The organism is Pseudomonas sp. CF161 (assembly GCF_000416215.1).
Lineage (GTDB): Bacteria > Pseudomonadota > Gammaproteobacteria > Pseudomonadales > Pseudomonadaceae > Aquipseudomonas.
In genome coordinates this window covers 1-56,959 of the sequence record NZ_ATLP01000103.1, presented here as the reverse complement: position 1 = coordinate 56,959, position 56,959 = coordinate 1, and the positions used below count along the sequence as shown (strand labels likewise).

General features: G+C 62.7%; 52 protein-coding genes and 2 pseudogenes (1 of these 54 cut by a window edge). 39 read left to right on the top strand and 15 right to left on the bottom strand.

The window, feature by feature from the left end; translation table 11 throughout:
* Positions 1–1,241 carry the 5' end (the start) of an RNA polymerase-associated protein RapA gene (gene rapA / locus CF161_RS23290; RefSeq protein ID WP_020299076.1) on the bottom strand. The gene continues 1,606 nt to the left of window position 1, outside the view, so 1,241 of the gene's 2,847 nt are visible here — the first part of the coding sequence; it begins with the start codon at positions 1,239–1,241; its stop codon lies off the left edge, out of view.
* Between the two features lie 218 nt (positions 1,242–1,459).
* On the opposite strand from rapA, the gene CF161_RS23285 reads away from it, so the two are divergent.
* The 3 genes from CF161_RS23285 (at position 1,460) to ccoM (ending at position 2,365) form a co-directional block, all read left to right on the top strand.
* Entirely contained in the window at positions 1,460–1,801 is a 342-nt protein-coding gene (locus CF161_RS23285; RefSeq protein WP_020299075.1) for a hypothetical protein, read from the top strand.
* 141 nt (positions 1,802–1,942) lie between these two features.
* On the top strand, positions 1,943–2,104 hold the full coding sequence (locus CF161_RS33215; protein ID WP_020299074.1) for a hypothetical protein: 162 nt from the start codon (positions 1,943–1,945) through the stop codon (positions 2,102–2,104).
* A gap of 144 nt (positions 2,105–2,248) precedes the next feature.
* Entirely contained in the window at positions 2,249–2,365 is a 117-nt protein-coding gene (gene ccoM / locus CF161_RS33550) for a cytochrome c oxidase subunit CcoM (RefSeq protein ID WP_015634423.1), read from the top strand.
* Between the two features lie 160 nt (positions 2,366–2,525).
* Here ccoM and CF161_RS23275 read toward each other — a convergent pair whose 3' ends face one another.
* Both CF161_RS23275 and CF161_RS23270 read right to left on the bottom strand, forming a co-directional pair.
* Complete coding sequence (locus CF161_RS23275) at positions 2,526–4,001, bottom strand: inorganic phosphate transporter (protein WP_020299073.1); 1,476 nt, start codon at positions 3,999–4,001, stop codon at positions 2,526–2,528.
* 376 nt (positions 4,002–4,377) lie between these two features.
* The gene (locus CF161_RS23270) at positions 4,378–4,578 is read right to left on the bottom strand and encodes a hypothetical protein (protein ID WP_020299072.1); all 201 of its coding nucleotides are present in this window, start codon (positions 4,576–4,578) and stop codon (positions 4,378–4,380) included.
* A 699-nt stretch (positions 4,579–5,277) separates the two neighbouring features.
* On the opposite strand from CF161_RS23270, the gene pcaR reads away from it, so the two are divergent.
* The 11 genes from pcaR (at position 5,278) to pcaC (ending at position 16,228) form a co-directional block, all read left to right on the top strand.
* Positions 5,278–6,120, top strand: a complete 843-nt coding sequence (pcaR, locus tag CF161_RS23265; RefSeq protein WP_020299071.1) for a pca regulon transcriptional regulator PcaR — start codon at positions 5,278–5,280, stop codon at positions 6,118–6,120.
* Between the two features lie 287 nt (positions 6,121–6,407).
* A complete protein-coding gene (locus tag CF161_RS23260) occupies positions 6,408–7,754 on the top strand; it encodes an MFS transporter (protein ID WP_020299070.1) in 1,347 nt (448 codons plus the stop codon).
* Positions 7,755–7,946: 192 nt separating this feature from the next.
* Entirely contained in the window at positions 7,947–8,804 is an 858-nt protein-coding gene (locus CF161_RS23255) for a CoA transferase subunit A (protein WP_020299069.1), read from the top strand.
* Entirely contained in the window at positions 8,801–9,583 is a 783-nt protein-coding gene (locus tag CF161_RS23250) for a CoA-transferase subunit beta (protein WP_177326799.1), read from the top strand. Before CF161_RS23255 ends, CF161_RS23250 begins: the two co-directional genes overlap by 4 nt.
* Positions 9,580–10,785: a 3-oxoadipyl-CoA thiolase gene (gene pcaF / locus CF161_RS23245; protein WP_177326798.1), complete on the top strand. Its 1,206-nt coding sequence runs from the start codon at positions 9,580–9,582 to the stop codon at positions 10,783–10,785. Before CF161_RS23250 ends, pcaF begins: the two co-directional genes overlap by 4 nt.
* A 116-nt stretch (positions 10,786–10,901) precedes the next feature.
* Positions 10,902–11,606, top strand: coding sequence for a protocatechuate 3,4-dioxygenase subunit beta (gene pcaH, locus CF161_RS23240; protein WP_020299066.1), 705 nt, complete (start codon positions 10,902–10,904; stop codon positions 11,604–11,606).
* A gap of 1 nt (position 11,607) precedes the next feature.
* Positions 11,608–12,174: a protocatechuate 3,4-dioxygenase subunit alpha gene (gene pcaG / locus CF161_RS23235; protein ID WP_020299065.1), complete on the top strand. Its 567-nt coding sequence runs from the start codon at positions 11,608–11,610 to the stop codon at positions 12,172–12,174.
* 127 nt (positions 12,175–12,301) lie between these two features.
* The gene (locus tag CF161_RS23230) at positions 12,302–13,597 is read left to right on the top strand and encodes an MFS family transporter (protein WP_020299064.1); all 1,296 of its coding nucleotides are present in this window, start codon (positions 12,302–12,304) and stop codon (positions 13,595–13,597) included.
* A gap of 48 nt (positions 13,598–13,645) precedes the next feature.
* Positions 13,646–15,010, top strand: a complete 1,365-nt coding sequence (locus CF161_RS23225; protein ID WP_020299063.1) for a 3-carboxy-cis,cis-muconate cycloisomerase — start codon at positions 13,646–13,648, stop codon at positions 15,008–15,010.
* 11 nt (positions 15,011–15,021) lie between these two features.
* Complete coding sequence (gene pcaD / locus CF161_RS23220) at positions 15,022–15,822, top strand: 3-oxoadipate enol-lactonase (RefSeq protein WP_020299061.1); 801 nt, start codon at positions 15,022–15,024, stop codon at positions 15,820–15,822.
* A gap of 10 nt (positions 15,823–15,832) precedes the next feature.
* On the top strand, positions 15,833–16,228 hold the full coding sequence (gene pcaC, locus CF161_RS23215) for a 4-carboxymuconolactone decarboxylase (RefSeq protein WP_020299060.1): 396 nt from the start codon (positions 15,833–15,835) through the stop codon (positions 16,226–16,228).
* Between the two features lie 93 nt (positions 16,229–16,321).
* Here pcaC and CF161_RS23210 read toward each other — a convergent pair whose 3' ends face one another.
* The 4 genes from CF161_RS23210 to emhA all read right to left on the bottom strand — a co-directional run bounded on the left by CF161_RS23210 (position 16,322) and on the right by emhA (position 23,657).
* The gene (locus CF161_RS23210; RefSeq protein ID WP_020299059.1) at positions 16,322–17,587 is read right to left on the bottom strand and encodes an OprD family porin; all 1,266 of its coding nucleotides are present in this window, start codon (positions 17,585–17,587) and stop codon (positions 16,322–16,324) included.
* Between the two features lie 302 nt (positions 17,588–17,889).
* Complete coding sequence (gene adeC, locus CF161_RS23205; RefSeq protein WP_020299058.1) at positions 17,890–19,350, bottom strand: AdeC/AdeK/OprM family multidrug efflux complex outer membrane factor; 1,461 nt, start codon at positions 19,348–19,350, stop codon at positions 17,890–17,892.
* Positions 19,347–22,496: an efflux RND transporter permease subunit gene (locus CF161_RS23200; protein WP_020299057.1), complete on the bottom strand. Its 3,150-nt coding sequence runs from the start codon at positions 22,494–22,496 to the stop codon at positions 19,347–19,349. Before CF161_RS23200 ends, adeC begins: the two co-directional genes overlap by 4 nt.
* Positions 22,497–22,499: 3 nt before the next feature.
* Positions 22,500–23,657, bottom strand: a complete 1,158-nt coding sequence (gene emhA, locus CF161_RS23195; RefSeq protein WP_020299056.1) for an efflux RND transporter periplasmic adaptor subunit EmhA — start codon at positions 23,655–23,657, stop codon at positions 22,500–22,502.
* Between the two features lie 252 nt (positions 23,658–23,909).
* Here emhA and emhR point away from each other — a divergent pair, with 252 nt between their 5' ends.
* Positions 23,910–24,542 carry an efflux system transcriptional repressor EmhR gene (emhR, locus tag CF161_RS23190; RefSeq protein ID WP_020299055.1) on the top strand — a complete coding sequence of 211 codons (633 nt, stop codon included), beginning with the start codon at positions 23,910–23,912 and terminating at the stop codon, positions 24,540–24,542.
* A gap of 325 nt (positions 24,543–24,867) precedes the next feature.
* Here emhR and CF161_RS23185 read toward each other — a convergent pair whose 3' ends face one another.
* The 3 genes from CF161_RS23185 to CF161_RS32450 are packed head-to-tail and all read right to left on the bottom strand — an operon-like array spanning position 24,868 to position 27,431.
* Positions 24,868–25,917: an alkene reductase gene (locus tag CF161_RS23185; protein ID WP_020299053.1), complete on the bottom strand. Its 1,050-nt coding sequence runs from the start codon at positions 25,915–25,917 to the stop codon at positions 24,868–24,870.
* Between the two features lie 27 nt (positions 25,918–25,944).
* Positions 25,945–27,111, bottom strand: coding sequence for an MFS transporter (locus CF161_RS23180; RefSeq protein WP_020299052.1), 1,167 nt, complete (start codon positions 27,109–27,111; stop codon positions 25,945–25,947).
* Between the two features lie 17 nt (positions 27,112–27,128).
* Positions 27,129–27,431, bottom strand: a complete 303-nt coding sequence (locus tag CF161_RS32450; protein WP_020299051.1) for a helix-turn-helix transcriptional regulator — start codon at positions 27,429–27,431, stop codon at positions 27,129–27,131.
* Between the two features lie 153 nt (positions 27,432–27,584).
* On the opposite strand from CF161_RS32450, the gene CF161_RS23170 reads away from it, so the two are divergent.
* Complete coding sequence (locus CF161_RS23170) at positions 27,585–28,169, top strand: ACP phosphodiesterase (RefSeq protein WP_020299050.1); 585 nt, start codon at positions 27,585–27,587, stop codon at positions 28,167–28,169.
* 54 nt (positions 28,170–28,223) lie between these two features.
* On the opposite strand, the gene CF161_RS23165 is transcribed toward CF161_RS23170, so the two are convergent.
* Entirely contained in the window at positions 28,224–29,018 is a 795-nt protein-coding gene (locus CF161_RS23165; protein WP_020299049.1) for a lysophospholipid acyltransferase family protein, read from the bottom strand.
* Positions 29,018–29,773, bottom strand: a complete 756-nt coding sequence (gene olsB / locus CF161_RS23160; protein ID WP_020299048.1) for an L-ornithine N(alpha)-acyltransferase — start codon at positions 29,771–29,773, stop codon at positions 29,018–29,020. Before olsB ends, CF161_RS23165 begins: the two co-directional genes overlap by 1 nt.
* Positions 29,774–29,914: 141 nt before the next feature.
* On the opposite strand from olsB, the gene CF161_RS23155 reads away from it, so the two are divergent.
* The 10 genes and pseudogenes from CF161_RS23155 (at position 29,915) to CF161_RS23110 (ending at position 40,674) form a co-directional block, all read left to right on the top strand.
* Positions 29,915–30,808 carry an acyl-CoA dehydrogenase family protein gene (locus CF161_RS23155; protein ID WP_020299047.1) on the top strand — a complete coding sequence of 298 codons (894 nt, stop codon included), beginning with the start codon at positions 29,915–29,917 and terminating at the stop codon, positions 30,806–30,808.
* A gap of 66 nt (positions 30,809–30,874) precedes the next feature.
* A complete protein-coding gene (locus CF161_RS23150) occupies positions 30,875–31,975 on the top strand; it encodes a serine hydrolase (protein WP_020299046.1) in 1,101 nt (366 codons plus the stop codon).
* The gene (locus CF161_RS23145; protein WP_020299045.1) at positions 31,972–32,298 is read left to right on the top strand and encodes a hypothetical protein; all 327 of its coding nucleotides are present in this window, start codon (positions 31,972–31,974) and stop codon (positions 32,296–32,298) included. The genes CF161_RS23150 and CF161_RS23145 overlap by 4 nt, the downstream gene beginning before the upstream one ends.
* Before the next feature lie 157 nt (positions 32,299–32,455).
* Positions 32,456–33,631: a M20 aminoacylase family protein gene (locus CF161_RS23140; RefSeq protein ID WP_020299044.1), complete on the top strand. Its 1,176-nt coding sequence runs from the start codon at positions 32,456–32,458 to the stop codon at positions 33,629–33,631.
* 99 nt (positions 33,632–33,730) lie between these two features.
* Complete coding sequence (locus CF161_RS23135) at positions 33,731–35,041, top strand: citrate-proton symporter (RefSeq protein ID WP_020299043.1); 1,311 nt, start codon at positions 33,731–33,733, stop codon at positions 35,039–35,041.
* A pseudogene (locus tag CF161_RS23130) lies at positions 35,038–36,501 on the top strand (amidase). Before CF161_RS23135 ends, CF161_RS23130 begins: the two are co-directional and overlap by 4 nt.
* An 85-nt stretch (positions 36,502–36,586) precedes the next feature.
* Positions 36,587–37,357 (top strand): IclR family transcriptional regulator, encoded by a 771-nt coding sequence (locus CF161_RS23125; RefSeq protein ID WP_020299040.1) that lies wholly within the window; start codon positions 36,587–36,589, stop codon positions 37,355–37,357.
* Positions 37,358–37,537: 180 nt separating this feature from the next.
* Positions 37,538–38,845 (top strand): OprD family outer membrane porin, encoded by a 1,308-nt coding sequence (locus CF161_RS23120; protein ID WP_043230190.1) that lies wholly within the window; start codon positions 37,538–37,540, stop codon positions 38,843–38,845.
* 88 nt (positions 38,846–38,933) lie between these two features.
* Entirely contained in the window at positions 38,934–39,515 is a 582-nt protein-coding gene (locus tag CF161_RS23115) for a YceI family protein (RefSeq protein WP_020299038.1), read from the top strand.
* A 1-nt stretch (position 39,516) separates the two neighbouring features.
* Positions 39,517–40,674, top strand: a complete 1,158-nt coding sequence (locus CF161_RS23110) for a phosphatidylserine/phosphatidylglycerophosphate/cardiolipin synthase family protein (RefSeq protein ID WP_020299037.1) — start codon at positions 39,517–39,519, stop codon at positions 40,672–40,674.
* 138 nt (positions 40,675–40,812) lie between these two features.
* Here the strand turns inward: CF161_RS23110 and bglX are convergent, their stop codons facing one another.
* On the bottom strand, positions 40,813–43,134 hold the full coding sequence (gene bglX / locus CF161_RS23105) for a beta-glucosidase BglX (protein WP_020299036.1): 2,322 nt from the start codon (positions 43,132–43,134) through the stop codon (positions 40,813–40,815).
* 238 nt (positions 43,135–43,372) lie between these two features.
* Here bglX and CF161_RS23100 point away from each other — a divergent pair, with 238 nt between their 5' ends.
* The 11 genes from CF161_RS23100 to CF161_RS23050 all read left to right on the top strand — a co-directional run bounded on the left by CF161_RS23100 (position 43,373) and on the right by CF161_RS23050 (position 54,553).
* Positions 43,373–43,981 carry a LemA family protein gene (locus CF161_RS23100; protein ID WP_020299035.1) on the top strand — a complete coding sequence of 203 codons (609 nt, stop codon included), beginning with the start codon at positions 43,373–43,375 and terminating at the stop codon, positions 43,979–43,981.
* Entirely contained in the window at positions 43,981–44,892 is a 912-nt protein-coding gene (locus CF161_RS23095; protein WP_020299034.1) for a YgcG family protein, read from the top strand. Before CF161_RS23100 ends, CF161_RS23095 begins: the two co-directional genes overlap by 1 nt.
* Positions 44,893–44,919: 27 nt before the next feature.
* On the top strand, positions 44,920–45,693 hold the full coding sequence (locus tag CF161_RS23090) for a YgcG family protein (RefSeq protein ID WP_020299033.1): 774 nt from the start codon (positions 44,920–44,922) through the stop codon (positions 45,691–45,693).
* A gap of 29 nt (positions 45,694–45,722) precedes the next feature.
* Positions 45,723–46,337 carry a TPM domain-containing protein gene (locus CF161_RS23085; RefSeq protein WP_020299032.1) on the top strand — a complete coding sequence of 205 codons (615 nt, stop codon included), beginning with the start codon at positions 45,723–45,725 and terminating at the stop codon, positions 46,335–46,337.
* A 729-nt stretch (positions 46,338–47,066) separates the two neighbouring features.
* Positions 47,067–48,194, top strand: coding sequence for an ABC transporter substrate-binding protein (locus CF161_RS23080; RefSeq protein ID WP_020299031.1), 1,128 nt, complete (start codon positions 47,067–47,069; stop codon positions 48,192–48,194).
* A 102-nt stretch (positions 48,195–48,296) separates the two neighbouring features.
* Positions 48,297–49,211, top strand: a complete 915-nt coding sequence (locus CF161_RS23075) for a branched-chain amino acid ABC transporter permease (protein WP_043230205.1) — start codon at positions 48,297–48,299, stop codon at positions 49,209–49,211.
* Positions 49,204–50,208: a branched-chain amino acid ABC transporter permease gene (locus CF161_RS23070; protein ID WP_020299029.1), complete on the top strand. Its 1,005-nt coding sequence runs from the start codon at positions 49,204–49,206 to the stop codon at positions 50,206–50,208. Before CF161_RS23075 ends, CF161_RS23070 begins: the two co-directional genes overlap by 8 nt.
* The gene (locus tag CF161_RS23065; protein WP_020299028.1) at positions 50,208–50,960 is read left to right on the top strand and encodes an ABC transporter ATP-binding protein; all 753 of its coding nucleotides are present in this window, start codon (positions 50,208–50,210) and stop codon (positions 50,958–50,960) included. Before CF161_RS23070 ends, CF161_RS23065 begins: the two co-directional genes overlap by 1 nt.
* A complete protein-coding gene (locus tag CF161_RS23060) occupies positions 50,957–51,664 on the top strand; it encodes an ABC transporter ATP-binding protein (RefSeq protein ID WP_020299027.1) in 708 nt (235 codons plus the stop codon). Before CF161_RS23065 ends, CF161_RS23060 begins: the two co-directional genes overlap by 4 nt.
* Positions 51,661–53,115, top strand: coding sequence for an NAD(P)-binding domain-containing protein (locus CF161_RS23055; protein WP_020299026.1), 1,455 nt, complete (start codon positions 51,661–51,663; stop codon positions 53,113–53,115). The genes CF161_RS23060 and CF161_RS23055 overlap by 4 nt, the downstream gene beginning before the upstream one ends.
* A gap of 223 nt (positions 53,116–53,338) precedes the next feature.
* Entirely contained in the window at positions 53,339–54,553 is a 1,215-nt protein-coding gene (locus CF161_RS23050; protein ID WP_020299025.1) for an SAM-dependent methyltransferase, read from the top strand.
* A gap of 54 nt (positions 54,554–54,607) precedes the next feature.
* Here the strand turns inward: CF161_RS23050 and CF161_RS23045 are convergent.
* Positions 54,608–54,814: pseudogene (locus CF161_RS23045) on the bottom strand (EamA/RhaT family transporter); the annotation flags it as partial.
* A 148-nt stretch (positions 54,815–54,962) separates the two neighbouring features.
* On the opposite strand from CF161_RS23045, the gene CF161_RS23040 reads away from it, so the two are divergent.
* Positions 54,963–55,544 (top strand): DJ-1/PfpI family protein, encoded by a 582-nt coding sequence (locus CF161_RS23040; RefSeq protein WP_020299023.1) that lies wholly within the window; start codon positions 54,963–54,965, stop codon positions 55,542–55,544.
* A gap of 15 nt (positions 55,545–55,559) precedes the next feature.
* Positions 55,560–55,865 carry a ribbon-helix-helix domain-containing protein gene (locus CF161_RS23035; protein ID WP_020299022.1) on the top strand — a complete coding sequence of 102 codons (306 nt, stop codon included), beginning with the start codon at positions 55,560–55,562 and terminating at the stop codon, positions 55,863–55,865.
* A gap of 68 nt (positions 55,866–55,933) precedes the next feature.
* On the opposite strand, the gene CF161_RS23030 is transcribed toward CF161_RS23035, so the two are convergent.
* A complete protein-coding gene (locus CF161_RS23030; RefSeq protein ID WP_020299021.1) occupies positions 55,934–56,278 on the bottom strand; it encodes a DUF3077 domain-containing protein in 345 nt (114 codons plus the stop codon).
* Positions 56,279–56,959: the final 681 nt, after the last annotated feature.

The window sequence follows — 56,959 nt, the reverse complement described above, 5'->3', positions numbered from 1 at the left end:
TTACGGAACAGCACGCGACCGGTGCCGTGGCGGTCGAGCAGCTCACGCACCAGGCGCGCGCTGGCTTCGGTGTCGCCATCGTTGACCGCCGTCAGCAGGGCCTCGCCTTCATTACCCAGGAAGCCCTGAATGGTCGTGTGCGCTTTTGGCGACAGGCGACCCTGGTCCAGCAGCTCCTGCACGGCTTCGGCCACCGGGCGATAGTTTTCGCTTTCGGCGCGGAACGCCTTGAGGTCGTGGAAACGGTTGGGGTCAAGCAGGCGCAGCCGGGCGAAGTGGCTGTCCTGGCCCAGTTGTTCCGGGGTCGCGGTCAACAGCAGGACGCCGGGAATGGTTTCGGCCAGTTGCTCGACCAGCGAATACTCGGGGCTGGCCTGGTCTTCGTGCCACACCAGGTGGTGGGCTTCGTCGACCACCATCAGGTCCCAGCCGGCGGCGAACAGCGCGTCCTGGGCCTTTTCGTCGTCCACCAGCCATTCCAGGGCCACCAGTGCGAGCTGGGTGTCTTCGAAGGGGTTGCTGGCATCGCTTTCGATAAAGCGTTCTTCGTCGAACAGCGCGACCTGCAGGTTGAAGCGGCGGCGCATTTCCACCAGCCATTGGTGCTGCAGGTTTTCCGGCACCAGGATCAACACCCGGTTGGCACGGCCCGACAGCAGTTGGCGATGGATCACCAGGCCGGCTTCGATGGTCTTGCCCAGGCCCACTTCGTCGGCCAGCAATACGCGCGGGGCGATGCGGTCGGCGACTTCACGGGCAATGTGCAACTGGTGGGCGATTGGCTGGGCGCGTACGCCGCCCAGGCCCCACAGCGAAGATTGCAACTGGCGGCTGGTGTGCTCCAGGGTGTGATAACGCAGGGAGAACCAGGCCAGGGGGTCGATCTGGCCGGCGAACAGCCGGTCGCTGGCCAAGCGGAACTGGATAAAGTTCGAGAGCTGGGTTTCCGGCAGGGTGACCTGCTCGTTCTGCCCATTGAGGCCGTGGTAGACCAGCAGACCGTCGACGTCGTCGACCTCTTGCACGGTCATTTTCCAGCCTTCGAAGTGGGTGATGCTGTCACCCGGCGAAAACCTCACGCGAGTGAGGGGCGCATTCCGTAGCGCATACTGGCGAGTGTCGCCAGTGGCCGGATAGAGCACGGTGAGCAAGCGACCGTCCTGTGCCAGAACGGTGCCTAAACCTAGCTCAGCTTCGCTGTCACTAATCCAGCGTTGCCCCGGTTGATACTGCTGCGCCATGCTGCCTGACTCCCGCCTTGAAAAAGCCGACTATCTTAACGGAACGATGCCCCGAGACCAAAGGACTCTGATCAAAACAGCCTGGATAAAAGGTAGCGCATCCCATTATTTGTCGGGCTCTGGGGCACCATTGGCTGACGACTGGGTCACAAGTTTGCGACAGATGGCTCAAGTCGTCGTTGCCGCAGCCGACAGCCTGCCGACAGGAGACCAATAATATGCTGCCACCGATGCTCCCCTTGAGTGCCGTGCCCATTACTTCACAGCAGGACCCGATCCGGCCACGCCCGGACATCCCGCCGGTGGTGCCTGTGCAAGAGAGTTCCAACGAAAGCACGATCGACCTGAAAAAGCGCGACACCGAGCAGTCGGCGCTGCTGTTGCGCGAAGAGCAGCAACGCCAGCAGGAACGGCAAAAACGCCAGCGCGAAGCCGAGGACGATCCCGAGGAGCACCTGGCGATCCCCGGTGATGAACTCAACGCCGACAACACGGTGCCCGTAGTACCGCTGATGGAAGATGCGCCGCGCCAGGGGCTGTGGGTCGACGTCGAAGTTTGAGGCGCTGTTACTGCGCCAAGGCCCCCATGGCTGGCCAAGCGCTGCCGGGCGCCGCATTATTGGCGCATCCGCCCCAGCCGCAGCTCTCTCCAGGATGAGGACGCGGCGGGCATTGACCCTCACTAGACGCAAGCCGACGCCATGAGCCAAGACGACAAACTGATCGATCTCAACACCGAACGTGCCAAGCGGGTGCATGACCTCAATGACAAGCGCCTGAATGAAGTGCGCCAGGCATTCGAGCAGGCGATGCCGTTGGGCAAAGCCAAGAAAAAACCGAAAAACAAACCGAAAAAGCGCTGAACAGGCGGCTTTCCGTTGATGTGGATCAGTTATTCCCCCTCCCCGTCGCCCTGTCTTGGGCGACATTGACCCCGGTCAATTTATCCCCCCGCCTCTTTGGTTAACTTAGCCCCATCGCAACAGGGCAAGAGCAGGAGGCCAGTCATGTTTTTCGATAATGTGGTGATCGCCGGAGTGCTGACTGTCGGCCTCATGGTTCTGTTTTTCGCAGGGTTTGGATTCTTCATCTGGAAAGACGCGAACAAGCGTAAAAAACCATAGATCAACATCGATCTTTCCAGTTACACGAGCACGCAAGGCATTTTGGGCAACTTCGGTTGCCCTTTTTTTTGCCTTGAAAAAACCAGATGCCCGGCTGCGGCCGGGCACAAAAAAAGGTGCGACCCACAGGGCGCACCTTTTTGTGTTTCGGCCCGAGCTATCAGGTACCGAGGGCCTTCGATGCCAGCCAGAACAGACCGGCCGACAAGCCGACCGTTGCCGGCAGGGTCAGGACCCAGGCCATCAGGATGGTCTTCACGGTGCCGCCTTGCAGCCCGCTCTTGTTGGCGACCATGGTCCCGGCCACACCCGAGGACAGCACGTGGGTGGTCGACACCGGCAGGCTGAAGATGTTGGCCAGGCCGATCATGCTGGCCGTGGTGATCTGCGCCGACATGCCCTGGGCGTAGGTCATGCCCTGCTTGCCGATTTTTTCGCCGATGGTCAGTACCACGCGCTTCCAGCCGACCATGGTGCCCAGGCCCAGGGCCAGTGCAACCGCGAGAATCACCCAGAACGGGGCGTACTCGGTGGTGGCGGTCAGGTCTTTACGCAGCTTGTCGAGGTCGGATTTTTCACGGGCATCAAGCCCTGGCAACTTGCCGACTTTCTTCGCAGTGTCGTCCAGGCACAGCAGGTAACGGCGAACTTCGATGCGGTGCTCGGAACTCAGCGAGTGGTAGTCGGAGACGCCCTTGAGCGTGCCGAGGAGGGCGTTGATGGTCGGTTCGGTCTGTTGCGGGTTGCAACGGAATTTACCCGGCAAGTCATCTTTTACGCTTTTACCCAGGGCCAGGAACTCACCCAGGGTCTCGTTGTTGCGCTGATAGAACTGATTGAGGTGCAAGGTGGCATCGCGGGTGCGTTCGATCTGGTAGGTGGTGCTGCCCAGGTCGAGTACGAACTGCGCAGGCACGATACCGATCAGCACCAGCATGATCAGGCCGATACCTTTCTGACCGTCGTTGGAGCCGTGCACGAAGCTGACCGCCATGGCGGAGATCACCAGCACCAGGCGATTCCAGAACGGTGGGTGCTTCTTGTCGTCCAGCTTGCGGCGTTGGTCCGGGGTCTTGTGCATCTTCGACAGCGGGCGCCACCACTTCAAGCCCACCAGCACCAGGCCAGCCACCAGGAAGCCGGCCATCGGCGAGAACACCAGCGAGGCGCCGATATCGATCGCTTTCTGCCAGTTGACCCCGTCCGCCAGCGGAATGTCGTTGATCAGGGCGTTGGCCAGGCCGACCCCCAGGATCGAGCCGATCAGGGTGTGGGAGCTGGAGGCCGGGATACCGAAGTACCAGGTGCCCAGGTTCCAGGTGATGGCGGCGGCCAGCAGCGAGAACACCATCGCCAGCCCGTGGCCGGTGTTGACGTTGATCAGCAGCTCGACCGGCAGCAAATGGACGATGGCATATGCCACGCCAACACCGCCGAGCAGTACACCGAGGAAGTTGAACACCCCGGAAAAGAACACTGCCAGGTGAGGAGGCATGGCTTTGGTGTAGATAACAGTGGCAACCGCGTTAGCGGTGTCATGAAAGCCGTTGATGAACTCGAAGGCGAGGACAAAGGCCAGGGCGAGCAACAGGCTCACAAGAACCCAAGCATCCAGTCCGCTGAATAAATCGATCATGAAGGTTTTCTGACCCGGTCATAAGGGGGCGCGATTATGCCAGAAAACCCTGGTAATCAATGCACAAGGTGCTCATCGGTAACATTCTTCAATGAAAAAACTGACCCAGGGCAGCTTTTCCTCGGGTTGCCGGAAGGTCGGGCAAGTCATTGATTTTGCAGGGAGCAGGCCCGGGAGAGGGCATGCGGCCGTCGCCGTCGATCATTCAAACGCTTGTATGAAATTTGCTCTTCAGGGCTGGCCGCGGCCAAATGCCTCGCTCCGGTCGATGGAGGCAATAGATCGCCCGAGGGTAACGAGCGCCGTTGGCCAGCCCTGCGTCCGCGGTAATCGGGTCGAACAGGTGGCCAGCCGTGAAGAGATCAGGCAACAGTCATCAAGGATGATCGGCCTTGAGTTCTTGTTCCATCTTTTGCAGTTCTTGAGTGAAGGCCTGGTCAAGAATGCTGGCGCGTTTACGCCATGGTTTGCGTTCCGGTTCAGGCTGGGCGGCGTAGGTGGTGACTTCCCCGCCGTAAACTTCCTTGTAACGTTGTTCCTGGCGCTCAAGTTCCGCGCGCAGTTCGTCTTTCGTCACAGTGTTACCTAATTAAGTGGGATAAAAATCGGTGATACGCATTGCCCGGTGCATGACTCATCAACTCGCGGATACTCGGATCCATTGCAGCACCGAGCTGGCCATTAGAGTTCGCCAAGTCATGTCCTTGTTGCACGCGGCCACGCCACCGATTCAAGAACAACTGTCGTAGCAACAGTCTTCATTTACTTCCTGCAAGCGCGTTGACCGGGTCAATGACGGGGGGCAGACACTTGCGACAGGAAACAGCATGCAATGATGCGTTACCTGAGTGATGGAGTGATCAAAGCAAAGAATGCTGTGAACCTCACCGTTTTACATTATAGCGAGGGTCATGAACAACTCTATCGTCGAGAAGTTAAAAAAGCGTCATTACATATGAGGCTTTTATTACACGAAAGTTTTAATCATTAATGCCGCCTGTTGCCAGGCACTACAGGCTGTGGGGTCTTTAGCGTAGATGGGGCAAGTTATCGGGTAAATCAAGGGTGTCCGCAATCTTGCAGTGCGGGGGAAGATAACCTTGGCCGATGGATTTTTTATGACGCCCGTCGCAGGTGGCGATCTTTACTGCGGAACCGCATCGATTGCGATTATCGGCCGATGGTTCGATAATCGCCCAATGTTGGCGGTGCTGGCTTGTGCATTTTCTCCAATACGGCTTGTAATAAGGCCGAACTTCGACGCAGAGAGCATGAAATGAACGATCAATTGCGCAATTCCTTCGCCTCGGTGGCGCCTCCGATTGTTGCCTCTCCGGCGAAGAGGATTCAGGCGTTGACCGGTGATCCGGACTTCATGACCTCTCTGGCCCGCGGCCTGGCCGTGGTCCAGGCCTTTCAAGAGCGCAAGCGCCACCTGACCATTGCCCAGATCAGCCACCGCACCGAGATCCCCCGGGCGGCAGTGCGCCGCTGCCTGCATACCCTGATCAAGCTCGGCTACGCCACCACCGACGGGCGGACCTATTCGCTGCTGCCCAAGGTGCTGACCCTGGGGCACGCCTACCTGTCGTCGACGCCGCTGGCGGTGTCGGCCCAGCCCTACCTGGACCGCATGAGCGAGCAGCTTCATGAAGCCTGCAACATGGCGACCCTGGAGGGGGATGACATTTTGTACATCGCCCGTTCAGCCACCACCCAGCGCCTGATTTCGGTGGACCTCTCCGTCGGTGGGCGGCTGCCGGCCTACTGCACGTCCATGGGCCGCATCCTGTTGGCGGCGCTGGACGACGCTTCCCTGCGTGAATACCTCGAACACGCCGACCTGCAAGCCAAGACCAGTCGCACCCTGCACACCGCAGAGGCCTTGCTCGAATGCCTGCAGCAGGTCCGCCAGCAGGGCTGGTGCATCGTCGATCAGGAACTGGAACAAGGCCTGCGTTCTATCGCGGTGCCGGTCTACGACGCTTCGGGCCAGGTGCTGGCGGCGCTGAACGTCAGCACCCACGCCGGCCGGGTCAGCCGCACCGAGCTGGAGCAGCGTTTTCTGCCGGGTTTGCTCAGTGCCAGTCGAGACCTGAGCGCCCAGCTGTTTGCCTAACCTGTTCGATAAACGCACAACTACGTATTTGACGAATTGACGCTCTTTCCCTTGCCTTATTAATGTCGCGGCAGCGTCATCGGCCGCCGCCCCTGCTTCAGCGGGCGGCCGTGCGGCGACCCCATAATAAAGAAGAGGTCCACCCCCATGAGCATGCTCCCTCTGCGTCGCCATCGAAGCTGCCTTCGACCCCTGGCCGCCTGATCCCGGAATTCTCTCCTTTGCAATGACCTGACCAACCCTTGGCGAGCTTCGGCGCGCCCGCGTTTTACCCTGGAATAAAAATAATGAACCAACCCCTGTCAGCTTCTGGCAACTGCCTCGATGTGCAGTCCTTTATCAATGCCCAGCCCTTGTCGCGTTATCAGTGGCGCGTGGTGATCCTGTGTTTCCTGATTGTCTTCCTCGATGGCCTGGACACCGCGGCCATGGGCTTTATCGCCCCGGCACTGTCCCAGGATTGGGGCATCGACCGCGCCAGCCTCGGGCCGGTGATGAGTGCGGCGTTGATCGGCATGGTCTTCGGCGCCCTGGGTTCGGGCCCGCTGGCCGATCGTTTCGGGCGCAAGCTGGTGTTGGTGGGCGCGGTGCTGCTGTTCGGCGCCTTCAGCCTGGCCTCGGCCTACAGCACTAACGTCGATCAACTGTTGGTACTGCGCTTCCTCACCGGCCTGGGACTGGGTGCGGGCATGCCGAATGCCACCACGCTGCTGTCCGAATACACCCCGGAGCGCCACAAGTCGCTGCTGGTGACCAGCATGTTCTGCGGCTTTAACCTGGGCATGGCCGGTGGTGGTTTCATTTCTGCCAAGCTGATCCCGGCGTTTGGCTGGCACAGCCTGTTGTTGATCGGCGGGATCCTGCCGCTGATTCTGGCGCTGGTGCTGCTGGTCTGGTTGCCGGAGTCGGCGCGTTACCTGGTGGTGCGCAATCGAGGAACCGACAAGGTGCGCAAGGCCCTGGCGCCCATTGAGCCGACCATCGTCGGCCAGGCCGCGAGCTTCAGCGTGCCGGAACAAAAGACGGTCAAGGCGCGCAATGTGTTTGCGGTGATTTTCTCCGGCACCTACAGCGTCGGCACCTTGCTGCTGTGGCTGACCTATTTTATGGGGCTGGTGATCGTCTACCTGCTCACCAGCTGGCTGCCGACCCTGATGCGTGACAGTGGCGCGAGCATGGAGCAGGCGGCGTTTATCGGCGCGCTGTTCCAGTTCGGCGGAGTGCTGAGCGCAGTGGCGGTGGGCTGGGCCATGGACCGGTTCAATCCGCACAAGGTCATCGGCACCTTTTACCTGCTGGCTGGGGTCTTTGCCTACGCGGTGGGTCAGAGCCTGGGCAATATCACCCTGCTCGCAACCCTGGTGCTGATCGCGGGTATGTGCGTCAACGGCGCGCAATCGGCCATGCCGTCCTTGGCTGCGCGGTTCTATCCGACCCAGGGGCGGGCCACGGGCGTGTCGTGGATGCTCGGGATCGGGCGTTTCGGCGCGATTCTCGGGGCCTGGATGGGTGCCACTTTGCTGGGGCTCGGCTGGAACTTCGAGCAGGTGCTGACTGCGCTGGTGATTCCGGCGGGCCTGGCGGCGACGGCGGTGGTGATCAAGGGCATGGTGAGCCACGCGGATGCGACTTGAGAGCGGTTGGTTTTGAGGTGAAGGGGGAGGGCATGGGGATCGATAGCTCGACAACAATATGTTCGATAAACGAACACTCAGTCGATTATCGGATTGTTTGGACCATGCCTCCGGCTTAATCTTCAGGGCACGCAGGCAGCGCTTGTCGCGCCTTTTTCGTCCAGTCGCTCAATAACAATCGGGAGCCCCCCAATGGCTGAAATCCTTTCGCTGCACGACGCGGTGAAGCAGTTCGTCAACGACGGCGATACCGTCGCGCTCGAAGGCTTCACCCACCTGATTCCTACGGCCGCAGGTCATGAAATCATCCGCCAAGGCAAGAAAGACCTGACCCTGGTTCGGATGACCCCTGACCTGGTCTACGACCAGTTGATCGGTGCCGGTTGCGCTCGCAAGCTGATTTTTTCCTGGGGCGGCAACCCCGGTGTCGGTTCTTTGCACCGCCTGCGTGACGCCGTGGAAAAACAGTGGCCGCATGCCCTGGAAATCGAAGAGCACAGCCACGCCGACCTGGCCAACGCCTACGTGGCCGGTGCCTCGGGCCTGCCGTTCGCGGTGCTGCGCGCTTATGCCGGTTCCGACCTGCCCAAGGTCAACCCGCTGATCAAGAGCGTGACCTGCCCATTCACCGGCGAAGTGCTGGCGGCCGTGCCGTCGGTACGCCCGGACATCACCGTGATCCACGCGCAAAAGGCCGACCGTAAAGGCAACGTGCTGCTGTGGGGCATCCTCGGGGTGCAAAAAGAGGCGGCACTGGCGGCCAAGCGCTGCATCGTCACCGTCGAGGAAATCGTCGACGACCTCAACGCCCCGATGAACGCCTGTGTCCTGCCGACCTGGGCCCTGAGCGCGGTCTGCCACGTACCTGGCGGTGCGCATCCGTCCTACGCCCACGGTTACACCGAGCGTGACAATATTTTCTACCAGGCCTGGGATCCGATCGCCCGCGACCGTGAAACCTTCACCGCGTGGATCAACGAATACATCCACGGCAGCGCCGATTTCAGTGAATTCCAGGCCAAGCTGGCCCGCGCTTCGGAGGCCCAATAATGACTTACTCCACCAATGAAATGATGACCGTTGCCGCCGCCCGCCGTCTGAAGAACGGTGCGGTGTGCTTCGTCGGCATCGGCCTGCCGTCCAAGGCCGCCAACCTGGCACGCCTGACGTCGTCGCCGGACGTGGTGCTGATCTACGAATCGGGCCCGATTGGCGCCAAGCCCAGCGTACTACCGCTGTCGATCGGTGACGGCGAACTGGCCGAAACCGCCGACACCGTGGTGCCGACCGGCGAGATCTTCCGCTACTGGCTGCAGGGCGGGCGCATCGACGTCGGCTTCCTCGGCGCGGCCCAGGTCGATCGCTTCGGCAACATCAACACCACGGTGGTCGGTGACTATCACCACCCCAAAGTGCGCTTGCCCGGCGCCGGTGGCGCCCCGGAAATCGCCGGTTCGGCGAAAAGCGTACTGATCATCCTCAAGCAGTCGTCGCGCTCGTTCGTCGACAAGCTCGATTTCATCACCTCGGTGGGCCATGGCGAAGGCGGCGACTCCCGCAAACGCCTGGGCTTGCCGGGTGCCGGTCCGGTGGGGATCATCACCGACCTGTGCATCATGGAGCCGGAAGCCGGCAGCCATGAATTCGTGGTCACTGCGCTGCACCCGGGCGTGACCCGTGAGCAGGTGGTGGCCGCCACCGGCTGGGCGATTCGCTTTGCCGACACTGTCGAGCAGACCGCCGAGCCGACTGCAGTCGAACTGGCCGCACTGCGCGATCTGGAAGCACGTACCGCCGCGGCCCATGGCCAGGCACCGGGAGAAGCCTGATGCGCGAAGTCTTTATCTGTGATGCGATCCGGACCCCGATCGGCCGTTTCGGCGGTGGCCTGTCGGCCGTGCGTGCCGACGACCTGGCAGCCGTGCCGATCAAGGCGCTGATGGAACGCAACCCATCGGTGGACTGGAGCGCAGTGGACGAGGTGTTCCTCGGCTGCGCCAACCAGGCTGGCGAAGACAACCGCAACGTGGCACGCATGGCGTTGCTCCTGGCCGGCCTGCCGGAAAGCATCCCTGGGGTTACCCTCAACCGCCTGTGCGCGTCGGGGATGGACGCCATCGGCACCGCTTTCCGCGCGATTGCCAGCGGCGAGATGGAGCTGGCAATTGCCGGTGGGGTCGAGTCGATGTCCCGTGCGCCCTTTGTCATGGGCAAGGCCGACAGCGCTTTTTCACGCAACATGAAGCTTGAAGACACCACCATCGGCTGGCGCTTTATCAACCCGTTGATGAAGGCCCAGTACGGCGTGGATGCCATGCCACAAACCGCCGACAACGTGGCGGACGATTACCAGGTATCCCGCGCCGACCAGGACGCCTTTGCCCTACGCAGCCAGCAACGCACGGCGGCGGCCCAGGCGGCCGGGTTCTTTGCCGAGGAAATCGTGCCGGTGCGCATTGCCCATAAAAAGGGCGAAAGTGTGGTCGAGCAGGATGAGCACCCGCGTGCCGATACCTCTCTGGAAACCCTGGCCAAGCTCAAGCCGGTCAACGGCCCGGACAAGACCGTCACCGCCGGCAATGCCTCGGGCGTCAACGACGGTGCCGCGGCGCTGATCCTGGCGTCGGCCGAAGCGGTGAAAAAACACGGCCTCACGGCCCGTGCCCGGGTGTTGGGCATGGCCAGCGCCGGTGTCGCACCACGGGTCATGGGCATCGGCCCGGTGCCTGCGGTGCGCAAACTGATCGAGCGCCTGGGCGTGGCAATCAGCGATTTCGACGTGATCGAACTCAACGAAGCCTTTGCCAGCCAGGGCCTGGCGGTCCTGCGTGAGCTGGGCCTGGCGGACGATGCGCCGCAGGTCAACCCGAACGGTGGCGCCATTGCCCTGGGTCATCCGCTGGGCATGAGCGGTGCACGTCTGGTGCTGACGGCGTTGCATCAACTGGAAAAAACCGGCGGTAAAAAAGGCCTGGCGACCATGTGTGTGGGTGTCGGCCAAGGGCTGGCGCTGGCCATCGAACGCGTCTGACGCCTGCTCCAGGAGCCTGTTCACGATCTGGCGAGCGACCCTCAGGCATGTTCAACGCCGCCTGAGCCCAGCGCAGCCGATCGTGACCAGGGTCTAATAAGAAAAGAGGATTGACCATGATTGACAAGCCCGGTTACCGGCGCCCGCAAGCGGGTACTCAGCCTGATTATCTGCACCCGGCCTACAAGTCGACCAACACCCGCTCGCCCTCCAAGCCGCTGGTGTTCCTGCCCCATTCGCTGTCGGAAATCACCGGCCCGACCATCGGTGCCGATTCGCTGCACGAAGGCGATAACGACCTGACCGCACAACACGCCGGCGAGCCCCAGGGCGAGCGCATCATCATCCACGGCCGGGTCCTGGACGAGAACGGTCTGCCGGTGCCGGGCATTTTGGTGGAGATCTGGCAGGCCAACGCCGCCGGCCGCTACAACCATGACCGCGACCTGCACGATGCACCCCTGGATCCGAACTTCACCGGTACCGGGCGCACCGTGACCGATGCCGACGGCTGGTATCAGTTCCAGACCATCAAGCCCGGTGCCTATCCGTGGGGTAACCACGAAAACGCCTGGCGCCCGGCCCATATCCACTTCTCGTTGTTCGGCCCCAGCGTGCTGACGCGCCTGGTGACCCAGATGTATTTCCCGGGTGACCCGCTGCTGGCTTACGACCCGATCTACAACTGCGTGCCGGACACCCGTGCCAAGGAACGCCTGATCGCCAGTTTCGACCTGGACAAGACCATTCCTTCCTATGCCCTCGGTTACCGTTGGGACATCGTCTTGCGCGGCCGCGATGCCACGCCGATGGAGAAATAAGATGACGCTGACCGCGACCACTTCACACACCGTCGGCCCCTACTACCACATCGGCCTGACCTGGCTGAACCGCGAAGACCTGACCCAGGCCGAGACCCTTGGCCAGCGTGTGGCGATCACCGGGCAGGTGGTGGACGGCAATGGCGATTTCGTCAACGACGCGATGCTGGAGATCTGGCAGGCCAATGCCGCAGGCAAGTACGACCACCCTGAAGACGACCAGGCCAAGGCCCTGGACCCGAGCTTCCAGGGTTTTGGCCGGGTACCGGTGGACGCCGAAGGGCGCTTCCGCTTCACCACCATCAAGCCAGGCACGGTGCCCGGCCTGAAGGGCGCGACCCAGGCGCCGCACCTGGTGGTGCTGGTGTTCGCCCGGGGCCTGGTCAAGCACCTGCTGACGCGCATTTACTTCGACGGCGAATCGGCCAACGCCGCCGACCCGTTGCTGGCCTGCGTGCCGGCCGAGCGCCGCAGCACCTTGCTGGCCAAGACCGATGCCGACGGCACGTATCAGTGGAACGTGATCCTGCAAGGCACCGAAGCCGAGACGGTGTTTTTCGATTACTGACCGGCGACGCCGGCGCCGGTGTCTGCGGCGACCCTTCGGGGTTGCCGCAAGCAGCGGCGGCAGACAGGGGAACGGGACTGTTGCCAAGTGTGTCTAGACTCACACTGTCCCCAAAGAGTGAAAACCCATGACAAGCACAACCAGTCACTACACCGGTGAAGAACGCAGCAAGAGGATCTTCGCGATCGTCGGCGCGTCTTCGGGCAATCTGGTCGAATGGTTCGACTTCTATGTCTATGCCTTTTGTGCGATCTACTTCGCCCCGGCATTTTTCCCCTCCGACGATCCCACGGTGCAGTTGCTCAACACCGCCGGCGTGTTTGCCGCCGGGTTTCTCATGCGTCCCATCGGCGGCTGGCTGTTCGGCCGGGTAGCCGACAAGCACGGGCGCAAGAATTCAATGATGATCTCGGTGCTGATGATGTGCGCCGGCTCCCTGGTCATCGCCTTCCTCCCGACCTACGCCACGATTGGCGCCTGGGCCCCGGCGTTGCTCCTGGTGGCGCGGCTGTTCCAGGGGTTGTCGGTGGGCGGCGAGTACGGCACCACGGCCACCTACATGAGTGAAGTGGCGCTCAAGGGCCAGCGCGGCTTCTTCGCCTCCTTCCAGTACGTGACCCTGATCGGCGGGCAATTGCTGGCGGTACTGGTGGTGGTGATCCTGCAGCAGTTCCTCGATGAGCAGGAGCTCAAGGCCTGGGGCTGGAGAATTCCTTTCGTGATCGGCGCGATTGCCGCCGTGATCTCGCTGTTGCTGCGCCGCACGCTGAAAGAAACCACCAGCAAGGAAATGCGTGAAGACAAGGATGCAGGCAGTATTGTCGCGTTGTTCAAGAATCACGGCGCAGCCTTTATCACCGTGCTGGGCTACACCGCCGGCGGCTCGCTGATTTTCTACACCTTCACCACCTATATGCAGAAGTACCTGGTGAACACCGCCGGGATGCACGCCAAGACCGCCAGCTACATCATGACCGGCGCGCTGTTTCTCTATATGTGCATGCAGCCGTTGTTCGGCATGCTGGCCGACAAGATCGGCCGCCGGAATTCGATGCTCTGGTTCGGGGCCCTGGGGACCTTGTTCACGGTGCCGATCCTGATGACCCTGAAAACCGTTTCCAGCCCGTTCCTGGCCTTTGTCCTGATCACCCTGGCCCTGGCGATCGTGAGTTTCTACACCTCCATCAGCGGTCTGGTAAAAGCCGAGATGTTTCCGCCTCAGGTGCGGGCCCTTGGAGTTGGCCTGGCTTACGCGGTGGCGAATGCGATTTTCGGCGGTTCGGCGGAGTATGTCGCGCTGGGCCTGAAGACCCTGGGCATGGAAAACACCTTTTACTGGTACGTCACGGTCATGATGGCGGTGGCGTTCCTGTTCAGTCTGCGCCTGCCCAAGCAGGCGGCGTATCTGCACCACGATCTTTGACCTGTCCGCGCGCGCCCATCACGGGCGCGTGCCCCCAAGGGATTGTTTATGAGTACACCGGCGAGCAACCAATTGTTCGATGCTTATTTCACTGCTCGCAGCATGCGTGAAGTGTTTTGTGATCAGGGCCGGGTCCAGGCCATGCTGGATTTCGAAGCGGCCCTGGCCCGAGCCGAGGCCCGCGTCGGGCAGATTCCGCAGAGTGCGGTGGCGCCGATCGAGGCGGCCTGTCGCGCCGAACTCTATGATTTCGCGGCCCTCGGCGAAGCCATTGCCACGGCCGGCAACTCGGCGATTCCATTGGTCAAGGCGCTGGGCAAACAGATTGCCCAGTGCGACGCCGAGGCTGAGCGCTATGTGCACCTGGGGGCGACCAGCCAGGACGTGATGGACAGCGGGCTGGTGCTGCAACTGCGCCAGGCCCTGGGCTTGATTGAGGCCGACCTGGGGCGCCTCGGGCAAATCCTTGCGGCCCAGGCCACCCGCTACGCCGGCACGCCGCTGGCCGGGCGGACCTGGTTGCAGCATGCGACACCGGTCACCCTGGGCATGAAAATCGCCGGCTGGCTGGGGGCGGTCAGCCGCAGCCGGCAACGCTTGCAGGAGTTGAAGCCGCGGCTGCTGGTGCTGCAGTTCGGCGGCGCCTCCGGGACCCTGGCGGCCCTCGGCGAGCAGGCGTTGCCGATTGCCCAGGCACTGGCCGGCGAGCTGCACCTGGGCCTGCCGGAACAACCCTGGCACACCCAGCGCGACCGTCTGGTGGAGTTCGCCGCTGCGCTTGGCCTGATCGCTGGCAGCCTGGGCAAGCTGGGACGGGATATCAGCCTGTTGATGCAGACCGAAGCGGCCGAAGTGTTCGAGCCCTCGGCGCCGGGCAAGGGCGGATCATCGACCATGCCCCACAAGCGCAATCCGGTGGGCGCGGCGGTCTTGATCAGTACCGCGACCCGGGTGCCCGGGCTGCTGGCGACCATGTTCAGCGCCATGCCCCAGGAGCACGAACGCAGCCTGGGCCTGTGGCATGCCGAGTGGGAAACCCTGCCGGAGATCTGCTGCCTGGTTTCCGGTGCCCTGCAACAAGCCTTGCTGGTAGCCGAGGGCCTGGAAGTCGACGCCGAGCGCATGGCCAGCAACCTCGACCTGACTCGCGGCCTGGTACTGGCCGAAGCCGTGAGCATCGCCCTGGCCCAGCGCCTGGGACGCGAGACGGCTCATCATCTATTGGAACAATGCTGCAAGCGGACGGTGGCCGAAGGGCGCCACCTGCGTGCGGTACTGGGCGATGAACCCCAGGTCGGTGCCGAGCTTTCGGCCGCTGAACTGGATCGCCTGCTCGATCCGGCCCATTACCTCGGCCAGGCTCAGACCTGGGTCGAGCGCGCGGTGGCCGAACACTTTGCCTTGAACGCCTGAAGGAGACTGCTGTGGCATTCGTAAAACTCGCCGATGGCGAACTGCACTACCAGCTTGATGGTCCGGAACACGCTCCGGTACTGGTGCTGTCCAACTCGTTGGGCACCAACCTGCGCATGTGGGATATCCAGATCCCGGCCTTTATCCAACACTTCCGTGTGCTGCGCATGGATACCCGCGGCCACGGCAAGTCGCTGGTCACCCCCGGGCCCTACACCATTGAGCAGTTGGGCCATGACGTGCTGGCGTTGCTGGATGCCTTGCACATCGAGCGCGCGTACTTCTGCGGCCTGTCCATGGGCGGCCTGATCGGCCAGTGGCTGGGCATCAATGCCGGCGAGCGCCTGCACAAGCTGGTGGTGTGCAACACCTCGGCGAAGATTGGCGAGTCGTCGATCTGGAACCCGCGCATCGAAACCGTACTGCGTGACGGCGAGGCGGCCATGGTGGCGCTGCGCGATGCTTCGATTGCCCGCTGGTTCACCGCGGACTTCGCCGACGCTCACCCTGACCAGGCCAAGTTGATCACCGACATGCTGGCGGCGACGTCGCCCGAGGGCTATGCAGCCAACTGCGCGGCCGTGCGTGACGCAGACTTCCGTGACCAGGTGTCGGCGATCAAGGTTCCGACCCTGGTGATTTCCGGCACCGAAGATGCAGTCACGCCTCCGTCGGGCGGGCATTACATTCAGGAACAAGTGCAGGGCGCCGAGTACGCCGAGTTCTACGCCGCGCATTTGTCCAACGTGCAGGCCGGCGCCGCATTCAGCGACCGGGTCGTGGAATTCCTGCTGGCCGACAAGAGCATCTGAGGAGTCGCTTGTGGACGAGAAACAACGTTATGACGAGGGGATGCAGGTGCGCCGCGCGGTGCTGGGCGATGCCCACGTCGATCGCAGCCTTAATGCCCTGACCGAGTTCAACTCGGAGTTCCAGGAGATGATCACCCGACACGCCTGGGGCGACATCTGGACCCGCCCGGGCCTGCCGCGGCATACCCGCAGCCTGATCACCATTTCCATGCTGATCGGCATGAACCGCAATGAAGAGCTCAAGCTGCACCTGCGTGCCGCTGCCAACAACGGGGTGACCCGTGGCGAGATCAAGGAAGTGATCATGCAGAGCGCGATCTACTGCGGCATTCCTGCGGCCAATGCGACCTTCCATCTCGCCGAGTCGGTGTGGGATGAGTTGGGTGTCGAGTCCCGCGAGGTCTGAGCAGCGCACGCCGATAAAAAAGGCCAGCACCGGTCAACCGGGCTGGCCTTTTTCATGGGTGGGTTTTGCCGGAGCAGGTCCTGGCGACGTGACTTACAGCAGGCTGATCGGGTAGCTGACGATCACGCGGTTCTCGTCGAACTCGTTATTGCTGTAGTCGCGACGCATGCTGGAGTTGCGCCATTTGAGGTTGAGGTTCTTCAGGGTGCCGCTCTGCACGGTATAGGCCAGCTCCGACTCGCGGCCCCATTCCTTGCCATCGGTGATGGTGCCGGTGTGCACGTTGTCACCGCTGATGTAGCGGTTCATCAGGGTCAGGCCCGGTACGCCGATGGCGGCGAAGTTGTAGTCGTGGCGCAGTTGCCAGGATTTTTCCTTGGCGTTGTCGTAGCTGGAGTTGTAGCTGTCGTTGGCCAGGGTGCCGCCGCTGGTGCCGTTGACCCGCATCCAGGCGTTGTCCCCGGTGAGTTTTTGCAGGCCGACATAAAAGGTGCTGCCGCCGTACTTGGCCGAGAACAGGCCGGACCAGGTCTTGTTATCCAGGTCGCCGGCGCGGGCACTGCCGTCTTCCTTGCCGTAGAAGAAACCGAGGTTGGCGCCCAGGGTCCAGTCGCCCACGGGTTGGGTATGAACCAGGTTGATGAACTGTTGGCTGTAGATGTCCTTGAGTTCGGCGTTCCACAGGCCGATCTGGGTGCGCTTGTCGTTGAAGGTGTATTCGCCACCCTGGAAGTTGAAACGGTCGGAGGTGAACGCGGCTTTGCCGGTCATCGACATGTCGCTCATGCTGCTGTCGTCTCGCGGGCTGTTGGCGCGGAACTGGCCGCCGTAGAGGGTCAGGCCGTCGATTTCCTTGGACGTGATCTGCCCGCCACGGAAGGTCTGTGGCAGCGAGCGGCCGTCATCGGAACGCAGGATCGGCAGCACCGGCATCCATTCCCCCACCTTGACCTCGGTCTGCGACAAGCGCGCCTTGAACGCCACCCCCAGGCGCCCGAAGTTGTCGGCCGGGCGCCCGTCACGGTCCAGAGGCAGCAACTGGGTGCCGCCGGTGCCTTTGCCGCCGTCGAGCTTCAGCGAGTACAGGCCCAGCACGTCCATGCCGAAACCCACGGTGCCTTGGGTGAACCCGGACTTGGCATCGAGGATGAAACTCTGGGTCCACTCTTCGGCCTTGCCCTGGGCCCTGGTCGGGTTGGTGAAGTTACGGTTGATGTAGAAGTTGCGCAGGTTCAGGTTGACCTTGGCATCTTCGAGAAAGCCGGACTCTTCGGCCATCGCCGGCAGGGCGGCGGCAGCCAGTGCCACGCCGAGCAGGCCCGGCAGGAGGAAAGGAGAAGTGGGGGTCGTTGGCTTCATGTTGTCGGTCTCTCTAATTGTTAGGGCGCAGCACGGCACTGCCGCTATGTCAGTCGCAGAGCCAGGTGAAAAGTGGGCGTGGTGAAACGGCTGTAAATCAGCCGGAGAGGGCAGGGCGAGGGGTCATGGTGCAGAGCCTGTTGTTATTGGTTTTTATCGCTGCGGGGAATGGTGCGGTGCCGGATAGGGCGATTCAATCGGGTACAAGTGGGTTTTGGGCGATAAACGAACACAAGTGACTGGCCGGGCCCAGGCCAAAAAAAACCCACCGAGAGGTGGGTTTTTTCACTGCCGGCAGGTGCTTAGAACAGGCGCAGCTTCGGTGCCTGTTCGGCCACCGGTTCGTTCTTCGCGGTCTGCTCGTTCCAGCCGCCACCCAGGGCCTTGTACAGATTGACCTCGCTGGTCAGCTGCGAAAGGCGGTCACTGATCAGCGCCTGTTGCGCACTGAACAATGAGCGCTGGGCGTCGAGGAAGGTCAGGTTGCTGTCGACCCCGATGCGGTAGCGCCGCTCGGCCAGGCGGTAGTAGTCCTGGTTGGCGCTGACGAAATCACGCTGGGCCTGCAACTGCTGGTTGTAGGTCTGACGTGCCGCCAGGCCATCGGAGACTTCCTGGAAGGCGGTCTGGATGGATTTCTCGTACTGCGCAACCGTGATGTCTTTCTGGATCTTCGAGTAGTCCAGGCTGGCACGCAGGCTGCCGGCGTTGAAGATCGGCAGATTGATCTGCGGCTGGAACAGCCAGGTCCCCGAACCCCCCTTGAACAGGCCGGACAGGTCCGGGCTCAAGGTGCCGGCGTTGGCGGTCAGGCTGATGCTCGGGAAGAACGCCGCGCGGGCGGCGCCGATATTGGCATTGGCCGCCTTGAGCTTGTGTTCGGCTTCAAGGATGTCCGGACGCCGTTGCAACAGCTCCGAAGGCAGGCCCGCTGGCATTTCGCTCAACAGGTCGGCCGCCAGGGGCTGTGCGCCAGGCAGGTTGGCGGGAAGGCCGGTGCCCAGCAGCAGGGTCAGGCTGTTTTCGTCCTGGGCCACTTGGCGCGTGTAGCGCGCCAGTTGCACCCGGGCGTTCTCGACCGAGGTCCGCGACTGGCTCAGGTCCAGCGCCGAGGCAACCCCGACTTCGTTGCTGCGCGAGGTGAGCCGGTAGCTCTCCTCGAAAGCGCCCAGGGTGTCCTGGGTCAGCTTCAGCAGTTCCTTGTCGGCCTGCCAGGTCAGGTAGGCGTTGGCCACGCTGGCCACCAGGCTGATCTGGGTGCTGCGCCGGGCTTCTTCGCTGGAGAAGTAGGTCTGCAGGGCCTGCTCGCTCAAACTGCGAACGCGGCCGAACAGATCCAGCTCATAGGCGCTGATACCCAGGGTGGCCGAGTACTGGCTGGTGATGCCCGACTCGCCGGTTTGCGACATGCGCGCCGGGGTCCGCTGGCGGCTGCCGCTGCCATTGGCCGATACCGCGGGGAACAGGTCCGCGCGCTGGATCTGGTACTGCGCGGCATAAGCGTCGATGTTCAGCGCCGCCACCCGAAGGTCGCGGTTGTTGACCAGCGCGGTCTGGATCAGCTGTTGCAGCGCCGGGTCATGGAAGAACTGCCGCCAGCCCTGTTCGGCGGCCGCCTGGTTGGCGGCCTCCGTTGGCGAATAGGCCGGGCCTTGCGGGTATTGCGCGGCCACCGGTGCTTGCGGCTGCTGATAATCGGGTATCAGCGAGCAGCCACTTAGCACGGCGGCGGTGATTGCCAGGGAGAGTAGCGACTTGCTCATTGGCCAGCCTCTTTAGGAGTTTCAGATGTTTCTGCCGAGTCCGCGTTTTTCTTGCGACCCATGCCAGACACTGTGACGAAGAACAAAGGCACCCAGAATATCGCCAGAATCGTCGCGGTGAGCATACCGCCAATCACCCCGGTACCGATGGCGTGCTGGCTGCCCGAACCCGCGCCGGTGGAGATGGCCAGGGGCACCACACCCAGCACGAAGGCCAGCGAGGTCATGATGATCGGTCGCAGACGCATGCGGCAGGCTTCGATCGCCGCGTCTGTCAGGCTGCGACCCTGCTCGTGCAGTTCCTTGGCGAACTCGACGATCAGAATGGCGTTTTTCGCCGCCAGACCGATGGTCACCAACAGCCCCACCTGGAAGTACACGTCGTTGGACAGACCCCGCAGGCTGGTGGCCATCAGTGCACCGATGATCCCCAGAGGCACCACGAGCATGACCGCGATCGGAATCGACCAGCTTTCATACAGCGCCGCCAGGCACAGGAACACCATCAGCAGCGACAGGGCATACAGCGCCGGTGCCTGGGAACCCGACAGGCGTTCCTCATAGGACAGGCCGGTCCAGGAAATCCCCACGCCCGCCGGCAGCTTCGCGGCAATGGCTTCGACTTCGGCCATGGCTTCACCGGTACTGTATCCAGGCGCCGGAGCCCCCAGGACTTCCATCGCCTCGACACCGTTGTAGCGCGCCAGCTTCGGCGAACCGTAGATCCACTCACCCTTGGCGAACGAGGAGAACGGCACCATGGTCCCGGCACTGTTGCGCACGTACCATTTCTTCAGGTCTTCCGGGCTCATGCGGGCGCCGGGCTGACCCTGGATGTACACCTTCTTCACTCGACCACGGTCGATGAAGTCGTTGACATAGCTACTGCCCAGGCCGATCGACAGGGTGTTGTTGATGTCGGAGATGGTCACGCCCAAGGCGCTGGCGCGTTCATCGTCGATGGTCAACTGGTACTGCGGCTCATCGCTCAGGCCGTTCGGACGCACCTGGCTCAGGATCTTGCTCTGCGCGGCCATGCCGAGGAACTGGTTGCGTGCTGCCATCAGTTTCTCGTGTCCGATACCGGCGCGGTCCTGCAGGAACACGTCGAAACCGGTGGCGTTACCCAACTCCAGTACGGCGGGCGGAGCGAAGGCAAACACCATCGCATCGCGGAAGCTGAAGAAGTGTTGCTGGGCACGGGCCGCCAGGTTGAACACGCTGTTTTCCGCAGAGCGCTCGCCCCACGGCTTGAGCATGATGAACGCCATACCCGAACTCTGGCCGCGACCGGCGAAGTTGAAGCCGTTCACGGTGAACACCGAGGCTACGGTGTCCTTTTCCTTGTCCAGCAGATAGGCGCGCATTTCATCGACCACCACCTGGGTCCGCTCGGCACTGGAGCCGGCTGGCGTCTGCACCTGGGCGAAGAGTACGCCCTGGTCTTCTTCCGGCAGGAACGCCGATGGAATGCGGGTGAACAGCCAGATCATGCCGAGCACGATCAGCACGTACGCCAACAGGTACGGCACTTTGTGACGCAGCATATTGCCCACGCCGCGCTCGTAGCTTTTGACGCTGCGATCGAAGGTGCGGTTGAACCAGCCGAAGAAACCGCGTTTCTCGGTGGCGTGCTCGCCTTGTGGGTGAGCCTTGAGCATGGTGGCGCACAGGGCCGGGGTGAAGATCAGGGCAACCAGGACCGACAGGGCCATGGCCGAAACCACGGTGATCGAGAACTGCTTGTAGATCACCCCGGTGGAACCACTGAAGAACGCCATTGGCAGCAGTACCGCGGACAGCACGAGGGCGATACCCACCAGTGCGCCCTGGATCTGGCTCATGGACTTCTTCGTGGCCTCCTTGGGCGATAGCCCTTCCTCGTGCATCACCCGTTCGACGTTTTCCACCACCACGATGGCGTCGTCCACCAGCAAGCCGATGGCCAGCACCATGCCGAACATGGTCAGGGTGTTGATGCTGAAACCGGCCGCCGCGAGGATGCCGAAGGTCCCGAGCAATACCACCGGGACCGTCATGGTGGTGATCACCGTGGCGCGGAAGTTCTGCAGGAACAGGAACATCACCAGGAACACCAGGACGATCGCTTCCACCAGGGTTTCAACCACGCCCTTGATGGATTCGGTCACCACCGGCGTGGTGTCGTACGGGAACACCACCTTCATACCTTGCGGGAAGAAGGGTTCCAGGTCGCTGATGGTCTTGCGCAGTGCCTTGGCGGTGTCCAGGGCGTTGGCGCCGTTGGCCAGTTTGACCGCCAGGCCGGAAGCCGGCTTGCCATTGAACTGGGCGCTGACGGCGTAGTTTTCACCCCCCAGCGCAACGTCGGCGACATCACCCAGGCGAACCTGCGAGCCGTCCTTGTTGACCTTCAACAGGATCGCCTTGAACTGCTCGGCGGTCTGCAGACGGGTCTTGCCGATGATCGTGGCGTTCAGTTGCTGGCCAGGCAGCGCCGGCAATCCACCGATCTGGCCGGAAGACACCTGGACGTTCTGCGCCGCAACGGCGGTTTTCACGTCCACGGGGGTCAGGCTGTAGTTGTTGAGCTTGGCCGGGTCGAGCCAGATACGCATGGCGTACTGTGCACCGAACACCTGGAAGTCGCCGACACCCGCGGTCCGCGACACCGGGTCCTGCATGTTGGACACGATGTAGTTGGACAGGTCGTCCTTGGACATGCTGCCGTCTTCGGAAACCACACCGATCACCAGCAGGAAGTTCTTCACCGCCTTGGTTACCCGGATGCCCTGTTGCTGCACTTCTTGCGGCAGCAGTGGGGTGGCCAGGTTCAGTTTATTCTGGACCTGGACCTGAGCGGTGTCGGAGTTGGTGCCTTGTTCGAAGGTTGCGGTAATGGTCATGCTGCCGTCGGAGTTACTTTCCGAGGACACATAACGCAGGTTATCGATACCGTTGAGCTGCTGCTCGATGACCTGAACCACGGTGTCCTGCACGGTCTGTGCAGAGGCGCCTGGGTAGGTCACGGAGATAGCGATGGCCGGTGGCGCAATGCTTGGATACTGGTTTATCGGCAACTTGAGGATCGATAGAGCCCCGACCAGCATGATCACCAGGGCAATTACCCAAGCGAAAATCGGACGGTCGATGAAAAATTTCGACATGGTTTACTCCCCTTTGCCGCCTGCAGCTTTGTCTGTTGCCTGTGCAGGGGCCGGGTTGGTCGCCGGAACATTGGTCGCTTCGGTCGCCTTGACTTCAATGCCTGGCTTGACGAACTGCAGGCCTTCGGTAATCAGTCGATCGCCGGCTTTCAAGCCGTCTTCCACCAGCCATTGGCTACCGACGGTGCGGCTGGCCTTGAGCTGACGCAATTCGACCTTGTTGTCCGGGCCAACCACCAGCGCAGTTGGCGTGCCTTTGAGGTCACGGGTCACGCCTTGTTGCGGGGCAAGAATGGCCGCAGCGTTGATCCCGGCCTGCAATTGCGCGTGCACGAACATGCCTGGCAACAGGGTGTGATTAGGGTTTGGGAACACGGCGCGCAGGGTCACGGAACCGGTGGTTTCGTCGACCGAGACTTCGGAAAACTCAAGTTTGCCGTCCTGTTGGTACTGGCTGCCGTCTTCCAGGGTCAGCTTGACCTTGGCCGAGTTGTCGCCGGCCTTTTGCAGACGACCGCTTTCCAGCTCGCGACGCAGTTCCAGCAACTCCACGGAGGACTGGGTGACGTCGACGTAGATCGGATCGAGCTGCTGGATCACGGCCATGGCATCGGCCTGGCCATTGCTGACCAGCGCGCCTTCGGTGACCGAGGAGCGGCCGACGCGGCCGGTCAGTGGCGCAAGCACCTTGGTGTAGCGCAGGTTGATCTGCGCGCTTTGCAGCGTGGCTTCCGATTGCAGGCGGTTGGCTACGGCAGTGTCGTATTCCTGGCGGCTTACGGCCTGTTCGTCCACCAGTTGCTTGTAGCGGTCGGAGATCGACTTGGTCGATTGCAGGTTGGCCTGGGCGCTTTTCAGCGTCGCCTCATAGACCGACGGGTCGATCTGGTACAACTGTTGGCCTTCTTTGACATCCCCGCCTTCTTTGAACAGACGCTTGAGGATGATGCCGTTGACCTGTGGTCGCACTTCGGCGATGCGGTAGGCGGTGGTCCGACCCGGGAGTTCCGAGGTCAGGGTGAAGGGTTGGGTTTTCAGGGTGACTACGCCGACCTGAGGAGCCTGTTGGGGAGGGGCCGCCTCTTCCTTTTTACATCCGCTGAGCAGCGATGCCAGGGCGACGGCAGTGACCAGAGCGGTAACAGCTGGCTTGAATTGCATGAAAATCCTCGGGTCAGGCGCGCAAGACGCGCACTCGAAAGGTGGAAGGGTCAAAAAAGTGCGCTGAGTGGATAAGTAGCTTGCTATGGAATATACTTACATTCATGGTTGTTTGTAAACAGCGGGTCGCGTACCCGGACTAATACAAAACATGAGTTGACGGACGATAAACACATAACAATCGCCGTCCGTAATTAAGCTCGGATTAACGCCTCGTGCGCCCCGAGCCATCCTGATTGAGGTTTTGCTGCCATGGCCCGTCGTACCAAAGAGGAAGCTCAAGAAACGCGCAAGCAAATACTTGAGGCAGCAGAAAAGGCTTTCTATGAACGCGGAGTTGCCCGTACGACATTGGCGGACATCGCCACCTTGGCAGGGGTGACTCGTGGCGCGATCTACTGGCATTTCAGCAATAAGGCGGATCTGGTACAGGCCATGCTGGATACCTTGCGCGAGCCGCTGGAAGAACTGGCCAGGGCCAGTGAAAGCGAGGAAGAGCTCGACCCGCTGGGCTGCATGCGCAAGCTGCTGATTCATCTGTTCCATCAGGTCGCTCTGGATCCAAAGACTCGGCGAATCAACGAAATTCTGTTTCATAAGTGCGAATTCACCGATGAAATGTGCGACCTGCGCCATCAGCGCCGGGCTGCCAGTATTGACTGCAACGTGCGTATCGAATTGACGTTGCGCAATGCAGTGAACCGTGGACAGCTGCCGTCGAATCTCGACACTGCCCGCGCTGCCATCAGCATGCACGCCTATATCGACGGCATCCTTTATCAGTGGCTTCTGGCCCCGGACAGCTTCGAGCTTGATCAGCAGGCTGAACGCTGGACCGACATCGGCCTGGATATGCTGCGTCTGAGCCCCAGCTTGCGCACTTGAGACAAAATGCGTAATTGCCACCGCTTGTGTCAACAATTAAGGCCAGCATAGATCATTCTGGTACTCGCCTTATTTCGATGGGGTGCTTTTATATACGCACCGGCCCTTTCTTTATAGGTAGCGGGCTACGTATTTTGTAGGGATTTTGTGTCGGGGGTGTGAACGAGTGTGAACCCTCGTTGCTCAAGGGCGCCGAGCAGTCGATCAAAATAATGGCCCTGATCGGCATGCTTGCCAGCCACGATAGGCAATCCAGGATCCTGTCGGACAGGTCATGAAAAAGCCCCGGCTCTCGCGAGTCGGGGCTTTGTTTTTAGCGCTGTGCTTACAAGGTCGGGTAGTCGATGTAGCCGACCGGGCCTTGACCGTAGAAGGTTTCCGGATGCGGCTCGTTCAACGGTGCATCGGCTTTCAGGCGGGCCGGTAGGTCCGGGTTGGCGATAAACGGCACACCGAAGGCCACGGCATCGGCCTTGCCAGCAGCCAGCCAGGCGTTGGCGCTGTCTTTGGTGAAGCGTTCGTTGGCGATGTACGGGCCACCGAATGCGGCTTTCAATTGTGGGCCGAGGCTGTCGGCACCTTCTTTTTCCCGCGAGCAGATAAAGGCAATGCCGCGCTTGCCCAGTTCACGGGCGACGTAGGTGAAGGTTTCGCTGAGGTTGTCATCACCCATGTCGTGAGCGTCGGCACGGGGCGCGAGATGCACGCCAACTCGGCCCGGGCCCCAGACTTCGATGACCGCATCAGTCACTTCCAGCAGCAGGCGCGCACGGTTTTCCAGGGAGCCGCCGTAGTGGTCGGACCGCTGGTTGGTGCTGCTTTGCAGGAACTGGTCGAGCAGGTAACCGTTGGCGCCGTGGACTTCGACACCGTCGAAGCCGGCGGCCTTGGCGTTTTCCGCACCCACGCGGTAGGCGTCGACGATGTCGGCGATTTCAGCGATTTCCAGGGCGCGCGGAGTCGGGTAGTCGGCCAGCGGGCGCACCAGGCTGACGTGGCCTTTGGCCTGAATGGCGCTCGGTGCCACTGGCGCCTCGCCGTTCAGGTAGGACGGGTGGGAAATGCGGCCGACATGCCACAGTTGCAGGAAAATTTTGCCGCCTGCGCCGTGGACTGCCTTGGTCACGTTGCTCCAGCCGCGAACCTGGTCGTTGGACCAGATGCCCGGGGTGTCCGGGTAGCCGACGCCCATTGGCGTCACGGACGTGGCTTCGCTGAGGATCAGGCCCGCGGAAGCGCGTTGTACGTAGTACTCGGCCATCAGCGCGTTGGGTACTCGGCCTTCATCGGCGCGGCAGCGGGTCAAGGGCGCCATGATGATGCGGTTGGCCAGCTCGAGGTCGCCGAGTTTGATTGGGTCAAAAATAGTTGCCATGAAATACACCCTTCTTAAATGAACGTATCAGTTGGTCGCTGGGGCCAGATCGGCATTGCCGCCCTGGCGAAAAGTAATCAGAGTCACCAGCAGCGCCAGTACCGCCAGGGCGGCTGCGGCCAGGGGCACGCTGGTCAGGCCGAAACCATGGGCGATCACGCTGCCGCCGACCCAGGCGCCGAGGGCGTTGCCGATGTTGAAGGCGCCGATATTGAGGGTCGACACCAGGTTTGGCGCGGCCTTGCCGAAGGTCACCACGTTGATTTGCAGCGCCGGTACGGCGGCGAACGAGGCGGTGGCCCAGAGGAACAGGGTGATCTCGGTCGGGATCAGCGCGACGCTGGTCCAACTCAGGACGGTGGAGACCACGGCCATGCTGATAAACACACCGATCAGGGTGGCCGCCAGGCGTTTATCCGCCAGCTTGCCGCCAATGATGTTGCCCACGGTCAGGCCCAGGCCAATCAGCAGCAAGGTCCAGGTCACGCCCTTGGGCGACACCCCGGTGACGTCGCCCAGCAGCGGCGCGACATAGGTGAAGAGGGTGAACATGGAGGCGGCGAACAGCGCGGTCATGCTCAGTGACAACCAGATCCCGGCGCCCTTGAGGGCGGCCAGTTCCGAGCGCATGTCGAGTTTTTCCTCATCGCGCTTGGCCGGCAGAAAGCGAATCAGGCCGATCAGGGCGACGACACCGATCACGGTCACGGCCCAGAACGTCGAGCGCCAGCCGGCTTCCTGGCCCAGCGCGGTACCCAGTGGAACACCGAGGACGTTGGCCAGGGTCAGGCCGGTGAACATCAGGGCCACGGCCGATGCGCGCTTGTTGGCGGGCACCAGGCCGGCGGCAACCACCGAACCGATACCAAAGAAGGCGCCGTGGCAGAGGGCGGTGACCACTCGGGCGAACATCAGCACGTTGTAGTCACTGGCCAGCGCGCACAGCAGGTTGCCGACAATGAAAATGCCCATCAGGGCTACCAGGGCAGCCTTGCGCGGCAGCTTGGCGGTGGCCAGTGCCATGAAGGGCGCACCGATGGCTACGCCCAGGGCGTAACCGGTCACCAGCCAGCCGGCGCCCGGGATCGACACACCGAGGTCGTTCGCCACATCGGGCAGCAAGCCCATGATGACGAACTCGGTGGTGCCGATGGCGAAGGCGCTCAGGGCCAGGATAAGTAGCGAGAGGGGCATTGTGGGTCCTTGTCAGATCAGAGCTCTTGGCTCATTTGTTTGAGGAACAGCTGAATGTTTTCCTCATTGCGTTTGAAGAAGTGCCATTGGCCGACTTTGCGGCTGCTGATCAGTCCAGCTCGTTGCAAGGTCGCGAGGTGGGCGGAGACGGTCGACTGCGACAGGCCGCAGCGTTGATCGATCTGCCCGGCGCATACGCCGTGTTCATTGCTGTGGCTCTGATCAGGGAATTCGACAGTCGGGTCTTTGAGCCAGTGAAGAATTTCTCGCCGTACTGGGTGCGCCAGGGCTTTTATTATTTCGTCGAGATCGATAGGCATGGCAGTGCTCGGTTTGGGTAAAACGTTATATCGCGATGAAGCGAACTTTAAATCGGTATTTCGCGATATACCAATATGATTTTGGTCTTAAATCATTCTTTATCGGTATATCGAGTTATAACGATACGTGTCGCGCGGTGCTAAGCTGCGCCCATGAATTATCTCGCACATCTGCACCTCGGCGGCCAGCGCCCCGGTCAATTGCTCGGCAGCCTGTACGGCGACTTCGTCAAAGGTCGGCTGCAGGGGCAGTTCAACCCGGAGATCGAAGCCGCGATTGCGCTGCATCGCAGCATCGACACCTACACCGACAGCCACCCACTGGTGGGCGCTGCGCTGTCGCGTTTTTCCCTGACCCGCAGGCGCTATGCCGGCATTGTCATCGACGTGTTTTTCGATCATTGCCTGGCGCGCGACTGGGCTCGGTACGCCACGCAGCCGTTGGCGCTGTTCACCTCGGACGTGTACCGGGTGCTGGCCAGCGAACCGCAGCTGCCGGGACGCCTGGCGCAGATCGCGCCGTATATGGCGGCCGATGACTGGCTGGGTTCCTACCGGGAGTTCGACGTGCTGGAGCAGGTGCTGCGAGGGATCTCGCGCCGCTTGTCACGCCCGGAGGAACTGGCGCAAGCGATGGGCGAGCTGGAGCGGCTGTATCAGCCATTGAGCGAGGACTTTCGGCAGTTCTACCCGCAGTTGCAGTTGTTTGCCCAGGAACGCCTCAGGGAAACCGGCTGATCTGCCGGCTTCCCTGGAAGCGATTCACCGGGCTGGCGCGCTAAAACGAATCCCTCAGGCCGCGACCCATTCCTCGTCACGCCCAACCTCAACGCCCTTGGGCACCTCGCCAAACAGCGCCTTCTGCACCGCCTGCTGCGCCTGGAAGGCCAGCGCCGCGCGTTCCTGGCCGCGACAGGCAATGGGTTTGAGCAGGTGGATTTCGACCTGGCCCTGGTCATTGGCAAACAGGCGCATCAGGTGCGAGAGCAGATCGTCATCGCCGATAAACGGTGCCAGCGAGTCGATCTGCCCGTCGCGCAGGTAACGAATGGCCACCGGCTGCAGCGCCACGTCGGCGTCGATGGCACTGGCCAGCAAACGCCCGTGAAAGGTGCGCAGGCCACGGCCATCGGTGGTGGTGCCTTCGGGGAACATCAGCAGCGGATGTTGCTGCTGCAAGTGCCGGGTCATCTGCTTGCGGATCAACTGACTGTCGCCCGCGCCACGGCGGATAAACAGGCTGCCGGCCTTGGCCGCGAGCCAGCCCGCCACCGGCCAGGTCCGCACTTCGGCCTTGGACAGGAATGACAGCGGGTTCAGCGCGCCGAGCAACGGGATATCGGTCCAGGACACGTGGTTGCTGACCCACAGCATCGGCTGCCGGGGCACGTCGCCGTGCACGGTGATTTCAAAGGGCAGGGCGTTGCTCAGGCGGGCCATGAAAAAGCGCGACCAGCGCTGGCGCCGAACCATGGAATTGGCCACGCCCAGGCGCTCGAACAGGCCGAACACGCTGGCCATGCTCAAGCCCAGCGCGACCACCAGCAGCACCCGGGCAATCCGCCCGTAGACCCGTAGCCGGCTCATTACACGGCCGCCTTGAAGTGGCGGGCGTAGCGTGGGCACAACTCGTCGCGCTTGAGCAGGATAAACACGTCGGCGACCTGGAAATCTTCGTCCCAGCACGGCTCGCCGCAGATCTTCGCGCCCAGGCGCATGTAGGCCTTGAGCAGCGGTGGCATTTCGGCGATCACGTTGGACGGGATGTCGAGGTTCGGCAGCGGTTTTTTCGGTTCGGCGCGCAGGTGTTCGGTGCACAGGTAGCGCTCGCGCAGGCGTTGCATGATGGCGTGGGCCTGCACGCCGCCGTCCTGCATCGGGATGCTGGCGCAGCCCATCAGGTAGCTGTAGCCGCCCTGGTTGAGCACCTCGGCCAATTCGCCCCAGAGCACGGCAATGGTGCCGCCGTTGCGGTAGGCCGGGTCGACGCAGGTGCGACCGATTTCCAGGATCGGGCCCTTTAGATGCACCAGCCCATGCAGGCTGAATTCCTCTTCGCTGTAAAAGCGCCCCAGGCTGCTGGCGGCCTGGTGGTCGAGCAGGCGGGTGGTGGCGACCAGGCGCCCGGTGTTCAGGTCCCGCACACCGATATGGCTGCAGTGGACGTCATAGTCATCCATGTCCAGACCCAATTCCGCGCCCTTGAGCTTGGCGTTGAACTCGCCGCTGAAGACGTTGAAGCGCAGCGCCTGGGCCTCTTGCAGGGCGTGGGCGCCGATCAGACGTTCGGCTTGCAGGCGGCGTTCACTGCCGGTGTCGCTGATGCGGGCGATCTGAGTCATTGTGAATCTCCGTGCGGGCCGCTGACCCGCCTTGGGTTGCAGCCGATCGACTTTGTTGTGCAAAGTCAGGCTATGTAGCCCCGGTGTCATCGCCATTAAGCTTTGGTGATGCTTATATGACAGCCCAGAAGGAGCCCCTCCATGCCTTGGTCAGACCTGCTCAACTGCCGTGAACGACTGCCGGCCAACCCGGACCTGGCCGAGGGGTACGCCGCGCTGCTGGAGCACTTGGGCCCGGTCACCCCGTTCGACCTGGCGCTGCGCGGCGGGCGTTTGATGAGCAGCCCGGGGCTGGCGTTTCTGGTGGGTTACCAAGCCGCGTTGCGTGTGCTCTGGCCCAGCGCGCCGCCGAGCCTGGGCGCCTTGTGCGCCACCGAGCAGCGCAGCCTGCGCGCGGCGGACATGCAGACCCGGCTGGCGGATCTGCGCCTGAGCGGGCGCAAGGATTTCGTCACCGCCGGCGATGCCGCCGACTGGCTGCTGATTGCCGCGCGCAGCGAGGCACCCGGCGAAGATCCGCGCCTGAGCCTGGCGGTGGTCTATGCCGGCGAGCCTGGGGTCAGCGTGGAAAAACTCCCAGCCCTGCCGCTGATGCCCGACATCAGCCACGGCCGCCTGCACCTCGACCACGCGCTTTGCGAACGGCTGGCCGGCGATGGCTGGGATGCCTACGTCAAACCCTTTCGCAGCCTGGAGGACATCTATGTCCTCAGCGCCATGGGCGCCTGGTTGTATGGCGTCGGCCAGGACAACCAATGGCCGCAGGCCCTGCAATTGCAGCTCCTGGCCCTGCTCGCCGGGTGCGCCGAAGCCAGCCGGCAAAACCCTTCGGCCAGCAGCACGCATATCCTGCTGGGTGGGTTGTTCGCTCAGTTCGATGGGCTCAAGGCGCAGATCCAGCAGGCCTTTGCCGAAGGTCCCCCGGAGTGGGCGCAGTTGTGGTCCCGCGACCAATCAGTGCTTGAGATCGCCGGCGGCGCCCGGGCCAAGCGCCTGGCCAAGGCCCTGGCCGGCTTGCCGTCGCTGCCGGCCTGAAGCGCTGCTGAAACTGTCATCTACCAGGGCTAGGCTGTGCAGATTTCCGGCCCCGGATTTTCTGCAATGTTCAAAGGCTCGACCCTGTTGCTCACCTTGCTCTTGCTGGTCACGGTGCCGGTGCGCGCCGAACACTGGCCCGGCGAGCAATGGAGCCAGGGCCCGGCAGCCAGCGGCCCGGCACTCGATGCGCTGGAGGCCTATGCCTTCGCGCCGCGGGATGACACGACCCGCGCCGGTATTCGCACCGACGCCCTGCTGGTGATCCGCGATGGCCAGCTCATCTACGAACGTTACGCCGGGCCGACCACCGCCGACACCCCGCACCTGACCTGGTCCATCAGCAAGAGCCTGCTCGCCGTGATGCTGGGCGTGGCTTATGGCCAAGGTCGCTTTCAGCTGGAGGACAAGGCCGCAAGCTTCTATCCCGCCCTGCAACAGCACCCACAGATCAGCATGGCCGACCTGCTGCACTGGGCCTCGGGCCTGGAGTGGCAGGAGGACTATGAATACGCACCACTCAAGTCCTCGGTGGTGGCCATGCTCTACACCCGGGGCCATCAGGATATGGCGGCCTTCGCCGCAGGCCATGGCGCCTTCAGCGCGCCGGGGCAGGCTTTCCGTTATTCCAGCGGCGACAGCAACCTGCTGTCTGCGGCCTTGAAGCACATGCTCGGCGCGCCCGCTTATGCCGGCTATCCCTGGACTGCACTATTCGACCCCCTGGGAATCAGGCAGGCAGTGTGGGAAACCGATGCGGCCGGGACGTTCGTCGGCTCTTCCTATGCCTACCTGCGCGCCCGCGACCTGGCGCGCATCGGCCTGTTGATGCAGCGCGACGGGCGCTGGGGCGAGCGCCAGTTGCTGCCCAAGGCCTGGGTCGAATTCTGTCGCACGCCCTTCAGTGGCTACCAGGCCCACCAGGACGAGGCGGTGCCGGGTGGCCACTGGTGGCTCAACCGCGCCGTGCAAGGCGCTGCGCCACCCTGGCCCGATGCGCCGAGGGACACCTTTGCCGCCCTGGGGCACTGGGGCCAGGCGCTGTATATAGTGCCCAGCGAAAACCTGGTCATCGTGCGCTACGCCGACGACCGCGATGGCAGCTACCGGCACAACGAACTGCTGAAGCGGGCGCTGCTGGCGTTCGGACGGCAGGGTCGGCCATGAGCCGTTCATGGGTTCGACGCCGACCTGTTTCCAGCCTGCTGCTGGTGCTGCTGGCGGCGCTGCTGGCCTGGGTCTGGCATGAACGGCTGGCGCTGCTTGCGTTCCCGGATATCCTCGGCGCCTACAGCGCCAAGGAGTACTGCTCCTGCCGTTATGTGATGCAGAACCCGGCCGAGTATTGCCTGGGTTACGTGCGGCAATACTTGCCCCTGAGCCAATTTGTCGATGAACCGGAGCAGCGCCGGGTCACGGCCAGTGGGCTGGGACGCAGCCACAGCGCGGCCTGGATCGGCGAGCGCGAGGGATGCCGGCTGGCTCCCTGAACCACCCCGCCCAAGCTTGTTCCACCCAGTGGAACCACATTTGATTGTCCTCTGATCCGGCTCGCGGTTATCTGACGCAGAGCCGTGATCACGCCTTGCTACGCCGTGAAGCGCTCCGAAAAAGAACGGGAATACACCCGACCCAAGGAGACCCAGCATGACCCGACACCAGCACATTTTGGCCTGGCTCAATGACGTCGCCAGCGACCTGCGGGCCATTCGTCAGGACATTCATGCCCACCCGGAACTGGGGTTCGAAGAACATCGCACTGCGGCGCTGGTGGCCCGTTGTCTTGAAGAGTGGGGCTACGAAGTGCACACCCGCGTTGGCCGCACCGGCGTGGTCGGGGTGCTGCGCAACGGCAGTGGCTCGAAGACCCTGGGCCTGCGGGCCGACATGGATGCCTTGCCGATCATCGAGAACACCGGGATGCCCTACAGCAGCCGCTCCAGCGGTTGCATGCACGCCTGCGGGCATGACGGCCACACCACCATTCTCCTGGGGGCGGCCCGCTATCTGGCGGCCACCCGGCAGTTCGACGGCACCCTGAACCTGATCTTCCAGCCGGCGGAAGAGGGCCAGGGCGGTGCCCAGGCCATGCTTGCCGACGGCCTGCTGGAGCGCTTCCCCTGCGATGCGTTGTTTGGCCTGCACAACATGCCGGGGCTGCCGGCCGGGCACCTGGGTTTCCGTCAGGGACCGATGATGGCCTCCCAGGACCTGCTCGAGGTGATCGTTGAGGGCGTCGGCGGCCACGGCTCCATGCCGCACCTGGCGGTGGACCCGTTGGTGGCGGCGGCCAGCATGGTCATGGCGTTGCAGACGGTGGTGGCGCGCAATATCGATGCCCAGGAAGCCGCAGTCGTCACGGTCGGCGCCTTGCAGGCCGGCGAAGCGGCCAACGTGATTCCCCAGCAGGCAGTGCTGCGCCTGAGCCTGCGTGCCCTTAACGCACCGGTTCGCGAACGGATGCTGGAGCGGGTCAAGGCCATTATCCAGATCCAGGCCGACAGCTTTGGCTGCACGGCCAGCATCGAGCATCGTCCGGCCTATCCGGTGCTGGTCAACAGCCCGGACGAGACCGAGTTCGCCCGCCAGGTCGGCGTCGAGCTGGTGGGGGCCGAGGCGGTCAACGGCCATACGCCGAAGCTGATGGGCAGCGAAGACTTCGGCTGGATGCTGCAACGCTGCCCGGGCAGCTACCTGTTCATCGGCAACGGCGTGGCGCAGCCGATGGTGCATAACCCGGGTTACGACTTCAACGACGACATCATTCTTACCGGCGCGGCCTATTGGGGCGCCCTGGCGGAAAGCTGGCTCAGGCCGTCCTGAAACTTCCTGTTCCTGTGTCCCTGACTGCTCCGGGTGTGATTGGCGCCCGGCACTTTAGCGAGCCCGGCAGAAGGCTCAATAGTCTCCAAGGAACCTCCCATGACCGCCTCGATTCCCGCTGTTTCCAAGACCCGGCAGGTGGTTGCCGCCGTGGTCGGCAATGCCCTGGAGTGGTACGACTTCATTGTCTACGGCTTTCTCGCCAGCTTCATTGCCCGCCAGTTTTTCCCTGCGGAAGATGAATACACCTCGCTGCTGATGGCCCTGGCCACCTTCGGCGTGGGCTTTTTCATGCGCCCGGTGGGCGGCGTGCTGCTGGGGGTCTATTCCGATCGCAAGGGCCGCAAGGCGGCGATGCTGGTGATCATCCAGTTGATGACCCTGGCCATCGCCATGATCGTGTTCGCCCCCAACTACGCGGCCATCGGCCTCGGCGCGCCGTTGCTGATCGTGGCGGCACGCATGCTCCAGGGCTTTGCCACCGGCGGTGAATACGCCAGCGCCACGGCCTATCTGGTGGAGAGTGCGCCGCCCCACCGCAAGGGCCTGTACGGCTCCTGGCAGTTGGTGGGGCAGTGCCTGGCGGTGTTCAGCGGCGCGGCGATGGTGGCGGCGGTGACCCACTTCTTTTCACCCCAGACCCTGGAGCTCTGGGGCTGGCGCTTGCCGTTCGTGATCGGCCTGCTGATCGGCCCGGTAGGCCTGTGGATCCGCAAGTACATGGAAGAGCCCGAAGCCTTTCTCGAAGCACGCAAACAGGTACGTGGCAACGGGCCCGGGCTGTGGCAGGTGGTAGCGGCCTATCGCCGGCAGATCCTGGTGTCCATGGGCTTGTGCTGCGGTGGCACCGTGTCTTTCTATGTGGTGCTGGTGAACATGCCGACCTTCGCCCACACCAACCTCGGCCTGCCCCTGGACCAGGTGCTGCTGGTGCAGATGCTCGCCGTGGCGCTGATGACGCTAGTGATTCCCTGTGCCGGGGCGCTGTCGGACCGCGTCGGTCGGCGCCCAGTGCTGATGGCCTTCACCCTGGCGTTTTTCGTCATGGTCTATCCCTTGTACGTGTGGGTGGCCGAGGCGCCTTCCATCGAGCGCCTGCTAGTGATGCAGATCCTGTTGTGCAGCGCCATCGGCGGTTTCTTCGGCCCCGCGCCCACGGCCCTGGCCGAGCAGTTTCCGATCGAGGTGCGCTCCACCGGGGTGTCGGTGGCGTATAACGTCACGGTGATGCTGTTCGGCGGTTTCGCCCCGTTGATCGTGACCTGGCTGAGCAACGCCATGGCCACCCCGGTGGCGCCGTCCTTTTATGTATTGCTGACCTCGATCCTCAGCCTGCTGGGCATCTACTGTATGTACGACGCGGTCAGAGACGACAAACCCGATACCGTGACCCTGGGAGGCGAGTCTTGATCAATCAGCCCGAACCTTCGACCCACCACTGCATCGTCGAGCTGGACGCCCTGGCCCTGTCCCGGGCCATCCATGCCCGCGGGCTGTCCTGCCGCGAAGTGATGCTGGCCTACCTGGCGCAGATCTAGCGCTGCAACCCACGGGTCAATGCCCTGGTCTCCCTGGCAGACCCCGAGGCCCTGCTGGCCCAGGCCGACGAGCGTGACCGGCAACTGGCCCAGGGCCTGTCCATGGGCTGGATGCATGGCATGCCCCAGGCGATCAAGGACCTGGCGGCCACCGCCGGGATGACCACCAGCATGGGCTCGCCGCTGTTCGCCGAGCATGTGCCCCACGTGGACGCCATCAGCGTGGCGCGGGTCCGGGCCAGTGGCGCGATCATCGTCGGCAAGAGCAACGTGCCCGAGTTCGGCCTGGGCTCCCATACCTACAACCAGCTGTTCGGCACCACCGGCAATGCCTACGACAGCACCTTGTGCGCCGGCGGCAGCAGTGGCGGGGCTGCGGTGGCCCTGGCCCTGCGCATGCTGCCGGTGGCCGACGGCAGCGACATGATGGGCTCGCTGCGCAACCCTGCGGCTTTCAACAACGTCTTTGGCATGCGCCCCTCCCAGGGCCGGGTGCCCTATGGCCCGACCCCGGAGTTGTTTGTGCAGCAACTGGCTACCGAGGGTCCGATGGGGCGTACCGTGGCCGATGTGGCGCGGTTGTTGAGCACTCAGGCCGGTTTTGACGCCCGGGTGCCGCTGTCGCTGAAGGACGATCCGATGCGGCTCAATGCTTCCCTGCAACGGGATGTGCGGGGCCTGCGCCTGGGCTGGCTGGGAGACTACAACGGTTACCTGGCCATGGAGCAGGGCGTGTTGGCCTTATGTGAACAGGCCCTGGACGATTTCAGCAGCCTGGGCTGCGAGGTTGAACACTGCCAGCCGGACTTCTCCCTGGCCCGGCTCTGGGAGTGCTGGCTGGTACACCGTCACTGGCTGGTCCAGGGCACCCTGGGCCCGCTCTACAATGACCCGCAAAAACGCCGCAAGCTCAAGCCGGAAGCGTGCTGGGAAGTGGAGGGCGCGGCGTCACTGACTGCGGCGGATGTGTATCGCGCCTCCCAGACCCGCAGCGACTGGTATCGCGCGTTGCAGCAACTGTTCGAACGTTACGATTTCCTGTTGCTGCCCACTGCCCAAGTGTTCCCTTTCGATGCACGGCAAGCCTGGCCGCGGCAAATTGCAGGGCAGTCAATGGACACCTACCACCGCTGGATGGAGGTGGTGATCGGGCCGACCCTGGCCGGCCTGCCGAGCATCAGCATCCCGGTGGGTTGCAACCTGTCCGGCCTGCCCATGGGCATGCAGATCATCGGCCCGGCCCAGGCTGACCACGCCGTGCTGCAACTGGCCTACGCTCACGAACAACTGACCCAGTGGGTCCGGCGACAGCCGCCAGGAAACCTGCGGTAACCAAGCAGGTGTCGTGACCAGGGTGCAGGAGGCCTGCATCTTGCCGGTAGAACCTTCACCCATCCTCAGTCAGGGAGTTCGGACTATGGTCAGCAAGGTTGAAACCGGCAGTGTGCGTTCAGTGGAGCGGGCCCTGGCCATTGTCGAACTGCTTGGACAGCACCAGGCCTTGGGCCTGGAGGAACTGCACTATCTGACGGGCCTGGCCAAGGCTACGGTGTCACGCATGTTGCTGACCCTGCAGGAGCAGGGCTGGATCTATCGCGGCCTGAGTGACCGGCGCTATCGCTTGAGTGCCAGGAGTCTGTTCGGTGATAGCCGACAGCGTTTCAAGCGCCAGTTGGTGGAGCAGGCGGCGCCCTGCCTGCTGGAATTGAGTGCACGCACCGGGCTGGTCACTGACCTGTCGAGCTTCGATGGCGAATGCCTGGAGGTTCTGGAAAGCGCGGTGCCGGCGGTATTGCGCAAGCGCTACCCGAGCTGTAGCCGGATTGTCGGCCAGCATGCCAGCCTGTTTCATTCGGCCATGGGCAAAGCCTGCCTGGGGGCCCTGGCCAGAGATGAAGTCGAACGCCTGGCCGAACGAGAACAGGTACCGCTAGAAGCCCGGCAACAGGCCTGCGAGGAGTCGCGGTACCTGGGGTTTGGCCAGCGCACCGAGGGCCATTGGGAATACCCGGTGCGCCTGCCGTTCCTGATCCGGGCAGTGGCGTTGCCGTTGCAGGCCGAAGGCCAGGTGATCGGCAGCATTGCCCTGCATTGGCCCAGGGACCTGGCCTGTGTCGAACAAGTGCGCAACCGCCACTTGTGGTTGCTGGCCGAAACCATCGAGCAAGTGCAGAAAGACATCGCTTGAAATACCCCCTGCGGGCACTCCAGGTGCCCTGAACACGCCGCCCTAATCACGTCCTGCGCCCACTGGGTTCCATCCTGCGGAACCAGTGTCCATTGCCCTTTATCCCCCGAATCCGAAAATGAAGCCGGGTCGCCATCGGCGGCCATGACACCCATTCCAATAATAAAAACAGGTGATCTCATGCGGGCTGAACACAGTTGTCTGAGCGGGTTGTTGTGGTGTCTGTTGGCCGGCGGGGCTATGGCCGAGGATTTTTTCGAGGACAGCAGCACGTCCTTGCGCTACAGCCAGTTCTACTGGAAGGAAAACGACGGGGGAGGGTTCGGACCGACCCGGGATGAATGGGTGCAGGCCACTCAATTGAGTTTCAGTTCCGGCTGGTTCCACGATGTGCTGGGCATTGACTACAGCTACGGCCTGGCCGATGCCTTGCTTGTGGGGCACGAGGCCAACAACATCAGCAACCTTCGGGCTGATCGCAGCGTGCAGCAGCCCCACGGCATCGCCAAGCCCCTGGAGGCCTATCTGCGTGGGCGCTGGGTCGATGAGTCCGGCACCTTGAGCGCCGGTGTTGGGAAAAAGAGCCGGCAGTACCAGCTGTACCGCGATGACCGCTATTCACGGATCCTGCCGGCGGCCACCCTGGGCCAGGACCTGGGTTACGAGCGGGGCGCGCTGAGCTTGAACCTGAGCCGTATCGACGGTTTCAGCCCGCGCAACGAGTCGGGATGGAGCCAGGAACTGCGCAGCTATCAGGGGCGCAAGATCGATGATCTGCGGCTCTACGCACTGGGTTATGTGCTGCCCGATGGCAGCAAGCTGCAACTTGAGCACGGCGTGGCTCGGGACTACCTGCGTGCCTCCTCGCTGAAACTGTCCCGCAGCTTTGAATGGCCTTTCGGACGCGGCCTGGATGTCTATGCCACGTGGGGGCGGCAGGAGGATGCCGGCAGCCGCTTTGAATACGCGGGCGTACCCGGCCTGTATGAAGCGGAGCGCAGCCATGATGCACGCTATGTGGACCTGTCCCTGAAATACCGCTTCAGTCGCTATTACACCGGGTTGACCTGGAACAGGGTCTGGGGCGATGACTATGACCGGCCCTTCTTCGTCCAGGACCATGGCACCTGGAACAGCAGTGGCAAGCTGTTCTACTACTTCGGGCTGGAGGACGAACAGATGCTCAAGCTGATGGGCGGCATGGATTTTGGCGACATCGGCCTGCCACGCCTCAAGCTCGACCTGCACTATGCCTTCTCCGACCAAGCACGGGGCTATGAGGGCTTTAGCCGGCGTGAATTCCAGAGCGTGTTGCAATACTCGTTCGACGGGCTGTTCAAGGGCCTGGACCTGACCTGGTTGCACGGGCAGTTTCGCACCCGTGGCCAGCCTGATGGCCGCGAGCGGCAAAAGGTCTCGCGGGGACCTGCGGGCATCATCAGCCATAACGCTGAACGCCTCTACTTGAGCTATACCTACCGCTTCTAGCTTTGCCGGTGGGCGCCCGCCGATCGTGAAGTTTGCCAGCTCCTCGGGTGGACAGTTAAGGTGGCGCCTTCTTTTGCGTGGAGCTTGCATGCGTATCTCGATCCGCCTCTTTCTCAGCCTGCTTGGGGCCCTGACCGTGCCGGCCCACGCCGACTGGTACCTGGATAACGAGTCTTCCCGCCTGTCGTTCGTCAGCACCAAGAACTCCAGTATTGCCGAGGTGCAGCGCTTTCTCGTGCTGCACGGCAAGGTCGATGAGCAGGGCAAGGCCCAGTTGCAGGTCGAGCTGGAGTCGGTCAACAGCGCCATCCCCCTGCGCGACGAGCGCGTGCGCAAAGAGCTGTTCGAGATCAAGACCTACCCCGAAGCGTCCATCAGCGCCCAGCTCAGCCTGCAGCCGATCAAGGACCTGGCCCCCGGGGCGCAGATCGAGCTGCTGCTGCCGGTGACCGTCGACTTGCATGGCCAGCAGCACACCTACAACGCCGAGTTGCTGGCGACGCGCCTGGATGATCGGCGGTTTCAGGTGGTGACCCTGGAGCCGCTGGTGCTCGATGCCGAAGACTTCAAGCTGGCGCCGGGGATCGAGACCTTGCGCAAGGCCGCCGGCTTGTCGGCCATCAGCTTGTCGGTACCGGTGGGTGCGGTACTGATCTTCACGGCGCGCTGACATGGTCGGCGCGGTGTTTCCCTGGCGTGAAGGCAACCGTTTCGAGTTGCTGATCGACGGCCCGCGTTTCTTTCCGCGGATGCTGGCGGCCATCGAGCGTGCCACCGAGCAGGTCGAGCTGGAGCTGTACCTGGTGGAAGCGGGAGCCTGCGCCGAAGCCATGGTCCAGGCCCTGGTGCACGCCGCCGAACGCGGGGTACGGGTGCGTTGCCTGTTCGATGACTACGGCAGCCTGGCCTTTACCCTGCGCTTGCGTCAGCGCCTGACCGAGGCCGGGGTCGAGCTGCGTTTCTACAATCGCCTGAGCTGGCGCCGCGGCGGTCGCAACCTGTATCGCGATCACCGCAAGCTGCTGCTGGTCGACCAGTCCCTGGCCGTGGTGGGCGGCACCGGGGTCACCGATGAGTTCTGGGACCCGGAGGCCGACCACAGCGAGTGGCATGAAGTCATGGTCGAGATCGTCGGCCCACTGGTGCTCGACTGGCAGATCCTGTTCGATCGGCAGTGGCTCGCCAACCCCCACCGCACGGCCTGGAAACCCGCCGCGAATTTCGGTTTGCCGCGCTTGCCCAAAGTCCCGGCGCGGGGCGAGGGCATGGGCCGGGTGGCCTACGCCGATGCCCGTCAGCATCGGGATATTTTGCATTCGTTGATTCGTGCCCTGAACAGCGGCCAGCGGCGGATCTGGCTGGCGACCCCGTATTTCCTGCCGACCTGGTCGGTGCGCCGTTCGTTGCGGCGGGCGGCGGCGCGGGGTGTCGATGTGCGGCTGCTGCTGACCGGGCCCCGGACCGATCACCCTTCGGTGCGCTACGCCGGGCATCGCTACTACCCGAGGTTGCTCAAGGCGGGGGTGAAGATTTTCGAGTATCAGCCGTGTTTCCTGCACCTGAAGATGGTGCTGGTGGATGACTGGGTGAGCATTGGTTCCTGCAACTTCGACCACTGGAACCTGCGCTTCAACCTGGAAGCCAACCTCGAGGCCCTGGACCCGCCCCTGACCGGAGCGGTGACCGCGAGTTTCGAGGCCGATTTTGCCCAAAGCCAGGAAGTCAGCCTCGAAGCCTGGAAGCAGCGACCGCTGTGGCGCCGTATCAAGCAACGCATCTGGGGCTGGGTCGACCGGCTGGTGGTCAATATGCTCAATCGTCGGAGTTGAGCGTATTGCCTGCGAATAACACGGCACCCACTCCGGCCAGCGCAGCCCTCTGCAACCGCGCATCACTTGCGGATTAACGCGGCGTCCTTTCGGGCCAGCGTCCGAACGCGGCCCGAGCCTTCGGCAGCGGCTACAGCGTCAGAGCAGTTCGAAGCTCTGTTGTTTGACGTCCTGTGAGTCGAGGCCGATCTGCACGTTGAAGTCGCCCGGTTCGGCCGCGTATTTGAGTTGGGCGTTGTAGAACTTCAGGTCGTCCTCGGTGATGGTGAAGTGGATGGCTTTCTCTTCACCGGCCTTGAGCATGATTTTCTGGAAGTTCTTCAGTTCCTTGATCGGCCGGATCATCGACCCCGCCACGTCCTGGATATACAACTGCACCACGGTCTCACCGTCGCGCTTGCCGGTGTTTTTCACGGTCACGCTGGCGTCGAGCTTGCCGCTCTTGTTCAGGGTGGTGGAGGAGAGGGCCATGTCCGACAGGCTGAAGCTGGTGTAGCTCAGGCCATAGCCGAACGGGAACAGCGGCCCGGTGGTGTCATCGAAATACTGCGAGGTGTAGTTGCCCGGCTTGCCTGGGGTAAACGGCCGGCCGATGGTCAGGTGGTTGTAGTAGGTCGGGATCTGCCCGACCGAACGCGGGAAGGTGATCGGCAGCTTGCCCGACGGGTTGTAGTCGCCGAACAGCACGTCGGCAATCGCGTTGCCGCCTTCGGTGCCGCTGAACCAGGTTTCCAGGATCGCGTCGGCCTGTTCGTTTTCATCCAGCAACGACAGCGGGCGGCCGTTCATCAGCACCAGCACCAGGGGTTTGCCGGTGGCCTTGAGGGCCTTGATCAGTTCACGCTGGCTGGCCGGAATGTGCAGGTCGGTGCGGCTCGACGATTCGTGGGACATGCCCCGCGACTCGCCCACGGCGGCTACGATCACGTCCGAGGCCTGGGCCGCTTTTACCGCTTCGTCGATCATCTGCTGCGCCGGGCGTGGATCGTCCACCACTTCAGGCGCATCGAAGTTGAGGAAGTTGAGGTAGTCGACGACCTTCTTGTCGGCGGTGATGTTCGAACCGCGAGCGTAGGTCAGGCTCGCCTTGTCGCCCAGGGCGCGGCTCAGGCCGTCGAACAGGGTCACCGATTGTGCAGGCACGCCAGCGGCGGCCCAACTGCCCATCATGTCGATCGGCGCCTTGGCCAGCGGGCCGACCAGGGCGATTTTCGCGGTCTTGGCCAGGGGCAGGGTTTGGTTGCGGTTTTTCAGCAGCACCAGGCTGCGGCGTGCCACATCCCGGGCTTCGCTGCGGTGCAGGCGGCTTTCGGCATTGGTGTCGGCCGGGTCATCCTCGGCCTTGCCGATGCGCAGGTACGGGTCCTTGAACAAGCCCATGTCGTACTTGGCGCCGAGCACCTCGCGCACCGCGTTGTCGATATCGCTCTGGGCGATTTCCCCGGACTTGAGCAGCCCCGGCAGTTCCTTGCCGTACAGCGAGTCGTTCATGCTCATGTCGATGCCGGCCTTGATCGCCAGCTTCGCGGCTTCACGCCCGTCCTTGGCCACGCCGTGGCGGATCAGTTCGATGATCGCGCCGTGGTCGCTGACCGCCAGGCCCTTGAAGCCCCATTCCTTGCGCAACAGGTCCTGCATCAGCCACATGTTGGAAGTGGCCGGCACGCCGTTGATCGAGTTCAGCGCGACCATCACCCCACCGGCCCCGGCGTCGATGGCGGCGCGGTACGGCGGCAGGTAGTCCTGGTACATCTTGACCGGGCTCATGTCGACGATGTTGTAGTCGCGCCCACCTTCCACCGCGCCATACAGGGCGAAGTGCTTGACGCTGGCCATGATGCTGTCGGCGGCGTTCGGGCTCACGCCCTGGTAGGCCTTGACCATCACCTTGGCAATGCGCGAGACCAGGTAGGTGTCTTCGCCGAAGCCTTCGGAGGTCCGGCCCCAGCGCGGGTCGCGGGAGATATCGACCATCGGCGCGAAGGTGATGTCCAGGCTGTCGGCGCTGGCTTCCTGGGCGGCAATGCGCCCGGACAAGCCAATGGCCTCCATGTCCCAGCTCGAAGCCAGGGCCAGGCTGATAGGGAAGATGGTCCGGTGGCCGTGGATCACGTCATAGGCGAAGAACATCGGGATCTTCAGCCGGCTGCGCATGGCGGCGTCCTGCATCGGCCGGTTTTCCGGGCGGGTGATGGAGTTGAACGTGCCGCCGATGCGGCCGGCGGCGATTTCCTTGCGGATCAGCTCGCGGGGCATTTCCGGGCCGATGCTGATCAGGCGCAACTGGCCGATCTTTTCGTCGAGGGTCATCTGTTGCAGCAGGTTGGCGACAAAGGCGTCCTTGTCTTGCAAGGCCGCGCCCTGGGCTGGCTGGTTTTGCACGGTGGCCACCGAGGTCGCGGCCAATACGGGGTGACTGGCCAGGCTGATCAACAGGCCCAGCAAACACAGCTTCTTCATGAATATTGTTCTCAAGGGCTAAAGCCGACACCGGTGAGACGGGTCGAACAGCCGAAATTTAGGGAGCGCCTATTGTTGTTCGGATAAATACCGCACACTTCTGAACTCTTTTTTGCGCTGGGCATCTTTTAGCCCATCAGCCCGATGCATTCCAGTGGCGCAGGCAGTTTTTGCCCACAGGATGTGTGAAACCGGGCAAAAGCTTCATCTCAATCAGGTTGTGCAAGGAGCCCCACCCATGAACATCACCCAACGCCTGCGTTCGACCTGGCCCGTCGCCGCCTTGTTGCTGCTCGCCAGCCTGCTCAGTGGCTGCGGCATCAACAACATTCCGACCCTCGACGAACAGGTCAAGGCCGACTGGGGCCAGGTGCAGAACCAGTACCAGCGCCGCGCCGACCTGATTCCCAACCTGGTGGAGACCGTCAAGGGCTACGCCAAGCACGAGGAAGACACCCTGACCGCGGTGATCGAGGCGCGATCCAAGGCGACCTCGATCCAGGTCGATGCCTCGACCCTGGACAACCCGGAAAAACTCAAGCAGTTCCAGCAGGCCCAGGATCAGTTGAGCGGTGCACTCAGCCGGCTGATGGTGGTCTCCGAGCGCTACCCGGACCTCAAGGCCAACCAGAACTTCCTGGCTCTGCAATCCCAGCTCGAAGGCACGGAAAACCGCATTGCCGTGGCCCGGCGCGACTTCATCCTGGCGGTGCAAAAGTACAACACCGAGATCCGTACATTCCCCGGCCGCCTGTGGCACAGCATGATGTACAGCGACCTGCCGATTCGTGAAACCTTCGAGGCCACCAGCCCCGACGCCGACAAAGCGCCGCAAGTCAAATTCTGATGGGCCGCTTGCCGCGCATGCTGCACGGCGTGCTGCTGTCGCTGGCGCTGCTGGCCAATGGTGCAATCGCTGCCGAACCTGAATTCCCGGCCAAAAAACCGGGGCTGTATTTGCGCAAGGCCGCTCCTGAGCCGGTGCCCGAGCCGGCGCCGCGGGATGAAACGCCGGCGCCCCTGGAAAGCCTGTTTCCCGAGTTGAGCGGGCGGGTGGTGGATGGTGCAGGCCTGCTCGGCTCCAGCAGCATTCGCTACCTGACGCCGTTGCTCGCGGCCCATGAAAAACGCACCGGCGACCAAGTGGTGGTGGTCACCCTCGACAGCCTGCGCGGCAACAGCATTGAAGAATTCGCTGTGCAACTGGGGCGACATTGGGGCCTTGGCCAGCGGGACCTGAACAATGGCGTGCTGCTGATCGTGGCCCGCGCCGAGCGCAAGATGCGCATTGAAGTGGGCTACGGGCTTGAGGGCCTGCTGACCGATGCCCTGGCTTCGCAGATTATTGCCGGCATGGGCCAGGACTTTGCCCAGGGTGAGTTCGCCCAGGGGATCATCAACGGGACCAAGGCTATTCTGGACACCTTGCGTCGGCCAGCGCTGGCCAGGGTCGAAACCGACCAGGAGCAGCTCAAGAGCGAGCACCGCGAGGATTTTTTCCTGTTTGGCTTGCTGGCGGTGGTGCTGGGGCTGCTGTTTCTGTTGTTGCGCCAGGTGGTGGATATCGAGTTTGTCCGGGGCAAGTATCAACCGGGCGTCTCCAGGAGCGCTTCGAGCAGCAGTCGCCGTGACAGCGCTTCCGCCAGTACGGGCAGCTATGAGGGCTCAAGCGGTTCGGCAGGTTCCAGCGACAGCGGCGACAGCCTGCGCCCCGGCGGCGGCAGTTTTGGCGGTGGCGGAGCGTCCGGCAGTTGGTAACGGCGATCACGAAAGGACGAGGTGCTGATGCGAGCAATTAAAGTAAGCCTGGTGCTGTTGCTCTGGGTGCTGGCGGTGACGGCCCGGGCCGAGCTGAAGTTCCCGGAGTTGAGCGGCCGGGTGGTGGACGACGCGCAACTGATCGAGCCGGCGGTTCGAGCCTTCCTGACCCAGGAGCTGCAAGCCCACGAACAGGCCACCCGCGAGCAGTTGGTGGTGGTGACCGTGCCCAACCTGCAGGGCGCCCGGATCGAGGACTTTGGCTACTTGCTGGGGCGCCATTGGGGCATCGGCCAGAAGGACAAGAACAACGGCGCGCTGCTGATCGTGGCCCGCGACGAACGCAAGCTGCGCATCGAGGTGGGCTATGGCCTGGAGGACCGGCTGACGGACGCGCAGGCCTCGGTGATCATCAACCAGGTGATCACGCCCGCGTTCAAGGCCGGCGACTTCAGCAAAGGCATCAAGGACGGTGTGGCCGCCATGTTGCTGGTGCTGGGCGGTACGCCGCTGGAGCAGGCGAGCACGGCCTATGACTCGGGCTCCGATGCCGGCGTCAGTGACAAGGATTTTGTCGAGCGGCACCCGCTCTTTTTCATCTTCCTGGTGATGCTGTTTATCCTCGCCCTGATGGTGTTGCAGTTCCTCGGGATCTTGCCCAGCGGCGGTGGCCGAGGAGGTTCCAGCGGCGGCTCAGGCAGCGGCGGGTTCAGCGGCGGTTCGGGGGGCGGCTCAAGCGGCGGCGGTTTCAGTGGCGGCGGCGGCAGCTTTGGCGGCGGTGGCGCGTCGGGCGGTTGGTAACCAACAATAATCAGCGAGTATTGGACGACATGGCATTACTGAGTGAATACGAACAACGGCAGGTCGCCGAGGCGATTGCCCGGGTCGAGCAGCAGACCGACGCCGAGCTGGTGACCGTGCTCGCCGCCCGCGCTGACGATTACGCCTATATTCCGCTGCTCTGGGCCAGCCTGTTGGCGCTGATCGTGCCCGGGGTCATTCATCTGTTCGGCTGGATGGGCACCTACACTTTGCTGCTGACGCAATGGGCGACCTTTATTGTGCTGTGCCTGGTGTTTCGCATTCCCAAGGTCACCACCCACCTGATCCCGCGCTCGGTCCGCCACTGGCGCGCGTCGAACCTGGCCCGTCGGCAATTTCTCGAGCAGAACCTGCACCACACCGTGGGCAGCACCGGGGTGCTGATCTTCGTCTGCGAGGCCGAGCGCTACGTGGAGATCCTGGTGGACGAAGGAATCTCCCGGCGCCTGCCCGACCAGACCTGGGCGCCGCTGGTGGCAGCCTTCACTCAGCAGGTGAAGCAGGGCCAGACCTTGCAAGGCTTTATCAACTGCATCGACGCTTGCGGCGAATTGCTCAAGGTCCACGTGCCGGTGACCCAGGTGCGTAATGAGCTGCCCAATCGCCTGGTGGTGCTGGGTTGAATCGATTGTCGACGGTTTATGCTTCGAAAGTCGTAGTTGGGGGCTGTTTGAAGTCAGCATTGATTAAACGGCAATAGTTCCCGCCAGGCGGGCTATTGCCGGTTACCGGGCTGATTAAGTGCAATGCTTTTCAGACCGGTTTGATGCCGTTAATTACGACTAAAGTAGTAAAAACAGTATTCCTCAAGTTCAGGCACTTATTCCCACATTTGAATACCGCCATGGGACATGGCCTGGATCGGATGTTGGATAAACCCTTTGCCCGCTGAAATTTTCTGCGTTGTAACAAGCAGGAAACAAAACTTTGCTTATTCGATATTTGAATATAAAAGCAAAAAATAATATTAGAGCGGAATAAGTGTAGTCGTTATCCTGTGCTCCGCAGGGCATCGTTGAGCGGTTGCCGCCGTTGGCTGCCTCCATTGCGCGGCGGCCTTTCCTGGTTGTCGCTACTCGATCCCGAGTTGTCCGTATCGGTAAAAGATACGGCAGGGGGCATCCGGGAATTAATCATCGAGTTCGCAGCGGGAGTCCTGCAGGTCGGTCTTCTTATTATTGAAGTTGCCCAGGGCGGTGCAACTTCCGAGTGAGTGTGCCGAGGTCGATTAATCAAGTGTTTGTATCGGGTAACTGCCGGGGAACTTAGTGTTTCTTCAATGGCGGCCAGGTGGCTGTGTGCTTGCTGTTTGCAGCGTGTGACGGTTTTTTAACTTAGGGTTTGGGGGATTGATGAATATTCGTAAAAAAGCCGTGTCGAGCCTGGCACTCCTGGCGCTGGCGTTGACCGGGGCGGGCATGGCCCAGGCCGCGCAGCCGAGCGTGCGCATCGGCTACCAATTGCCATTGACCGGCAATACCGCCCAATACGGGCAGGACTTCAAGGCCGCCGCTGAAATCGCCCTCAAGGAGTTCAACGCGTCGGGTCGCATCCCGGTGCCGGTTGAAATCGTGTTCGAAGACTCGCGCTCCGATGCCAAGGAGGCCGTGTCGATTGCCCGCAAGTTCGCCGACGACCCAAGCATTGTCGGGGTCCTGGGGGATTTCACCTCGACGGTGTCGATGGCCTCGGCCCAGGTGTACAAGCGTGCCGGTCTGTCGCAACTGTCCCAGACCGCTTCCCATCCCGACTACACCAAAATTTCCAAGTGGCAATTTCGCAATATCACCAACCAGGACCAGGAGGGGCCGTTCAACGCCGACTGGATCGCGTCCCAGGGTTTCAAGAAGGTCGCGGTGATTGGCGAGCAGACCGACTGGGGTCAGTCAGCAGTGCAGGCGTTTGAGAAAAAGGCCAAGGAAAACGGGATCGAGGTGGTGTTCTCCGAGTACTTCAACCGTGGCATTCCCGATTTTCGTTCGCTGATTACCAAGGTCGACCGGGTGCACCCCGACGCCATCTACGGCGCCATTTTCTACGAGGACGCGGCGCAGTTTCTCAAGCAGCTGCACCAATTGGGGGTCAAGGCTCCGGTGTTCTCCAGTTCGGCGGCCTACAACGAGCAACTGATCAAGCTGGCGGGTAAAGACGCCGATGGCTTGCGCCTGACCTCGACCTTCCTGCCCACCGTGGATGCGGAAAACGTGCGCCACTTCGTGACCGCGTGGAAGGCCGTGCGCAACGGCGAGGAGCCCGGACAATTCCCGGCCCAGGCCTACGACGCCACCAACATCATGCTCGCCGCCGTGGCGCGGACCTACCCTGACGCCACGCGGGACAAGGTGCGCCAGGCGCTGGCAGAGACCAAGGACTTTCCCGGGGTCACCGGCTCCACCACCTTTGATGCTGACCGCGAACCGCACAAGTCCCTGGTCAAGGTTGAAGTCGTGAACGGCAAATTCGAGCCCTCGGCGCACTGATCGCGGATCGCTAATCCTTGCATTCAACTGTGTGGAAACACCCAGAAGCCGGCGCAGGTGTCTGCGTCGGCGATTAAGCCGTACCTGTTCGAGGCGTTTCCCGTGATCGATTCCTACTATTTCCAGCAACTGGTGATTGGCCTGTCGCAAGGCATGACCTACGCGCTGGTGGCTATTGGCTTCACCCTGATCTTCGGTGTGCTGAACGCGGTGAACTTCGCTCATTCCGAGGTCTACACCATTGGCGCCGTGGCCGGGCTGTTCGTCATCGGTGCCTACGCCCCGCCCCTGGCCGCCGTGGTGCTGTTGGTAGCCGCGGTGGGCGCCGCGCTGGGTTTTGGCCTGGAGCGGCTGGCGTTCAAGCCGTTCCGGCGTTTTTCCGACGAGGCCTCGCTGAAGTCCAGGGCCATGCGTGAATCGACGCTGATGTCGTCCCTGGCGCTGTCGATCATCGTGCGCGAGGGCCTGGAACTGGTCATGGGCTCGCAGATGCAGCCCGTCCCCTTCAACTACATGCTCAATACGCCGATTGTCCTGGGCAGCATCACCATCGTCAGTGGCGACGTGGTGATCTTCGCGGTGTCGGCCAGCATGTTGATCGGCTTGCAACTGCTGCTGAAAAAGACCCGGATCGGCCTGTCGATCCGCGCGGTGTCCAATAACCCCCTGGGGGCCAAATACAGTGGGATCAATGTCGACCGCACCATCGTCTCGACCTTTGTCCTGGGGTCGTTGATGGGCGCGGTGGCCGGATTGCTGGTGGGGCTCTATTACGGTTCGGTGTTTCCCTCGATGGGCTTTGCCCCGGGCATCAAGGCATTCGTGGCGATGGTCATGGGCGGCCTGGTGTCGATTCCCGGCGCGGTGATCTGCGCGTTGATTCTCGGCGTTTCAGAAAGCATGGCCACCACCTTCATGCCCTCGGCATGGGCGGACATGGTGCCGTACCTGTTCCTGATCCTGACCCTGATTTTCTTTCCCCGGGGCCTGTTCGGCGGAGGGCGCGAACGTGTCTGAGCGCTTTGTTCCCGCCGCGGTGATCGCCGCGCTGGTGCTGCTGGTATTCGTTGCCGTGCCCCTGGCCCTGCACGCTCACGGTGGCGGCTATTACTACCAGCTCGCCAGCCTGGCGTTGATCTTCATTCTGCTGGCCTCGTCCCTGCACCTGGTCTCGGGTGTGACCGGGCTGCTGCACCTTGGGCAAGCGGCGTTCTACGGGGTCGGCGCCTACCTGGCGGCGCTGGCCGGGGTGGCCTATCACGTGCCGTTCTGGTTGGCGCTGCCCCTGGCGGGCCTGGGCTCGGCGTTGATCGCCCTGCTGGTGGCGCTGCCCACCATGCGCCTGGTCAGCATCTATTTTGCGGTGGCGACCCTGGCCATCGGGCAGATGATCAACATCATCCTGATGAACTGGGTTCCGGTTACCGGCGGCCCGAACGGGGTCACGCTGTTTTCCCCCATGGACCTGTTTGGCTGGGAGATCACCGACAACACCGGCATCTATTACGTGGTGGCCGTGACGGTATCGCTGTCGGTGTGGGCCATCTACCGCCTCAGTTACTCCTATTACGGCAATGCGCTGCGTGCCCTGCGCGAAGACGACCAGTGCGCGGCGGCCATGGGCATCGATGCGGTGCGGCTCAAGACCCAGGTGTTCACGGCGGCGGCGTTCTTCGCCGGGATTGCCGGCGCGCTCTGGGCCTACACCACGGGCTATATCTCGCCGAACGATTTCAAATTCTCGGAAACCATCCTGATCCTGGCCATGGTGGTGGTGGGCGGCCTGGGCAGCCTGCCGGGGGCGATCATCGGCGCGCTGCTGCTGGTCCTGCTGCCGGAAGCGCTGCGCGGCTTTGGCGATTTGCGCAACATCATTGTCGGCAGCGTCATGTTCCTCTCCATCCTGTTCCTGCCCAAGGGCCTGTGCGGTGAAGTGCCGGCGATCAGCCTGGCGCGCGGGTTGTTGGGCGGCGCCTGGAAAACCGATGCGGGCAAAAAGGTGGGTTGGAAATAATGCTCCTTGAATTCAACGGACTGACTCGCCGTTTCGGCGGGCTTACCGCCATCGATAACGTCTCGGGGCATGTGGCCAAGGGCGAGTTGCTGGGGCTGATCGGCCCCAACGGGGCCGGCAAGACCACCCTGTTCAACCTGATCACCGGGTTCGTTCCGGTCAGTGCCGGCACCGTGCATTTTGCGGGCCGCGATGTGACCGGCAAGCCGCCCCATGTGGTCGCTCGGCTCGGTTTGTCGCGCACGTTCCAGAACCTGCGGATCTTTCCCAACATGACCGTGTTCGACAATGTTTCGGTCGGCGCCACGGGGATGATCGGCCAGGGCCTGGTGGAAACCATTTTCGGCCGTGGCGAGCGTCGGCGACGGATCTCGGAGCAGAGCTGGCAGGCGCTGGAGGCGGTCGGGTTGCAGCACCTGGCGAACCAGCTGGCGGCCAATCTCTCCTACGGCCAGCGCAAGTACCTGGAAATTGCCCGGGCCCTGGCGATGCAGCCTGAGCTGTTGATCCTGGATGAGCCGGCAGCCGGGCTCAACGACACCGAAACCGCCGAGCTTGCGGCCTGTATCCAGCGCCTGCACGGCACCGGGCTCAGCGTGATGCTGGTGGAGCACGACATGAACCTGGTGATGTCGATCTGTCAGCGGATTCTGGTGCTCGCCTCCGGTAGAAAGATCGCCGATGGGCCGCCGGCGGCCATCCGCTGCGACGCGGCGGTCCTGGAATCCTATCTGGGGACTGATTGGGAATGAACATCCTCGACATCCAGGGCTTGAAGATCAACCTGGGCACCCACGACATTCTGCACGGCATCAGCCTGGCCGTGCCCGAGCGCAGCATCATCGCCGTGCTGGGGGCCAACGGGGCGGGCAAGACCACCCTGATGCGCGCGATTTCCGGGATCTACCAGGCCAGCGCCGGCAAGATCCTGCTCGATGGCCAGGACATCAACAGCCTGCCCAGCCACAAACGGGTGCAGCAGGGGATTCTGCAGACGCCGGAAGGGCGGCAGATTTTCTCCAACATGACCGTGCGCGAAAACCTGCTGGTGGGCGGTGGGCCTTATGGCATGCGTGAGGCTGAATCGGTGCTGGATCTGTTTCCGGTGATCGGCGAGCGCTTTCACCAACTGGCGGGTTCGTTGTCCGGCGGCGAGCAGCAGATGCTGTGCATCGGCCGGGCCTTGATGCGCCGGCCGCGGATTCTGCTGATGGACGAGCCCTCGTTGGGGCTGGCGCCTAAAGTGGTGGGGGAGATTTTTCGGTTGATCCAGCACATCCGCTCCACCGGCCTCACCGTGTTGCTGGTGGAACAGAATGCCAAGGCCGCGCTGCGGGTCGCCGACTACGCGGCGGTGCTGGACGGCGGCCATATCACGCTTGAAGGACCGGCCGCGCAGATTGCCGCCGATCCACGGATTGTCGACGCTTACCTCGGAGGTCATTACCACCCATGACGCACACAACGTCCAACGCCCTGGCCACGAGCCGCCTGCGCGAAGAGCTGGCCTACCTGAAATTGCCCAGTGCGGCCTGGACGGCCGCGCGCAAGGGCCCCGACGGACTCGACCTGCCCGATGTCGCGATTATCGGCGCGGGCATGTTTGGCATTGCCGCCGCCGTGGCCCTGATCCTCAAGGGCGTGCACAACGTCCGCCTGTTCGACAGCCAGCCACCCGGCCGCAGCGGGCCCTGGACCACCTATGCGCGGATGCCGACCCTGCGTTCGCCCAAAGACCTGCCGGGGCTGAGTTTCGGGATCCGTGCGCTGACCTTTCGCGCCTGGTACGAAGCGACCTACAGCCCCGAGGCCTGGGAGGCGCTGTACAAGATTCCCAATGCGGTGTGGCAGGACTACCTCGAATGGATCGCCGAGGCCTTCGACCTGCCGATTGAACACAACGCGGCGATCCGACGTTTTTCGGTGGGGCCGCAGACCGTCACCCTGCAGCACGAGGACGGGCGCAGCCTGATTGCCCGGCGCCTGGTGATCGCCACCGGGCGCTCGGGGACGGGGGGCGCGAGCCTGCCTGGGTTTATCGATCCGGGCCTGTTTCCGACCCGGGCGGCCCACAGCTGCGACCCGATCGACTTTGCCGCCCTGGCCGGGCGCCGCGTGGCGGTGATCGGTGCCGGTTCCTCGGCCTGGGACAACGCCGCGACAGCGCTGGAGCACGGCGCCGCGCAGGTCACCCTGTATGCCCGGCGCAGCTATCTGCCGCAGATCAACAAGGCCCGGGGCTATATTTATCCGGGCTTTATCGAGGGCTGGCACGGGCTCGCCGCGCAGGATAAATGGGCGGTCTCGGCCTACCTCGACGACATGCCGCCACCACCGCCCCATGAAACCGTACTGCGAACCCTGGCGGCTGGGGGCGAGCGCTTTACCCTGAATTTCGACTCGCGGTTCGAGGCCGTGTCCGAGGAGGCCGGGCAGGTGCAACTGACCTTGGCCGAGCGCACCGATCACGCGGACTTCCTGATTGCCGGGACCGGCTTTCGCGTTGACCTGGCCCGTGAACCGCTGTTTGACCAGGTGGCCGGGCGCGTGGCGCTGTGGCGTGACCGCTTTGTACCGGCTGCCGGTTCCGAGCGGCCGCACCTGGGCCTGTTTCCGTGGCTGGGGGCGGGGTTTGAACTGCAAGAGCGCGGGCTGGCCGACGGTGCCTCCGAACTGAACCGGGTGCACCTGCTCAACCACGCCGCGAGCCTGAGCTTTGGTTCGATTGCCTCGGATATCCCGGCGATTTCCGCTGCCGCCGAACGCCTTGCCCGGCACATTGTGGCCCAGCTTTTTCAGGAGGGTTTCGGTGCGTATCAGCAACGGCTGGTGGATTGGGAGAACGAGTGGGAGCTGGAAACCACCCCTTACTTCCACCGCGCATCAGGCGCTCAACCGGCGCTTTAAGCCTCGGGTTGCCAGGCGCCGGGCGATTTCTTGTCGCCCGTTGCGCCGGGCGTTTGGCAACCGCTACCCAGCGGCGGGGCGGCTCGAACGCCTGCCCTGATCAGGCCTCGGCTCGTGGAAAAAACACCGCTGGGTCAATAACTCCGTGCCCCGACGGGCCATCCCCCCTAAAATACCCGCCACTTTTGAATCACCGCGCGTATCGCCCGAGGCCCCGTCCCCCATGTCTGTCACTGCAACCTCCAGCCGTCCGGCGCCGGATCACCATGCCCAGTTTCTGGCCTTGCTGGACACCAGCCTGGCGCAGAACGCCTTTATCAAGCTGGTTCTGGCCAAGTACGTGGGCGACGAAGCGGATCTGCAGCGCATCATCATCAAGCAACTGACGGTCAAGGAGCAGCCGTGCCTGTCCTTCGTCTACCGCTACAAGACCCGGGACATCACCAAGAACTTCTCCCTGGAGGAGGGCGCGGCGTTGATCGGCCAGTGGCTGCCGGCCTCGTTCAAGAACGCGCACCTGCTGACCCTGACCGATGAGGTGCAGCTGGAATACAGCAAAAAGGGCAAGAGTTCGCTGTTCAAGGGCAAGCCCCAGCAGCAGCGTGAAGTGCCGTCGGCCGAGCACAACCGTGAGAAGAATCGTTTTCTCGACCTCAGCCGGCCGTTTCTCGCGGATCTTGGGGTGACCAACAAGCAGCACGAGCTGATCCCGGCGATGTCGCGCAAGTGGAAGCAGATCAACAAGTTCATTGAAGTCTTCAGCCACGCCCTGGCCACCTCGCCGATCAACCTCGCGCAGCCGGTGCGGGTGGCGGACTTCGGTTCCGGCAAGGGCTACCTGACCTTTGCCATCCACGATTACCTGCGCAACACCTTGCAGGCCCCGGCTGAAGTCACCGGGGTCGAGCTGCGTGAAGACATGGTCACCCTGTGCAATACCGCTGCGGCGCGCCTGGAGCATCCGGGGTTGGTGTTCAAGTGTGGCGACGTGCGCAGCGTTGCCCCCAGCGAGCTGGACGTGATGATCGCCCTGCATGCCTGCGATATCGCCACCGACTACGCGATCCATACCGGGATCCGCTCCGGCGCGGCGATCATCATGTGCTCGCCGTGCTGTCACAAACAGATCCGTCTGCAAATCCAGAGCCCGGCGCTGCTCAAGCCGATGCTGCAATACGGCCTGCACCTGGGCCAGCAGGCAGAAATGGTCACCGACAGCCTGCGCGCGCTGTTCCTCGAGGCCTGTGGTTATGAAACCAAAGTCTTCGAATTCATCTCCCTGGAACACACCAACAAAAACAAAATGATCCTCGCCGTCAAACGCGCCGAAGCCGCAGACCCGGCCCAGTTGCTGCTGAAAATCGAAGAGCTCAAAGCCTTCTATCACATCAGCGAACACTGCCTGGAAACCCTGCTCAAGGCCGATGGCTACCTGTAACCCACCACTGTTGGCCAGCGCAGCCTGGCGGCAGCGGCTACAGGATGTGTGAGGTTACAGGGCCCGCCCTGGCGCGGGTTCGGCCGGGCGGACGCTGGTCTTGCGCCCGAGCATCACGGTCAGAATCACGCCCACCGCGAACACCCAGGTGATCGGTTCGATGCGCTCGCCAAACAACAGCGCGGAAAAGGCGAGGGTGAAAAAGATCTGCAACCGCTGGATCTGACTGACCCGGGCAATGCCGCCCATGGCCGGCCCGGCGTTAGAGCAGCGGCAAGCGGCAAGCTTTCAGCGACAAGCTTGAAGCTTGCAGCTGCTCCTGTAGTACCCGCGTATTACCCGGGCCGGCAGATTAGGACTACCTTGAATACTCTTTCTGCCCACGTGTTTCTGTAAAAGGAGTTATCCCATGGCCGCTAAAAAGATCCTGATTCTGGTCGGCGATTACGTCGAAGACTACGAAGTGATGGTGCCGTTTCAGGCGCTGCTGATGGTGGGGCATACCGTGCACGCCGTGTGTCCGGACAAAAACGCCGGCCAGACCGTGCGCACCGCGATCCATGATTTCGAGGGCGACCAGACCTATAGCGAGAAGCCGGGTCACCTGTTCGCCCTGAACTTCGATTTTGCCAAGGTGCAGGCTGCCGATTACGACGCGCTGCTGATTCCTGGTGGTCGGGCGCCGGAATACCTGCGGCTGAATGAAAAAGTCCTGCAACTGGTCAGGGAATTCGACAAGGCGGGCAAGCCCATTGCCGCGGTGTGCCACGGCGCGCAACTGCTGGCGGCAGCCGGGGTGCTGGAAGGCCGTGAATGCAGCGCCTACCCGGCCTGTGCCCCGGAAGTGCGACTGGCGGGGGGGACGTACATCGATATTCCCGTGACCGAGGGCCACGTTCAGGGCAATCTGGTCACCGCCCCGGCCTGGCCGGCGCACCCAAGCTGGCTGGCGGGTTTCCTCGGCCTGCTGGGCACCCGAATCACCCTGTAACGGAGGGCCCTGCGCATGTGCGAGCTGTACGTCAAAGCCGATCCGATTCTCTACGAATCCCGTTCACGCTCGCTGCGCATCTGCGGCGTGGTCACCACGTTGCGCCTGGAAAACCAGTTCTGGGACATCCTCAGTGAAATCGCCGGGGAAGACGGTATGACCACCAACCAACTGATCGCCAAGCTGTATGAAGAGGTCATGGACTACCGCGGCGAAGTGGTGAACTTCGCTTCCTTCCTGCGCGTCAGCTGCACCCGCTACCTCAGCCAGCGCCGCAGCGCCACGCCGGAACTCAGCGTGGTTCGGCGCAACGCCCTGTAACACCTGGCGCTATGTCGGCGGCGTCGGCTCCGGCCAGCGCAGCCTGCGGCAGCGGCTACAAGGCGGCGTCAATCGCGGGTACGGGCACCCTCGAGCAATGCGTCCACCCCCGCCCGGGCCATTTCCACCGAATGCACCATGGACCAGATCAGCCCGCGCTCGATGCCGCTGGCGCGTTCGGTGATTTCATCAGACACCTCTTCGGCGCATTTAAGCAGCAGCGCGACGTGCATCAGCGCGTCTTCGGCATTGACCCCAGGTTGCACCGCGAACAGCGCATGGCCCTGGGCATCGCGCAGGCCAAAGGGGCGAGGCCGGGTGTTTTTCAGGGAATGGAGCAGGTGGGCGTTGGCGCGATCGAGTGCCGGGTCGCGGCGTCGTGGGTGGGGTGGATCGGGGACGTGCTTTTTCATGTGTGTCACTCACTCAGTCGTTGTCGGACTGCCAAGCTCACTTCCACATGAGGGGTGGCAGCTGTGCGTGGGTGTGGAAGACCGGGACTGAGTAACCCAGCACACCCGAAGGTGTCCCGCGCACAACTGCCATAAAGCGCCGTCGATGAAAATGCATCGACGCTTGCTCAAGAGCACTCATGCTTACTCAATCCCGAACTTCCACATCCGGGCCGCTGTTTTTGCAGCGACGCACGGAGACTGCCGGATCGGTATGAGCTGTACAAGCCGCTCAAAGGCGTTTTGGATTCTCTAGGAAATACCCTACAAAACAAAGAGAAACCTCTTCACGGCTCAGCGGTACAAGGCCCTGTCACCTATGGCCGGGAACTTCCCCTCACGGCCAACGCACTCCGTCTCCGTCCCAGGTGAGTTTCAGATTTTCCTTATATCCCCGCCCTCGACCTCAGCCCTAGATTCCCTCAGCCATGGAAGGTCCTGCACACCTGCATAGGCTCAGATCTCTAAAACCCAAGGACTCAGTGACAGGGCGTGATTGATGCTCAGCCGACGCCGATTCCCCCTTGAACCGAACAGCCTGCCACTGTCCGAGTAGCGGCCCGGCCCCAGGAGCGCTCTAGATGCTTGTCAGCTTCCCCTTCCTGCGCAAAGCCGATCTTCAAGAGACGGATACGATCGACG

Excerpts from the sequence above, each read along its gene's own strand:
- ccoM (WP_015634423.1), top strand. The coding sequence starts at position 2,249 with ATGTTTTTCGATAATGTGGTGATCGCCGGAGTGCTGACTGTCGGCCTC.
- CF161_RS23140 (WP_020299044.1), top strand. The coding sequence starts at position 32,456 with ATGACCCGACACCAGCACATTTTGGCCTGGCTCAATGACGTCGCCAGC.
- CF161_RS23185 (WP_020299053.1), bottom strand. The coding sequence starts at position 25,917 with ATGGCAACTATTTTTGACCCAATCAAACTCGGCGACCTCGAGCTGGCC.
- CF161_RS32450 (WP_020299051.1), bottom strand. The coding sequence starts at position 27,431 with ATGCCTATCGATCTCGACGAAATAATAAAAGCCCTGGCGCACCCAGTA.
- emhR (WP_020299055.1), top strand. The coding sequence starts at position 23,910 with ATGGCCCGTCGTACCAAAGAGGAAGCTCAAGAAACGCGCAAGCAAATA.
- pcaG (WP_020299065.1), top strand. The coding sequence starts at position 11,608 with ATGACGCTGACCGCGACCACTTCACACACCGTCGGCCCCTACTACCAC.
- CF161_RS23150 (WP_020299046.1), top strand. The coding sequence starts at position 30,875 with ATGTTCAAAGGCTCGACCCTGTTGCTCACCTTGCTCTTGCTGGTCACG.
- CF161_RS23155 (WP_020299047.1), top strand. The coding sequence starts at position 29,915 with ATGCCTTGGTCAGACCTGCTCAACTGCCGTGAACGACTGCCGGCCAAC.
- CF161_RS23095 (WP_020299034.1), top strand. The coding sequence starts at position 43,981 with ATGGGCCGCTTGCCGCGCATGCTGCACGGCGTGCTGCTGTCGCTGGCG.
- emhA (WP_020299056.1), bottom strand. The coding sequence starts at position 23,657 with ATGCAATTCAAGCCAGCTGTTACCGCTCTGGTCACTGCCGTCGCCCTG.
- CF161_RS23165 (WP_020299049.1), bottom strand. The coding sequence starts at position 29,018 with ATGAGCCGGCTACGGGTCTACGGGCGGATTGCCCGGGTGCTGCTGGTG.
- CF161_RS23040 (WP_020299023.1), top strand. The coding sequence starts at position 54,963 with ATGGCCGCTAAAAAGATCCTGATTCTGGTCGGCGATTACGTCGAAGAC.
- CF161_RS23085 (WP_020299032.1), top strand. The coding sequence starts at position 45,723 with ATGGCATTACTGAGTGAATACGAACAACGGCAGGTCGCCGAGGCGATT.
- CF161_RS23230 (WP_020299064.1), top strand. The coding sequence starts at position 12,302 with ATGACAAGCACAACCAGTCACTACACCGGTGAAGAACGCAGCAAGAGG.
- CF161_RS23210 (WP_020299059.1), bottom strand. The coding sequence starts at position 17,587 with ATGAAGCCAACGACCCCCACTTCTCCTTTCCTCCTGCCGGGCCTGCTC.
- CF161_RS23080 (WP_020299031.1), top strand. The coding sequence starts at position 47,067 with ATGAATATTCGTAAAAAAGCCGTGTCGAGCCTGGCACTCCTGGCGCTG.
- CF161_RS23200 (WP_020299057.1), bottom strand. The coding sequence starts at position 22,496 with ATGTCGAAATTTTTCATCGACCGTCCGATTTTCGCTTGGGTAATTGCC.
- CF161_RS23090 (WP_020299033.1), top strand. The coding sequence starts at position 44,920 with ATGCGAGCAATTAAAGTAAGCCTGGTGCTGTTGCTCTGGGTGCTGGCG.
- CF161_RS23120 (WP_043230190.1), top strand. The coding sequence starts at position 37,538 with ATGCGGGCTGAACACAGTTGTCTGAGCGGGTTGTTGTGGTGTCTGTTG.
- bglX (WP_020299036.1), bottom strand. The coding sequence starts at position 43,134 with ATGAAGAAGCTGTGTTTGCTGGGCCTGTTGATCAGCCTGGCCAGTCAC.
- CF161_RS23170 (WP_020299050.1), top strand. The coding sequence starts at position 27,585 with ATGAATTATCTCGCACATCTGCACCTCGGCGGCCAGCGCCCCGGTCAA.
- CF161_RS23225 (WP_020299063.1), top strand. The coding sequence starts at position 13,646 with ATGAGTACACCGGCGAGCAACCAATTGTTCGATGCTTATTTCACTGCT.
- pcaH (WP_020299066.1), top strand. The coding sequence starts at position 10,902 with ATGATTGACAAGCCCGGTTACCGGCGCCCGCAAGCGGGTACTCAGCCT.
- CF161_RS23260 (WP_020299070.1), top strand. The coding sequence starts at position 6,408 with ATGAACCAACCCCTGTCAGCTTCTGGCAACTGCCTCGATGTGCAGTCC.
- CF161_RS33215 (WP_020299074.1), top strand. The coding sequence starts at position 1,943 with ATGAGCCAAGACGACAAACTGATCGATCTCAACACCGAACGTGCCAAG.
- CF161_RS23030 (WP_020299021.1), bottom strand. The coding sequence starts at position 56,278 with ATGAAAAAGCACGTCCCCGATCCACCCCACCCACGACGCCGCGACCCG.
- CF161_RS23285 (WP_020299075.1), top strand. The coding sequence starts at position 1,460 with ATGCTGCCACCGATGCTCCCCTTGAGTGCCGTGCCCATTACTTCACAG.
- CF161_RS23035 (WP_020299022.1), top strand. The coding sequence starts at position 55,560 with ATGTGCGAGCTGTACGTCAAAGCCGATCCGATTCTCTACGAATCCCGT.
- CF161_RS23115 (WP_020299038.1), top strand. The coding sequence starts at position 38,934 with ATGCGTATCTCGATCCGCCTCTTTCTCAGCCTGCTTGGGGCCCTGACC.
- olsB (WP_020299048.1), bottom strand. The coding sequence starts at position 29,773 with ATGACTCAGATCGCCCGCATCAGCGACACCGGCAGTGAACGCCGCCTG.
- CF161_RS23110 (WP_020299037.1), top strand. The coding sequence starts at position 39,517 with ATGGTCGGCGCGGTGTTTCCCTGGCGTGAAGGCAACCGTTTCGAGTTG.
- CF161_RS23275 (WP_020299073.1), bottom strand. The coding sequence starts at position 4,001 with ATGATCGATTTATTCAGCGGACTGGATGCTTGGGTTCTTGTGAGCCTG.
- adeC (WP_020299058.1), bottom strand. The coding sequence starts at position 19,350 with ATGAGCAAGTCGCTACTCTCCCTGGCAATCACCGCCGCCGTGCTAAGT.
- CF161_RS23145 (WP_020299045.1), top strand. The coding sequence starts at position 31,972 with ATGAGCCGTTCATGGGTTCGACGCCGACCTGTTTCCAGCCTGCTGCTG.
- CF161_RS23180 (WP_020299052.1), bottom strand. The coding sequence starts at position 27,111 with ATGCCCCTCTCGCTACTTATCCTGGCCCTGAGCGCCTTCGCCATCGGC.
- CF161_RS23125 (WP_020299040.1), top strand. The coding sequence starts at position 36,587 with ATGGTCAGCAAGGTTGAAACCGGCAGTGTGCGTTCAGTGGAGCGGGCC.
- CF161_RS23255 (WP_020299069.1), top strand. The coding sequence starts at position 7,947 with ATGGCTGAAATCCTTTCGCTGCACGACGCGGTGAAGCAGTTCGTCAAC.
- CF161_RS23060 (WP_020299027.1), top strand. The coding sequence starts at position 50,957 with ATGAACATCCTCGACATCCAGGGCTTGAAGATCAACCTGGGCACCCAC.
- CF161_RS23065 (WP_020299028.1), top strand. The coding sequence starts at position 50,208 with ATGCTCCTTGAATTCAACGGACTGACTCGCCGTTTCGGCGGGCTTACC.
- CF161_RS23055 (WP_020299026.1), top strand. The coding sequence starts at position 51,661 with ATGACGCACACAACGTCCAACGCCCTGGCCACGAGCCGCCTGCGCGAA.
- CF161_RS23100 (WP_020299035.1), top strand. The coding sequence starts at position 43,373 with ATGAACATCACCCAACGCCTGCGTTCGACCTGGCCCGTCGCCGCCTTG.
- CF161_RS23050 (WP_020299025.1), top strand. The coding sequence starts at position 53,339 with ATGTCTGTCACTGCAACCTCCAGCCGTCCGGCGCCGGATCACCATGCC.
- pcaR (WP_020299071.1), top strand. The coding sequence starts at position 5,278 with ATGAACGATCAATTGCGCAATTCCTTCGCCTCGGTGGCGCCTCCGATT.
- CF161_RS23135 (WP_020299043.1), top strand. The coding sequence starts at position 33,731 with ATGACCGCCTCGATTCCCGCTGTTTCCAAGACCCGGCAGGTGGTTGCC.